This is a genomic window from Stenotrophomonas sp. 05N37 (genome assembly GCF_056397365.1).
This window is the reverse complement of the sequence record NZ_JBFTNG010000009.1, coordinates 1-55,831: the sequence shown is the minus strand read 5'-3', so window position 1 is coordinate 55,831 and position 55,831 is coordinate 1. Positions and strand designations below refer to the sequence as shown.

Genomic DNA, 55,831 nt, shown 5'->3' with positions numbered 1-55,831 from the left:
CGCGGCCACCACGGTGTTGCGGTCCACCGGGGCGCCGGCCAGGGTATCCAGGTCGATCCACGGCTGGGTGATCTGCTCGGCATGGGCGGCGGGCATGTGCACGTTGATGCCGATGCCGATCACCGCGCGCGCCGGGCCGGCGTACTCGCCGCCGCCCTCGGCCAACAGGCCCACCAGCTTGCGGCCATCGACCATCAGGTCGTTGGGCCACTTCAACCGGGCCTGCACATACCCCAGGTCATGCAGGGCCTCGGCCACCGCGATGCCGGCCACCAGGCTCAGGCCACTCAGCCGGACCAGGCCACCGGAGAACCACCGCAGCACCGAGAGATACACGTGGGCGGCCAGGGGCGAGGCCCAGGTGCGGCCACGCCGGCCGCGGCCACCGGTCTGGCGCTCTGCCAGCAGGACACGCACCCCTCGCTCGGGCGCGCTGCACCGCAGCAATTCGGCGTTGGTCGAATCCACCGTCCAGGCCACCTGCAGGTCGCCCAGCAGGCTGGCCGCGCTCGCCGGGAGCCCGGCGCGGATGCGCTCCGACGTCAGCAGGTCCAGCGGACGGGTCAAGCCGTAGCCCTCGCCCGCACGCCCCTCCACTTCCACGCCGGCAGCCCTAAGTCCTTGAATCCGCTTCCAAATTGCGGCGCGCGTGACGCCCATTTCCTGGGCCAGCGCATCGCCGGACAGGCGCCCGGCGCCCAGTTTGGCCAGCAGTTGGCGGTCGTCCACGGTCGCTTCCATCAGGTAATCCAGAAAATTATGCGGGAAAGCCGCGGCGCTTGCCTGCCCGGCGGGGTTCCAATCCCGGCGCTGAATCGGGCTAGAATCGAAGACTGACCTGCCTTCTGGATGTCGACGATGCGCCCGTTCGCCCATTGCCTGATCCTGCTGATGGCCCCCTTGGCCGCGCATGCTTCCGATGCGCTGACCAGCCCGGGGCGGGGCGGCTGCGTGTATTCGCCGACGGAAACCGAACGCACCGCACCGGCCGCCGCACCGGCCGCCCGCGCGCCGGCGGTCAAGCCGAGCGCGAGCAACGGCACCAGCACCGGCGGTGGCGGCGATGACGACGTGCTGCCGCGCCTGCGCGCGCCCAAGTGGCACAGCTTCCTGCCGGGCATGTTCCGCTGATCGAACGCATGTGGGGTTGGCTGCGGCGCAGGCCGCGCGAGATCGATCTGGCGATGTGGCAGCAATGCTGCCAGCGCGCGCCCTGGCTGCACGGATTGGATGCACCACGTCGCGAGCGCCTGCGCGCACTGAGCGCGCGCTTCCTGCACGAGAAAACCATCAGCCCGGTCGGCGACCTGCAGCTGGACGAGCGCGACGGCGTGCTGCTGGCCGCGCTGTGCTGCCTGCCGCTGCTGGAGCTGGGTGACGTCGGCCTGCGTGGCTGGTCGCAGCTGATCGTCTATCCGGACGCGTTCCGGGTGCAGCGCAGCCACGTCGATGCGGCCGGCGTGCTGCACGAATGGGATGACGAGCTGATCGGCGAATCCTGGGACAGCGGCCCGCTGATCCTGTCGTGGGCCGACATCCAGGCCGACATCGCCGACCCGCATGCCGGCTACTGCGTGGCCGTGCATGAAATGGCGCACAAGATCGACGCGCTGGACGGTGCGATCGACGGCACGCCGCCGCTGCCGCGCGACTGGCAGCGGCAGTGGGCGAGCGATTTCCAGGCCGCCTACGATGCCTTCTGCGCGCAGGTCGATGCCGGCCGGGACACGCTGATCGATCCCTACGCCGCCGAGGCGCCGGAAGAGTTCTTTGCGGTGGTGACCGAATACCACTTCTCTGCGCCGGACGTGCTGGAGCAGGCCATGCCGACGGTGGCCGCGCACCTGCGCCGGTTCTACGGTGAGTCGCCGGGCCTGTCGGCCAACAACCAACCATCGGCAGCTGCCCCGCGCATCACCACGCCGCGGTAGGCATCGACCGTTGGTCGATGCAATGCGGGCGACCGCCGCCGCTCACGGTCCCGGCGGCAGCTTCACTTCAAAACGCGCCCCGCCCAGTTCCGGCGACCGCTTGACCTGCAGCTCGCCGCGGTAGTCCTTGATCAGGTCCTGCACGATCGACAGGCCGATGCCATGGCCCTGCACGCGCTCGTCGCCGCGCACGCCACGCTGCAGCACCTTGGCGATGTCCTCCGGGGCGATACCCGGGCCATCGTCATCCACCGACAGCACCAGCCCGGCCCGGCGCGCGCCAGGGGCGGGCAACGGCGTGGCGGTGAGCAGCACGCGGCGGTTGGCCCACTTGAACGCGTTCTCCAGCAGGTTGCCGAGCAGTTCCTGCAGGTCGCCCGGCTCACCGTGGAAGCGCGCGGCTTCATCGATATCGAACTCGCACAGCACGCCCTTGCCGGCGTACACCTTCTCCAGGCCGCGCACGATTTCCTCGGCGTTGGACTCGATCGGCAGCGGTGCGGAGAACAGCTTGTGCCCGGACGAGGCCGCACGCGCCAACTGGTAGGACACCAGGTTGTTCATGCGCCGCAGCTGCACGTCGAACTCCTGCCGCAGGTCCTGGTCCTGGGCGCCACTGTCCAGCTGGGTACGCAGCACCGCCAGCGGTGTTTTCAGGCTGTGCGCCAGATCGGCCAGGGTGTTGCGCTGCCGCTCGAGGTTTTCGCGCTCGCTCTCGATGAAGGCATTGATGCTGTCGGTCAGCGGTTCCAGCTCGCGCGGGTGGCGCTCGCTCATGCGTTCGGTCTCGCCGCGCTGGACCTTGGTCAGCTCGGTGATCACCCGCCGCATCGGGCGCAGGCTCCACTGCAGGATCACGGTCTGCAGCATCAGCAGGATCAGGCCGGCACCGCCCATCCAGAACCAGACCCGCCCGCGGAACACGCGCAGCTGCGCGCCCAGCGCGCGCGAGTCTTCCATCACGTAGATGGTGTACGGGAATTCAGTGGCGGGGTCGGCGTCGGCATCCCAGACCAGGCCCAGGCCATAGCGGTACACCGAGCCCTGGCTGCCGTCGATCTGGATCATCGGCAGCGGGCCTTCGAACACTTCCTGGCGCGGTGCCAGCAGGCCCCCGCCCACGGTGGGCAGCATCGGCCCTTCGGCCGACATCGAGTTGCCCTTGCCGTCGGGCATCACCACCTGCAGGTACAGGCCGCTGCCGGGCACGTCGAAGCGCGGGTCCGGCGGCTGTTCGCGGATATACAACGAGCGGTCGCGGGTGAAGTCGATCCCCGCCGCATACGCGGTGGCGTAATTCTTCAGGCGCTCGCGCAGGTTGGCGCGCGCGGTGTCGGCGAACGCCGCATCCAGCGCGTAACCGGCGATGGCCAAGAACGCGACCAGACTCACCGAGGCGGCCAGCAGCTGGCGCGCCTGCAGGGAGCGCGGCCGCCAGCGTTTAAAGAACCACAGACGGCCTGACATCATCCCTTCGTCCGGCTACGTGCTCAGCCTTCGTTGCGCGGAATCGCGAAACGGTAACCGCGGCCACGCACGGTCTCGATCGGCTTCAGTTCGCCGTCGGCATCGAGCTTCTTGCGCAGGCGGCCGATGAACACTTCCAGCACGTTGGAGTCGCGATCGAAATCCTGCTGGTAGATGTGTTCGGTGAGATCGGCCTTGGAGACCAGTTCACCGGCATGCATCATCAGGTATTCGAGCACTTTGTACTCGTAGCTGGTGAGGTCCACGTTGCTGCCGCTGACGCTGACCGTCTGCGCGGCCAGATCCAGTGCAACCGGGCCGCACTCAAGCGTGGGCTTGCTCCAGCCGGCGGCACGGCGCAGCAGCGCGTTGACACGTGCCAGCAGTTCCTCGACGTGGAACGGCTTGACCAGGTAATCGTCGGCGCCCTGCTTGAGCCCTTCGACCTTGTCCTGCCAGCTCGAGCGGGCGGTGAGGATGAGCACGGGGAATTTCTTGCCCTCGTCGCGCAGCGCCTTGATCAGTTCCATGCCCGACATCTTGGGCAGGCCCAGATCGATGATGCCGACGTCGAACGGGACTTCGCGGCCCATGTAGAGACCTTCCTCACCGTCCTGGGCAGCGTCGACCGCAAAGCCTTCGCGCTTGAGCCGGGCTGCCAGGGTTTCCCGCAGCGGGGCTTCGTCTTCGACCAGAAGGATACGCATGAACTCTCCCTAGTGTCCTGGGTATGGCCGGGGGCCAGTGGAATACAGTTGATGACGGACAACTATCCCTGTTCAGGGGTTATCGCCGCGTAGTGAAGACATATCCGATCGCGGTGCGCGGGGCTGTGAACGCGCCGGCGCGGGGTCGTCCATGTAGCGGACCCGGCCCCGATCGTCCATGTACTTGACCCGATTGATGTCGCGACCGTCGTACGGCACCCGCTCGGCCCCCAGGATGTGCCCACCGGTGGTGCGCTGCACGCGGCGGACCGCGTCGGACAGCGAGCGCTCCGGCGGGGCACCGCGGGCGGCCCGGACCATCTCCCCACGCGCCGGATCCGGGTTGGGCTCCTGCGCCGAGGCACTGCCGAGGGAGGCAGCGGCGCCCGTCGCCAGGAAGGCGAGGACGGCAAGGCGGCGGTGGCGGTGGCGGGTCACGGAGAACATCGGTCTGATCCTAGCGGAGCGCGGCAAAACGTTCAAAAGTTGTAAATCCGATCGCGCCGACCTGGGCCGGCGTTTTACGAATCCTTAGCGAATTCTTGGTTTTACGCAGTGAATCCGGTCTGAACTTTTCAGGTCGCACGGTCATGCCGTTCATCTAAGTGAACATTGGCGGCTAAAGCGTGCCGCTTGTCAAGCTGACAAGGTGATGCGGCTCACGCAGCGACACGCTCGGCCTGCGCGCGGGTGACTGCCAGCGCCTGGTCGATGAGCTCCCAGCCCGCGCCGGGGCGATGGGCGCCCTCGCTGAGCACCTGGCGGAACGCCCGCCCGCCTGGCTGCCCGTGGAACAGGCCCAGCAGGTGGCGGGTGATGTGCTTGAGCGCCAGGCCGCGGCCCAGCTGGGCGTCGATGTAGGGACGCATCGCCCGCAGCAGCGCCTCGCGCGGCTGTACGGCCATGCCGGTCTGGGCGGCCTCCAGCTGATGCAGTACGTAGGGGTCGTGATAGGCCGCGCGGCCGAGCATCACCCCATCCAGCGCCGGCAGCTGCGCCTGTGCCGCCTCGACCGTGGCCAGGCCGCCGTTGAGCACGATCTGCAGCTGCGGGCGGTCGGCCTTGAGACGGTGCGCCCAGTCGTAGCGCAGCGGCGGCACTTCGCGGTTTTCCTTGGGCGACAACCCCTTCAGCCACGCGTTGCGGGCGTGCACGATGAACATGGCGCTGCCCGCGTTGGCGGACTGATCAACGAAGTTGACGAAGGTTTCGTAGTCGTTGTCTTCATCCACGCCCAGCCGGCACTTCACCGTGACCGGGATGTCCACCGCCGCCACCATGGCCGCCACGCACTCGGCGACCAGGGCGGGCTCGCGCATCAGGCAGGCACCGAAGCGCCCGGCCTGGACCCGGTCGGAGGGGCAGCCGCAGTTGAGGTTGACCTCGTCGTAGCCCCAGTCCTGGGCGATCCGCGCGGCCTGCGCCAGCAGGGCAGGCTCGCTGCCCCCCAACTGCAGGGCCAGCGGGTGCTCGCTGCCGTCGAAGCCGAGCAGGCGTTCGCGGTCGCCATGGATCACCGCGTTGGCGTGCACCATCTCGGTGTACAGCCGCGCGCCCGGCGCCAGCAGCCGGTGGAAGTACCGGCAATGGCGGTCCGTCCAGTCCATCATCGGGGCGACGGACAGGCGCAGGGAGGCGGCGTAACGCGCGGCGGCGGCGGTGGCAGGTTGGGTCATCGGGACGGAGCGTCGGATACTGCTGGCATTGCCAGCGCAATCAATAGTTTACCCCCTCGGAATGAACGCTGCCCGAGGGGTCGGGCGAGGGGGTGGAGGCCCAGGCCGTCGCGCGCCACCCGCGCGAGGGGCGCGCCGGGGGAGAATGCACCTCCCTGCACTGCCCGATGTCCGATGACCCCGCCCCGCGCTCGACCGTTCGACCCCACCACCGAACAAGGCGTATTGCGCCTGTCGATCGGCGCCTCGCTGGCGATGGCCGCCGCCGCGGTGGTGTTCGGCTTCCTGGCCAACTCCTCGTTGATCATCTTCGACGGCATCTACGGGCTGATCGACGTGGTGATGACCTGGCTGTCGCTGCTGGTGGTGCGGCTGATCAGCCTTTCCACCCACGTGGACACCCTGCAGTCGCGCTTGAACCAGCGCTTCACCATGGGCTTCTGGCACCTGGAACCGATCGTGTTGGGTGTCAGCGGCACGCTGATGATCGGCGCGGCGCTGTACGCGGCGGTCAACGCGGTGGATGCGCTGATGGCCGGCGGGCGCGAGATCGCGCTGGGGCCGGCGATCCTGTTCGCGGTGCTGTCGATCATTGCCGAGATCGGGCTGGCGGTGTTCATCCGCCGGGTCAACCGCAGCATCGGCTCGGAATTCATCGCGCTGGACGGCAAGAACTGGGTGGTCTCGGCCAGCATGTCGGCCGCCTACCTGGTCGCCTTCGTCGGCGGCTGGCTGCTGGGCGATACGCGCTGGGCATGGCTGGTGCCCTACATCGATCCGGCGATCCTGCTGGTGGTGTGCCTGTTCGTGATGGTGGCCCCGCTGGGCACGGTGCGGCAGGCGCTGTCGGACATCCTGCTGATCACCCCGGTGGACCTGCAGGCACACGTGGATGCGGTGGCACGCGACATCGTGGCCCGGCACGGTTTCCTGGAGTACCGCAGCTACGTGGCCAAGGTGGGGCGTGGCGAACAGATCGAACTGTTCTTCGTGGTGCGCGCCGATGATCCGCCGCGTGCGCTGCTGGAATGGGACCGGCTGCGCGATGAGATCGGCGAGGCGCTGGGCGAGGAATCCCCGGACCGCTGGCTGACGATCATGTTCACCACCGACCGGGAGTGGGCGATCTGACGCGTACCCCGTGCCCCTACGGGCGCGGCTTTCGCAGGAAGATCAGGAAGCCGTCGGCGGGTATCTCGGCGCGTGCCGATGCCACGATGCGATGCGATATGGACACGGTTGCGGGAAAGTCGGCCATCACCTCGGTCTCGATGCAGGAGATGTCCTCGACCCACTCCTCCACCGCAGCTGCATCGATGAAGAACACCAGTTCGAAACCGGTCGCCCCGTGGAGCTGGCAGGCGACGGCGACGAGTTCGGGGAACACCTCCCCGAGCAGCGCGCGGCTGGTACTGAGGATGATGTTCGCGCGCAGGTTGCGTTCCATGACACGCCTCGATGCAGGTGGCAGGTCGCCGGTGCGACCGATCATACGGCCTCGCTGCGTGGGGATGCCGCCATGGCCTGCTTCCACTGCCGCGGCGACTGCCCGGTCTGCACCTTGAAGGCGCGCGACAACGCCGCCTCGCTGCCGTAGCCGACGTCGATGGCGATGCGCTTGAGCGGCAGGCCCTTGCGCAGCGCCTGCTGCACCAGGCGCGTGCGCCAGCCCTGCAGATAGTGGCCGGGCGTGCTGCCGATGGTGTCGCGGAAGCTGTCGGCGAAGGCGCTGCGCGACATGCCGGCGCGCTGCGCGAGCGACTCCAGCGTCCACTCCTCGGCCGGCGATTCATGCATGGCCACCAGCGCGTGGCGCAGGCGCGGGTGGGCCATGCCGGCGAGCAGGCCGACACGCAGTTGGCCGCTTTCCATCAGCGCGCGCAGGATCTGGATCAGCACCACCTCGAACAAGCGGTCGAGCAGTGCCTGGCGGCCGCAGCGCTGGGCGAAGGCTTCCTCGAACAACACCGACAGGATGGGCTGGCCGCCATGGAGCTGGTCCAGTGGCAGGCAGATGACCGGCGGCAACGCCGCAGCCACCGGATGGGTGCCGGCGCCTTCGAACTGCAGGTGCGCGCAGGCGAAATCGGCGCCGCGCCGGGGATCGGTGACGAAGCGGTGGGCAAGCGGGCGCGGGTAGAGCAGTACGCTGGGCTGGTCGATCTGCAGCACCTTGCCATCGGCGTGCTCGACGCGGACCTGGCCCTCGCGGATGAGATGGAGCTGGCCGCGCTCGCCCTCGGCGGCCAGGTCGTTGATGCCGCACAGCGGGCCGGCGTGGAAGACCTCGGCAGTGACCGCAAAACGGCTGAGCAGGGATTGCAGGCGGTCGACCATTTGGACGCTCGATCAAGTTTGATAGACGAAATGTAACCCAACGTACCCCTGGCGCGGTCAAAGTACACCTGCCATCTGGCCCACCCCCGTTCACGCCACAGGAGATTCCCATGTCCATCGAAAAGGTTCTGTACACCGCCACCGCCACCGCTACCGGCGGCCGTGAAGGCCACGCCACCTCCTCCGACAACGTGCTGGACGTGCAGCTGTCCACCCCGCGCGAGCTGGGCGGCGCGGGCGGCCCGGGCACCAACCCGGAACAGCTGTTCGCCGCCGGCTACTCGGCCTGCTTCCTGGGCGCGCTGAAGTTCGTGGCCGGCCAGGCCAAGGTTGCGCTGCCGGCCGAAACGGCGATCACCGGCAAGGTCGGCATCGGCCAGATCCCGACCGGCTTCGGCATCGAAGTGGCGCTTGAGATCTCGGTCCCGGGCCTGCCGCGCGAGCAGGTGGAAGAACTGGTGCAGAAGGCGCACATCGTGTGCCCGTACTCCAACGCGACCCGCGGCAACATCGACGTGACGCTGACCGTTGCCTGATGCCGCAGGTGCCGTGCCGGATCACGGACGGCACCTACCGCACGGGTAAAAAAATGGGCGGCTGCCTGGCTGGATAGCCTGGCAACCGCCCATCCCACCGCGGTGGATCCCGGGCAAGGCCACGGGATGCATCTGGTGCAGGGCGCCGACCGAGGGTCGATGCCACGGGCATTCCCCGGAGGTGTCGGGGTTCATGCGATTGCCGGCCAGCGGCCGGCACGACCGGCTATTTCTCGTTTGCGATCAGCTGCACGACGCTGGAGAAATCCAGCTTGCCGCGGCCGGCCTGGTGGTTCATCGAATACAGGTTGCGGGCCAGTTCGCCCAGCGGGATCGACGCGCCGACGCTCATCGCCGCTTCCACTGCCAGGCCCATGTCCTTGAGCATGAGGTCGCTGCCGAACCCACCGCTGTAGCCGCGCGACGCGGGTGCGTTCTCCAGCACGCCCGGCCACGGGTTGCACACTTCTGTGGCCCAGCTGCGGCCGGTGCTGACCGCCATCATCTGCGAGAGCACCTTCGGGTCCAGCCCATGCGCGACGCCGAGTGCGATCGATTCGCCGGTGACGGCCATGATCACGCCGAGCGCCATGTTGTTGCACAGCTTGGCGACCTGGCCGGCACCGCTGGCGCCGACGTGGAAGATGTTCTTGCCCATCGCCTGCAGGATCGGGCGGGCGCGTTCGAGCGCCTCGGCTTCACCGCCGACAATGAAGGTGAGCGTGCCGGCCTGGGCGCCTGCCGTACCACCCGATACCGGCGCGTCGAGCATCTGCAGGCCACGCGCGGCGGCCGCTTCAGCGACCTTGCGCGCGGTGGCCGGGGCGATCGTGCTGCAGTCGATGACCAGCGCGCCACCGGGGATGTCGCCGAGCAGGCCGTCATCCCCCAGGTACACGCCTTCGACGTGGCGGCTGGCCGGCAGCATCGAGATCACGATCTCGGCGTCGGTCAGGGTGTCCAGCGCGGAATGCGCGGCGCTGGCGCCGGCATCGACGGCGGCCTGCACGGCGGCGGGCACCAGGTCGAACACGCGCACGGCGTGACCGGCCTTGGCCAGGTTGGCGGCCATCGGGCCCCCCATGTTGCCCAACCCGATGAATGCAATACGGCTCATGCGTGGCTCCTTTCAGGGACGGTGGCACCGAGGTCGACCAGCGGATGCGCTGCGTCGGACCAGGGGGATACGAAGAAGGTGCGGGCCCACTCGGCGGTGGCGTCAGCCAACGTGCGCGGCTGCCACTGCGGGTTGCGGTCCTTGTCGATCAGCAGCGCGCGGATGCCTTCGGCGAAGTCGCCATGGGCGGCCGCATGCAGCGCAGCGATGTACTCGATGCGGTAGACCTCCGCCAGCGAGGCGCCCTCGGCCAGACGCTGCAGCTCGAATGCCAGCCGCGCCGAGCCGGGTGCACCGGCGGCAAGCGTCGCTTTGGCGGTGCTCAGCCAGGCATCGTCCGTCTCCAGGGCAAGAATCGCCTCGACGATGGCGCCGACGTCGTCGCCCTCGCACAGCGCATCGATCGTGGCGGCATTGCGCAGCAGCGGGCCGGTGGCCGCGTCGCTGGCGTGCTGCTGGAGCAGCGCGGTCAGTTGTTCGTGGTTGCGCCTGGCCTCGTTGCTCCAGTGCACGCCTGCCAACGCGTTGAACACGGTCTCGCGCTGCGCCTCGGCGATGTGGATGTCGGCCAGGCCGGCGTAGATCGCATCGCCCGGGTTGAGCGGTGCCCCGGTCAGGGCCAGGAACAGGCCGCCGTGGCCGGGCACGCGCGGCAGCAGCCAGCTGCCGCCCACGTCCGGGAACAGGCCGACGGTGATCTCCGGGAAGGCCAACTTGGAGCGCTCGCTGACCACGCGGTGGCTGGCGCCGGACATCAGCCCGATGCCGCCGCCCATGACGATGCCGTGGCCCCAGCACAGGATCGGCTTGGGGTAGGTGTGGATGGCGTAGTCGACGCGGTATTCCACATCGAAGAATTCGGCGGCGTAGGCGTTGTCGCGGATGTCGGTGCTGCCGCTCGCGCGGTAGTCGACCATGCTGCGGTACAGGCTGTGCAGGTCGCCGCCAGCGCAGAACGCTTTCTCGCCCGCGCCCTGCAGCACCACCATCGCGATGCCCTCATCGTCGGCCCAGGCTTCCAGCCGCTCGCGCAGCAGGTGCGCCATCGGCAGCGAGAACCCGTTGAGGGTGCGCGGGGCGTTGAGCGTGGCGATGCCGATGCGCGTGCCATTGGCGGCGACGCGCTCTTCGAACACTACCGGCGCCTCGTCGGTGGCGACGGCGGTACTCATGCGTTCTTCCACTGCGGGGCGCGCTTTTCCAGGAAGGCATTGACGCCCTCGGCCTGGTCGGCACGGTCGAACAGATCCACGAAGGCCTCACGCTCGGCCACCAGCGCCGAGGCGTGGGTGCCGCTGCGGGTAGCCTGGACCAGGGTCTTGCAGGCGGCGATGCTGGTCGGGCTCTGCTTGCCGGCCTTGTGCGCCCAGGCCAGCGCCAGCGCCTTGGCTTCGCCCTTGCCGACCTTCTCTTCGACCAGGCCGATGCGCAGCGCGGTATCCGCGTCGATGCGCTCGCCGAGCAGGATCATGCGCTTGGCCCAGCCTTCGCCAACCAGACGCGGCAGGTTCTGGGTGCCACCGGCGCACGGCAGCAGGCCGACGGTGGCCTCCGGCAGTGCGACCTGGGCGTGTTCTTCGATGATGCGCAGGTCGCAGGCCAGCGCGCATTCCAGGCCACCGCCCATCGCGTAGCCGTTGATCGCGGCGATGGACACGCCACGGAAGCCGGACAGCGCCTCGAAGGCTTCGCCGAAGCGGCGCGCGGCTTCGCGGGCGGCCGCCTTGTCGCCGGAGGCGAACTGCTTGAGATCCGCGCCGGCGGAGAAGAACTTCTCGCCGCCACCGGTGATCACCAGCGCATAGATGCCGGCGTCGGCATTGAGCGCGCCGACCAGGTCGCGCAGCGCCGACAGGCTGTGCACGGTCCAGGTGTGCGCGGGCGGGTTGTCCAGGGTGACCACGGCGACGTGGCCATCGGCCTCGACCTTCAGGCCGGTGTGATCATGCATGCGCCAATCCATCATCGCAGTTCCTCGTCGGTATTGAGCAGGTGGCGGGCCACGATCACACGCATGATCTCGTTGGTGCCCTCCAGGATCTGGTGCACGCGCGAGTCGCGCAGCAGCCGTTCAATCGGATATTCGCGGATGTAACCGTAGCCGCCGTGGATCTGCAGTGCGTCGTTGCATATGTTGAAACCGGCATCGGTGGCGAAGCGCTTGGCCATCGCGCACCACACGTTGGCATCGCCGGCACCGGCATCGAGCTTGCGCGCGGCGGTGTGCACCATCTGCCGTGCGGCGACCAGCTGGGTGGCCATGTCGGCCAGCTTGAACTGCAGCGCCTGGAACTCCGACAGCGCCTTGCCGAACTGGCGGCGCTCGCCCATGTAGCGGCGGGCGGCATCCACGGCGCCCTGGGCCGCGCCCAGCGAGCAGGCGGCGATGTTGATGCGGCCACCATCCAGGCCCTTCATGGCCAGCTTGAAACCGCTGCCTTCCTCGCCGAGCAGATGGCTGACCGGCACGCGCACGTTTTCGAAGGTGATGCCGCGGGTCGGCTGGCTGTTCCAGCCCATCTTCTCTTCCTTGCGGCCGTAGCTGATGCCCGGCAGGTCGGCCGGCACCGCGATCGCGCTGATGCCGCCCGCACCGGCGCCGCCGGTGCGCGCCATCACCACCAGCAGTTCGGTGGCACCGGCGCCGGAGATGAAGGCCTTGGAACCGTTGAGCACGTAGTGGTCGCCGTCGCGCACCGCGCTGGTCTTCAGCGAGGCGGCGTCCGAGCCGGCACCCGGCTCGGTCAGGCAGTACGAGGCCAGCTTGCTGCCGGACGAGAGGTCCGCACCCCATTCGGCACGCAGGCTCTCCTGGCCCCACTTGGCCACCATCCACGACGCCATGTTGTGGATGCTGATGTAGGCCGCGGTGGACGGGTCCACGTTGGCGAGCTCCTCGATGACGACGGCGGCGTCCAGACGGCTCAAACCGCTGCCACCGACCTCGGGGTCCATGTACAACCCACAGAACCCGAGTTCCCCTGCCTTGGCGATCGCCTCGCGCGGAAAGATGCCCTCCGCATCCCATCGCGCGGCGTGCGGCGCCAGTTCGGCCTGGGCGAAGTCACGCGCTGCCTCTCTATAGGCCTGCTGCGCTTCGTCGAGTTCCGTCGTCATCGAGTGGCTCATGGTCGAACTCCGTTGTTGCTTATTTCAGGCTGATGGTGGTGTTGACGCCATGACCCAGCGTCTCGTCGTCGAACCAGCGCGAGGTGATCGTCTTGGTCTGGGTGTAGAACATCACCACCTGCTTGCCGTACGGGCCCAGGTCGCCGAGCTTGGAGGCGCGCGAGCCGGTGAACGAGAACAGCGGCACCGGCACCGGGATCGGCACGTTGATGCCGACCTGGCCGACGTCGATGTCTTCCTGGAACTTGCGCGCCGCCGCACCGGACTGGGTGAACAGCGCGGTGCCGTTGCCGTTCGGGTTGGCGTTGATCAGTTCGATGGCGTCTTCCAGCGTCTCCGCTTCCAGGATCACCAGCACCGGCCCGAAGATTTCCTCGTCGTACACGCGCATACCCGGCTTGACGCCGGCGAAGATGGTCGGGCCGACGAAGTTGCCCTTCTCGAAACCATCGACCTGCGGGTTGCGGCCGTCGAGCACGAGCTTGGCGCCCTGCTCCACGCCCGAGGCGATCAGGCCTTCGACACGCTCACGCGCTTCACAGGAGATGACCGGCCCGACATCGGTACCGGCCACGCTGCCGGCGCTGACTTTGAGGGTCTTGGCCTTGTCGACCAGGTCCTGCACCCACTCCCGCGCTTCGCCCACCAGCACCAGGGTGGAGGCCGCCATGCAACGCTGGCCGGCGGCACCGAAGGCGGCGCCCACCATCGCGTTGAGGCTCTGCTCCTTGTTGGCGTCCGGCAGCACCACGGCGTGGTTCTTGGCGCCCATCATGCACTGCACGCGCTTGCCGGCCAGCGAGGCGCGGTTGTACACGTGGGTGCCGACGCGGGTGGAGCCGACGAACGACACGGCCTTGATGTCCGGGTGATCGCAGATCGCGTTGACCACGTCTTCGCCGCCGTGGACGACGTTCAGCACGCCCTTGGGGATGCCCGCTTCCAGGGCAAGCTCGACCAGGCGCATGGTGACCATCGGGTCCTGTTCGGACGGCTTGAGGATGAAGGTGTTGCCGGTGGCGATGGCCATCGGGAACATCCACAGCGGGATCATCGCCGGGAAGTTGAACGGGGTGATGCCCGCGCACACGCCCAGCGGCTGCAGCAGGGTGTAGGTGTCCACGCCGTTGGCCACGTTGTTGGCCAGCTCACCCAACTGCAGGTTGCCGATGGCGGCGGCGTGCTCGACCACTTCCAGGCCGCGGAACACATCGCCCTCGGCATCGGGCACGGTCTTGCCCTGCTCGGCGGACAGGATGTGGGCCAGCTCGCCCATGTTCTCGCGGATCAGCTGCTGGTACTTCAGGAAGATGCGCGCACGGGTGCCGATCGGGGTCTTGCGCCAGGTCTTGAACGCTTCCTTGGCCGAGGCGACGGCGGCGTCGACTTCGCTGGGGGTGGCGAACGGAACCTGGGCCAGGACGTCCTGGGTGGCCGGGTTGACCACGTTCTGCCAGTGCGAGCTGGCCGATTCGATGAACTGGCCATCGATCAACATGCGGATACGGGGCGCTGCAACAGTCATGGACAATCCCGGCGGGTCGAAAGTTGTTGGCATTATTCACAGTGCCGCCCTCGATTTCCGGCCTGTATGCGCTTAATCTGGCCAATGCCCGCTACGATTCTTGTGAATTTTGTGAATAGCCAGCCTCCCCATCGCCAGCTCGGCCTGCGCCTGCTCAAGCTGCGCGAGCAGCGTGGCTACAGCCAGGTCGATCTGGCCCGGGCGCTGGGGCTGTCGGCCAGCTACCTGAACCAGATCGAGCGCAACAAGCGCCCGCTGACCCCGGCGGTGCAGCAGAAGCTGCGCGACGTGTTGGGCGACGTTTCCGGATTGTTCGAGGGGGATGAGCCCGGGGCGTTGCAGGAGGCGCTGGGCGAGACGCTGCGCGACCTGGGCCTGGACGATGTGAGCAGCACCGAGCTGCGCGCGATGGCCGGCAACCTGCCGCAGGTGAGCCGTGCCCTGCTCGACCTGCACCGCCGCCACCTGGTGCTGCGCGAACATGCGGCCGCGCTGGAGTTCCAGCTGGGCGACGTGCACGCCGGGCAGACGCTACCGGCCGGCGACCAGGTGCGCGACTTCTTCAACCGCATGCACAACCATATCCCCGAACTGGACGACCTGGCCGAGCAGTTGTTCGGCGAATGGGGGCTGGTGGCCGGGCATGTGGCACCGCGCCTGCGCCAGCTGTTGGCCGACCGCCACGGCGTACTGGTGGAGGTGGGGCCGTTGCAGGCCGGGCGCGAGAAGCGGGTGTACGACGGGGGAAGCCGCACGCTGTGGCTGCCCGATTACCTGGAGCCGGGCCAGCAGGCGTTCCAGATGGCCGCCGAGCTGGCCCTGCTGGGGTATGCGGCGCAGATCGATGCGGTGATCGCACGTGCCGGGTTCCGCGACGCCGAGCAGATCGCGCAGGCGCGGATCGGCATGTCCAACTACTTCGCCGGTGCGCTGGTGATGCCGTACGCGCAGTTCCTGCGCGCCGCCGAGCACAGCAGCTACGACATCGATGCGCTGGCGCACCGCTTCGGCGTGGGCTTCGAGGCGGTCTGCCATCGCTTGAGCACGCTGGCGCGGCGCAGTGCGCCCGGGCTGCCGTTTTTCTTCATCCGCGTGGACCGCGCCGGCAATGTGTCCAAGCGCCACTCGGCGACCGACTTCCATTTCTCGCAGGTGGGCGGCTCGTGCCCGCTATGGATCGTGTACGAGGCCTTCAACCAGCCCGGCCGGGTGCTGACCCAGACCGCGCGCATGCCCGATGGGCGCCGCCACTTCTGGCTGGCGCGGCAGGTGAGCAGTGGCCCGATCGGGCATGGGCAGCCGCGCAAGACCTTCGCGGTCGCGCTGGGCTGCGACCTGCAGCATGCCGAGCGCCTGATCTACTCGCGCGGGCTGGATATCCAAAGCCCGGGCAACTCGGTATCGATCGGTCCAGGCTGCCGGGTGTGCCCGCGCGAAGATTGCATGCAACGCGCCTTCGCGCAGCTACCCGGCCGCAGGTAGAGTCGACCGTTGGTCGACTTCCATCCGACGCCGGAAAGGGTCGACCCCCGGTGCGAAGAGCAGCCGACCAACGGTCGGCTCTACCGACGCCGGACAGGTTCAACCCAACGTAGAGTCGACCGTTGGTCGACTTCCATCCGAAGCCGGGAGGTTCGACCCCCAGTGCGAAGAGCAGCCGACCAACGGTCGGCTCTACCGGCGCCGGACAGGTTCAACCCAGCCCGGACAGGTTCAACCCAACGTAGAGTCGACCGTTGGTCGACTTCCATCCGACGCCGGAGAGGTTCGACCACCGGTGCGAAGAGCAGCCGACCAACGGTCGGCTCTACCAACGCCGGAAAGGTTCGACCCGCCGTAGAGTCGACCGTTGGTCGACTTCCATCCGACGCCGGGAAGGGTCGACCCCCGGCGCGAAGAGCAGCCGACCAACGGTCGGCTCTACCGGCGCTGGGAAGGTTCAACCCGCCGTAGAGTCGACCGTTGGTCGACTTCCATCCGAGGCCGGGAAGGTTCGACCACCGGTGCGAAGAGCAGCCGACCAACGGTCGGCTCTACCAACGCCGGACAGGTTCAACCCGGCGTAGAGTCGACCGTTGGTCGACTTCCATCCGACGCCGGGAAGGGTCGACCCCCGGTGCGAAGAGCAGCCGACCAACGGCCGGCTCTACCGGCGCTGGCGGCCACCGGTCGGTTTCACCGGATCGGGAAGCGCCCTGTCCTGGCTCAATACATCGGCGTGACCTTCATCTGCGGCAGCGGGCGCGGCGCGCCGTCGGTGAGGTCGGGGCCGAGGTCTTCCCAGTGCTGGCCCTGCTCGACCATGTGCCGCCACAACCGCTGCGATTCGTGCCGCTTGTCCTCCGAGCCCAGCCGATAGGACGGCGGGGGCGGTTCGCCGGTTGCCACGCTCTGGTAGGCATCGGTCCAGGCGGCCACGCGCTGAGCGGGATCGTCGGTACGGGCAATCTCCAGCGTGTAGCGCTGGTACGCCGAGGCCAGGTTGCGCCAGCGGATCCAGTAATGGTTGTGGAAGGAGAAGCTGCAGAAGCGCTCGCCGGCCACGCTGCCCTTGGCGGCAATGCGGCCCAGCACCTCCTGCGGCATGTCCAGGTTCATGCCGCCCTCGTCGCCCTGCAGCGAGACGTGCACGATGCGGTCGCGATAGCCCGGTGCGCGCGCCTGCAGCACGTCGCGCCAGTTCTGCATGGTGGTGACGATGGAGAACAGGAACCCGGACATCTCCGCGGCGGCCAGCGGCCGGGCGATGGCATGGTAACTGCGCTGCCAGCCCTGGCGGTTCTCGCTGGGCAGGAACACGGCATGGTCGATCTGCGCGTGCTCGTCCTGCGCGTCGCTGGCCAGCACGCTGACCGCATCGGCATGCCGCGGGTAGACCAGGTTGATGCCGAACGTGGGCCAGCGCGGCAGTGCGGCATCGAACAGGTGGATCGGGAAATTGCTGCTGATGCCGCCATCGGAGAACCAGCACACGCGGAAGGCGGCGATGGCCGAGCCACAGGCCTGCCCACCGCTGGTCAAGCCTTCCATGCTCTCGGCGACATGCGGATTATGCGGCGCGGAGGCAGCGTCGGCCTGCGGCGCGCAGCGACGTTCACGGCGTGCCGGCTCGTGCAGCGGCACGGCGCTGATCAGCAGCGGGAAGCTCAGGCTCATGCGCGTGGCGACCAGCACCGGCAGCTGGTCGCCATCGACCAGGCGGTAATAGTCGCGGCCATCGACATGCACGGCGGCACCGGCACGGGCCACCAGCCACGCCACCACGCTGGCCGGGAACAGCTGGGCGAATTCTTCGCGCAGGAACCAGAACTGGGCGCCACTGAAGGGCAGCGTGCGCGGCTCGGTATGCGAGATGCAGGTGGTGATCATCTGCAGGGTGATCGCGTGCGGACCGGCCGGCTCGCCGGCGTAGCGCGGCGCCTGGTGCAGGTCGCCGAAGGTGAGCGGTTCATCCAGCGGCTTGCCCGAGAGCATCTGCAGGCGCTCGTGCAGCCAGTCGGTCAGGGCCGGCACCGAAGCGTCGGCCTGGGTGCTGCCATTGCACAGCCCCAACAGGTTGCGCCGTGCTACCCGTGCCACCCGCAGCGCGGCCGCCAGCACGCCGGCACCGTAGGCGCACAGCAGCGACGGCAGCAGCGTGGCCCACACGCCCTCGATCCCACCGGCCAGCCAGCCGATGCCGAGCAGCCCGAGCAGCGTGCCCAGCAGTTCCAGCGGCGCGATCGCGAACACGGCCGCGAGCAGGCAGGCCAGCTTGCGCGACAGACCGGCCTTGCCGGTGAGCATGACCAGCAGCCGGTAGGCCGTGCGCGCGCCATACGCCGGCTGGAACAGGCTGTAGATGAACCCACGCGTGGACAGCTGCGCCGACACCGCCGCCAGCCCCGGGAAGCCGACCTGGCCGGCGACCGGCTGGCCACTGTAGCGGCGGCGGTCGCCCAGTGCCGCCGCCGCCGCGACCGCCGCGGCGATCGCCCCGGCCGAGGTGCCGCCGATGCTTTTGAAGCGGTACTGGCGGGCCAGCGACAGCACCGCGTTGGGATACACGATGCCGCTGGTGATGCCGCCCTTCATGACCAGATCGCAGTACTTGTCCGCCACGTCGCGCCCTCTGTCCACCCACCGCGCGCCCTGCCCGCGCATGCCCCCGTCCGTGGGCCTTCGGCGCCTCCGTGCTGCTGCAGTGTGGCGCCCGCATGTGCCCGCACGGTGACGGGATGTACAGGCGGGGCCAGGGGGACAGTATCGCCGACCGGCTTCTCAGGGCCTGAGAACCGCGCCGCAGTTACGGCTGCTTCACCCCGCCGGACTGCGGCACGCGCCGCAGCTTGGACAGGTCATAGCCGAGCGCGGCGATACGGGCGGTGGCCTTGTTGTAGTCCGCGTCGGACATCTTCGGCGTGCGCGACATCAGCCACACATAGTCGCGCTTGCTGCGCCCGACGATGGTCTGCTGGTAGTCCGCATCCAGGTACACGATCACGTACTCGGCCTTGATCGGCCAGATGAACTGCATGCCCCACTCGGCCCCGTTCGTGCCCGGCTTGACGGTGCCGACCGGATGCATGGTCTTGACCGGCGCCTCGAAGCTGCCCTTGCGGTAGCGGAAGGTGGTCTGGATGCGACCGTCCGGGCGCAGCGCGTAGGACTCCACCGCATCGAACGCCTCGCGCTCGGGTCGGCTGGGGATGTGGGCGATCACGTACCAGTCGCCCATGAAGCGCGGCACGTCGACCTCGGCGACCGGGGGAATCGGACGGGAATTGCTGCCGCAGCCCAGCATCAGGCTGGCCAGCAGCAGTGGAACGATGGCGCGGACGGACATGGCAGGATCCTCATGGCGGGGGGTGCGATCACGGGCGGGCGAACAGGTAGTGGGCCACCTGCCATTGCTGGCCGTTCTGGTAGCCGAACAGCTCGGCGCAGGCCATCCAGAACATGCGCCAGCGTTGCGCCCACAGCGCCGCCGACGGGGCGCCGTAGCACTGGCCCATGATCTCCAGCACCGCATCGTGGTGCCGGTCCTGGTTGGCCAGCCAGTGGTTGGCGGTGCGCTCGTAGTGGGTGCCGTCCAGCAGCCAGCGCTGCTGCAGCTGCAGGTGCTGCTGGAAGCACAGCAGGGTGTCGGCGGCAGGCATCAGGCCACCGGTGAAGAAGTGGCGGCCCATCCAGTTGTCCTCGCCCTCGGTCTCGAACGGGTACATCAGCGTGCGGTGCACGAAGATGTGCACGAACAGCTTGCCTTCCGGGCGCAGCCAGCCGTGGATGCGCTGCAGCAGCTGCTGGTAGTTGCGCATGTGCTCGAACATCTCGATCGACACGCAGCGGTCGAACGTGCCGGCATCGAGCACCAGGTGGTTGACGTCGCGGGTGAGCACGTTGACGTTGTCCAGGCCGCGCAGGCGGCACTGCGCCAGGATGTGCTCGCGCTGGCTGTTGGAGTTGGATACGGCGGTGATGCGCGCGTTCGGGTAGCGCTCGGCCATCCACAGGGTAAGCGAGCCCCAGCCACAGCCGAGTTCCAGGATGTACTGGCCATCGGCCAGTTCCGCACGTTGCCCGTACAGCGCCAGCATCGCGTCTTCTGCCTGGTCCAGGCTCTCGCTGCCGGTGGGGTAGTAGCAGCTGCTGTACTTCAGGCGCTTCCCCAGGCACAGCTCGAAGAAGCGCGCCGGCACCTCGTAGTGCTGGCGGTTGGCGGCATCCACATGCAGGGCCACCGCGCTGCGCGACAGCCCGGCGATACGCTCGGCGAAGCGTTGCGACTGCGCCTGCTGGCCACCGGCCATCTCCTCGCGCAGGCGCTGTTCGCATTGGCGGCGGATGCCCAGGCGAAGCAGCGCGTCGGGAAGGACCCCGCGCTCGGCCAGGCCGGTCAGGCCCGCGGCGTAGTCGGGCGCGGGCAGGGAGTCACTGGCGGCGTTCACGGGGACGGCTCCTTGGGGGAATGCGGGGTACGGGTGGGAAACCAGGGGAACAACATCGGCGTGGTGCGCTGGTAGTCGCGGTAGTCCTCGCCACGGGTGCGCAGCGCCTGTGCCTCGGTGAACGGAATGCCGCTCACCCAGCGCAGGAACACGTACATCACCAACGGGCCGGACCAGGCCAGCCACCACAGCGGCGACTGCACCGCCAGCAGCACGTAGGTGAACCAGTGCAGCCATTCAAAGAAGTAGTTGGGATGCCGCGAGTAGCGCCACAGGCCGGCGCGGCAGGTCTTGCCCTTGTTGGCCGGATCGGCACGGAAACGCGCCAGCTGGCGGTCGGCGACGGCTTCGCCGCCGACGCTGAGCAGCCATACCGCCACCGCGCCGACGATCCAGCCGATCCCGTCGCGCTGCGGGTTGTGCGCGACCGCCACGAACGGCAGGGCGAACAGCACGATCAGCAGCGCCTGGAACTGGAAGAAGCCGAAAATCTTGCCCTGGTGCCCGTTCCAGTGCGCGCGCAGGTGCTGGTAGCGCCCGTCTTCCGGTTCGCTGCGCACGCGGTGCCACAGGTGCAGGGCCAGCCGCGATCCCCACAGCCCACCCAGCACGGCCAGGGCGATGCGCGGCGCGGCGGCACCGTCGCCGAGCAGGGCCAGCAGCAGCGCCGAGGCGCCCACGCCCTTGGCCCAGAGCACGTCGACCACGCCGATGTTCTGGTGGCGGCGCTGCCACCACCACCCCCAGGTCATGATCACCGCGGCATACAGCCACACCCACCACAACAGCTTCATGCGTGTTCTCCCGATCGATCCGCAAGGGGGTGCAGCGGCGTGCGCTGCCAGTGACGGGCGCAGGCCGCGAGCAGCGGCAACGCCATCGACCAGCCGATACCGAGCAGGGCCACGCCCTGCCAACGCGGTTCGGTGAAGCTCACCGACGACCAGCCACGCGCGGCCGACAGGTACGCCAGTGGTGCCAGCAGCAGCCCGACCAGGGCGGCGATGCGCAGGTGCCGCTGCAACACCGCGAAGGACACCGTCAGGGTCATCGCGAACGCGGCCCACAGCGCCAGGATCCACACCGGTGCCAGCCAGGCCGGGTCGTTGCCGGCGGCGTACTGCACCCAGCCCGAGCCGGCCGCCACCCCATCGACCAGCAGCCCGCACAGCAGCGCCACGCCGAGCAGGCGGAGCTCCACGCCCGGCTGCGGCGACAGCGCCAGCTGGCTGCCCACGTACACCGAGGCCGCCAGCAGCGCCGGCCAGCGCTGGCCGTGCCCGGCCCCGATCACCGCGCACAGCCAGACCCCCTGGTTGCCGATGACGTTGGCCCAGAAGCGCAGCATCTCAGGTGGCCTGCTGCAGCAGGGACGGCCGATAGTCCGGCCGCGCCATCAGCAGGTGCGACACGCCGATCGAGCGCTCCAGGAAGCCGCCTTCGCAGTACGCCAGGTAGAACTCCCACATGCGGATGAAGCGCTCGTCGAAGCCCTGTGCGCGCACCGCCGGCAGCTGCGCCAGGAAGCGCTGCCGCCAGGCGCGCAGGGTGAGCGCGTAGGAAGTGCCGAAGTCGTGCTGGCCGATCAGCTGCAGGTCGCTGCTGCGCGTCTTGGCGGCGATGATCGCGTTGATCGAGGGAATGAAGCTGCCGGGGAACACAAAGCGCTTGATGTAGTCCACGCTGCGCCGCGCCTGTTCGTAGCGCTGGTCTTCGATGGTGATCGCCTGCAGCAGCGCCAGTCCATCCGGCTTGAGCAGGCGGGTGAGCGTGTCGAAGTAAGTGTCGAGGTACTGCGCGCCGATCGCCTCGATCATCTCGATGGAGACCAGCTTGTCGTATTGGCCCTCCAGGTCGCGGTAGTCCTTCAGCAGCAGGGTCACTTTGTCCTGCAGGCCGGCCGCGTCGACCCGCTGTTTGGCCAACGTGTACTGCTCCACCGAGATGGTGGTGGTGGTGACGCGGCAGCCGATCTCGCCGGCGGCATACAACGCGAAGCCGCCCCAGCCGGTACCGATCTCGACCACGTGGTCGTCGGCAGTGAGCTGCAATTCCTCGCAGATGCGCGCCAGCTTGCGCCGCGAAGCGACCTCCAGCGGGTCGGTGGGCGCGGCATACAACGCCGAGGAATACATCAGGTCGCTGGACAGGAACAGCGAGAAGAACGGATTGCCCAGGTCGTAGTGCGCGGCGATGTTGCGGCGACTGCCCTCGCGGGTGTTGCGGCGCAGCCGGTTCCAGCCCTTCAGCAGCCACCCACCGACACGCGCCACGCCACGCTCCATGCCGTCGAGCAGGTCGCGGTTGCGCACCAGCAGCTGCACCAGCGCGACCAGGTCGCTGCAGCGCCACTCGCCGCGGATGTAGGACTCGCCGGCGCCGACGCTGCCCTGGGCGGCCACGGCACGGTAGAAGGCCGGGTCGTCCACCCACACCGTCACCTTCAGCGCGGCGGCAGGATCGCCCAGCAGCACGTCACCGCCGGCATCGCGCAACTGCAGGCAGCCACCGTGCAGCGGCGCAAGCTGGGCCAGCAGGCGCGCGCGCAGGAAGCGCTCCAGCGCACTGGGCAGGGGCACGGCAACCGGCCGGGTCATGTCGTTCATGGGCGTTTTCCAGCAAGCGAAGGGTGGTCGTGGACGGGGTTGCGCTTGAGCCACAGGCGCAGTGCCTGCCAATGGATGGCGGCTACCACCTGCAGGGTCATCAGCGGAAAGCGCAGCAGCACGCCGGCCAGCCCGCGCGCGGTGATGGGATGGCGTTGCAGCATCAGGTCGGCGTCGAACTGGCGCTCGCCGCCGCGCCAGACCTGCATGTGCACGTGCAGGTCCTGCCCGGGCGCGGTGAAGCGCCAGCGGTAGCGGCAGTCCATCGGCATGAACGGGGAGACGTGGAACTGCTTGTCGAACTCCCACGCCAGCGCGCGGCCGTTGGCATCGGCCGCGGCCACCGGCAGCACGTAGGCGTGGCGTTCCTTCCAGGGCGTGTTGGTGATCTCGGCGACGATGCAGTCCAGGGTGCTGCCATCGGCCGCATAGCAGTAGTAGAAGCTGACCGGGTTGAAGGCGTGGCCGGCATAGCGCAGGTGGGTGAGCAGGCGGATCGGGCCCTGCGGCGCGCGGCCCAGCGCGTCGGTGATGCGCGCGCGCACCGCGTCGGCCAGCGGCTGGGCGGGGTCGCCGAGGTAGTCGCTGCGGCGGAACTCGGCCAGGTTGCGGCGCCCCACCGACCACAGCCAACGCCGCCGGAACACCGTGTCCAGCTCGTCCAGGTCGAGCAGCAGCTGCGCCACCGGATAGCCGAACGCATGCGGGTGGGGCGCATGGCGGCGGTGGCGCATGCGGCCGCGGTAGAGCGCGCTGGCACTCATGCTGGCTGCGCCTGTGCCAGCGGCCAATACGCGTCGGCATCCAGTGCCTGCAACGCATCCACTACGCGTCGCGCGCTGCGGATGCCGTCTTCGTGGAAACCCCAGCCCCAGTACGCACCGGCGAACCAGGTGCGGCGACGGCCCTGGATCTCGGCCCAGCGTTGTTGCGCGCGCACCATCGCGTGGTCATGCACGGGGTGGGCGTACTGCAGGCGGCGCAGAATCCTGTCCGGATCGATCGCGTCGGTGCGGTTCAAGGTGACCACCAGCGGCGTGGGCGTGTCGATGCCCTGCAGCTGGTTCATCAGATAGCTCACCGTGCAGGGTTCCATCGGCGCGGCCGGCACGTGCGCGTTCCAGGCCGCCCAGGCCTTTCGGTTGCGTGGCAGCAGGCGCGCATCGGTGTGCAGCACCACCTCGTTGGGCTGGTAGCGGATGGCGCCGAGCACGCTGCGCTCGGCCGGGTCGGCATCGGACAACAGCGCCAGGGCCTGGTCGCTGTGGCAGGCCAGCACCATCTGGTCGAAGCCTTCCAGGCCGGCGGCGCTGTGCACGCGCACGCCGTGTTCGTGGCGCTCGACGCCGAACACCCGGCAGTCCAGCCGCTCACGGACCTGCCAGCGCCGGCGCATGGCCTCCACGTAGCGTGCCGAGCCCCCCTGCACCACCCGCCACGGCGCGCGGCCGCTCACCTGCAGCATCTGGTGGTTGGCCATGAACTGCACCAGGTAGCGCGCCGGGAACGCGGTCAGGCTGGCGGTAGGGGAGGACCACAGCGCCGAGGCCATCGGCAACAGGTGCTCATCGATGAAGGTGCGGCCATACTTGCCGGCGGCAAGGTAGTCGCCCAGTGAAGGGCCTTCATCGTCGCCCTGCAGCAGCGCCGGGGCCTCGCGGTAAAAGCGGCGCAGGTCGGCCAGCATGCCCCAGAAGCGCGGCGACACCAGGTTGCGGCGCTGGCAGAACAGGCCATCGAGCGAGGTTGCGTTGTACTCGCGCCCGCTGCGCTCGCTGTGCACCGAGAAACTCATGGTGGTCGGCTGCGAGGCGACGTTGAGTTCGTCGAACAGCGCGGTCAGCAGCGGGTAGTGCAGCGGGTTGAACACGATGAAGCCGGTGTCCACCGCGTGGCTGGCGCCATCCACCTGCACCTGGTGGGTGTGGGTGTGGCCGCCGAGGTAGTCATTGGCCTCGAACAGGGTCACTTCGTGCTGCTGGCCCAGCCACCAGGCGCTGGCCAGGCCGGCGATGCCCGATCCGATCACGGCGATACGCATGTCAGTGCTCCGCCTTGGCCAGCACCCAGGCCGGCACCGGTTTGAGGTCGCTCACCAGGCGCAGCGCCGCCATCAGGCGCAGGCCGTACCAGGTGATGTCCACTTCCCACCAGTAGAAGCCCTGGCGCGCGGTGCCCGGGAAAAAGTGGTGGTTGTTGTGCCAGCCTTCGCCGAAGGTGAGCAGCGCCAGCCACAGGTTGTTGCGGCTGTCATCGCCGGTGGCGAAGCGCTGGCGGCCGAAGCGGTGCGCCAGCGAATTGATGGTGACCGTGGCGTGGAACAACACCACGGTGGAGATGAAGAAGCCCCACACCAGCATCTGCCCGCCGCTGGTGCCCCAGGACGGAGCGATGCGTTCGAGCAGTGCGCCCAGGCCGAACAGCGCGGCGGCCAGCGCGATCGGCACCAGCGTGTCGAAGCGGTCCAGCCAGCGCAGCTCGGGGTACCTGGCCAGGTCCGGGATGCGGTCCCAGTCGGTGCGGAAGCCCTCGGTGGTGAGGAACCAGCCCATGTGGCTCCACCAGAAGCCATGCACGCCGGGCGAATGCGGATCGGCGGCGGTATCGGTGTGGCGATGGTGGTTGCGATGGTGCGCGGCCCACCACAACGGCCCGCGCTGCACGCTGGCCGCGCCGATCAGCGCGAAGACGAACTGCACCGCGCGCGAGGTCCGGAAGGTGCGGTGCGAGAAGTAGCGGTGGTAGAAGGCGGTGATCGCAAACATGCGCACTGCGTACAGCGCCACGGCCACGCCCACCGCGACCCACGACACCCCCACCCAGATCACGGCGAAGCAGGCCAGGTGCATCGCGGCGAAGGGGATGGCGCGCAGCCAGTCCACGCGCGTGGCCGCATCGGCAGCCACCGGCGTGTCGGCACTGGTATCGAACCAGCGCCGCACGGTGGCCCAAGGGCCACGACGGGGCTTGCGTGCTGCAGCAGTGGCGGGTCCGGCCGACATTTCGCGCATCTCCTGGCGTTCTTGTCAGGAGATACGGGAATCAGGGCCATCCGGATGCACGAATCCGGAAATAAAACGTGCTTTACAGCGTCGCGATGTCGCCCTTGGCAACAATCGGCCCGGTCGGGACACCCTGCGGCGCGCCGCCGGCCGGTTCCAGCGTGACCGCGAGCACAGACCCGTTCACCAGCGCATCACGCAGTGCGTCGGGCACCGTCACGGTATGGGCGCGGTTGATCGACACCAGGCCCAGCGAACGCGGCGTGCCACCAGCCGGAATCAGCCACAGCTCGGGCGCGCGTCCAGCCGCGTCGGCCGCCGTCGGCACCGGCACCATCAGGACCTTGCCCTGCGCCTTGTCCACCGACGCGAGCCAGCCGGGGCTGCCATCGTCGCGCAGCAACGGGGTGACCGGTCGGGTCGCCTGCTCCGGTTCGGCCGGCGTCGGCGGCGCAGTCGGTGTGACCGCCACCGGCGTGGTCACCGGCGCCGGCGCCACCGGCTCCAGCTCGCGGCGGCTGAACACCGCCACCAGCGCCACCACCGCAGCCAGCGCGGTCATGCCCTGCCAGAAGCCGGTGCGCTGCCACGCGCGCGGTGCGTGGGTCGATACCGACGACCAGCCCAGCGAGGTGCGGATACGTGGCCACAGATGCGCCGGGACGGCTTCGCTGCCCATCGCGTCCAGCATCGGGGCCAGGCGGTGTTCCCACTGCGTCACCAGCCGGGCAAAACCGGGATCGCTGGCGATGCGACGCTCAACGTCCGCCCGCTGGCCCGCATCGAGCACGCCCAGCACGTACTCGCCGGCCAGGATGTCGGCACTGGGCGGCTGGCCGTCGTCAGGCAGATCGTGGCGGTCGCGGAGGTTCATTGCTCCAGGCACACCCGCAGTTGGCCCAGGCCGCGGCGGATCCAGCTCTTCACCGAACCCAGCGGCGAGCCGATCCGGCGCGCCAGTTCCTCATAGCTGGCGCCCTCCAGGAACGCCAGCTGGATCAGCGAGCGCCGGCGGGGCTCCAGCGTGTCCAGGCAGCCGTCCAGGCGCTGTCGATCGGAGGCCTGTTCGGCCACCTGCGCCGGTTGCGGGGCGAAATCGGGAATTTCGTCGGCCACCGACAGGTCGTCCAGCGGACGCGGCGGCGCCGCGCGCAGGCGATCGATTGCGCGGTTGCGCGCCATCATCGACAACCAGGTCATGGCCCCCGCCTTGGCACGATCGAACTGCGCAGCCTTGTGCCAGACGCGGGTAAAGACGTCCTGCAGCACCTCTTCGGCATCGCTGCGGTCGCGCAGTACGTGCAGGCAGATCGCGAACAGACGCCCCGACGCCAGCTGGTAGACCGACTCGAACGCCTGGCGATCGCCAGCGGCGACCCGGCCGAGCAGCTCGTCGAGGCGCCGCGCGGCGCCGGATTCGGCAGTGTCCAGCTCAGGCATCGCAGGCTCAATGTCGGCAGGGGGACTGCCCGCATCGTCGTCGCTGCGCGGGGCCTGCGCAAGGGGGCCCTCAGCCGGTGCATGCCGCCACCAGCGGCTGTTGCCGCGCCGCAGCCAGTTCGGCGGCGCTCGCCGCGACCGGCGCATCGGGGAATTCAACCCGCACCTGCGGGTAGCGGCCGCGTTCATCACGCACATTGCCGGTGCCGCTGAACTGCAGCAGGCGCGGGTTGTTGCGTGCATAGACCAGGTTCACCGCCGGCACCGCGAAACCGAACCACGCATCCAGGCGCATCTGCAGCTGCTCGGCTGGTTGGCCCTGCCATGTCACCGCGCTGCCGCGCTGCAGCTTCAGCGGCACCAGCCGCTGGCGGCTGGGCAGCAGGAACTGGAACGCCACCGGGCGCCCGGCCTGCAGGGCGTCCCAGTGGCCAAGCACGGCTGCGTCGAACCCGGCATCGACCACCGCGTCCGGCGGAATCGCGATGGTGCGGCTGACCCGGTCGGCGCGGGCGTCTTCACGCACATACACGGTGCGCGTGGCGGCGTTGCCCTGCAGGCCTTCCTGGTAGCCGCTGCGCGCGTCCTCGAAGGCGAAATCCGGCGTCTGCGCGCTGCCCCGCGGGGTCATCCACTTGCGCGCGAAGGGCCGGCCATCGGCGCAGCGGTACAGCACCAGCCGCGCGCGCGCCGTGGGCGGGCCCTGCAACCAGTGCGTCTCGCGGTACAGCAGGCGGCCATCGGCCGGCGCGAAGGCCCGGCCTTCCTGGCGCTGCACCTGCTGGGCGGCAGCGGGCAGGACCGGGCACAGCAGCAGCAACAGCAACGGGGGCAGAGGGGGGCGGCGCATGCGTGGCTCCACGTGGGGGTCGTGGGCAGATACGCAGCCAGCGGCGCGGCGGATGCAGTGGCTCGTCCCACGTAAACTTGGCAGCCCCGGTTTCCAAGACGCCCCCATGCCGTCGCTCCACCCTGCACACCACCTGCCCGGCGCGCTGGCATGACCAGCGCCCTGGAAATCACCGCCAACCTCACCGTGGCGGCCTCGATCCTGCTCGCTGGGCGCAACAGCGTGCATACCTGGTGGACCGGCATCATCGGCTGCACCCTGTTCGCACTGGTCTTCCACGACGCCCGGCTGTACGCCGACGTGGTGCTGCAGGGCGTGTTCGTGTTGACCAGCGTGATCGGCTGGTGGCAATGGCTGCGCGGCGACCACGGGCACGCGCTGCCGATCACCCGCGTGCAGGTGCGCACGCTGGGCTGGATGCTGCCGGCCGCAGTGCTGGCCAGCGTCGGCTATGGCCTGCTGCTTCACACCTGGACCGATGCCTACGCGCCGTTCCTGGATTCGGCCGTCCTGGTGCTGAGCGTGGTGGCGCAGCTGTTGATGATGCGCCGCAAGCTGGACGCGTGGTGGTTCTGGCTGCTGGTCAACAGCATCGCCATCCCGCTGTATGCCAGCCGCGGCCTGCACCTGACGGCGGTGCTGTACGTGGTGTTCTGGATCAACGCGCTGGTCTCGCTGCGGCATTGGCGGCGGCTGATGCGCGCCGCGGCTGCCGGCGCGGTGGCGGCGGAGCCCACGCATGGCTGAGCGCTTCGCCACCGGCCTGGTGGTGGGCAAGTTCAGCCCGCTGCACCGGGGCCACCAGGCGTTGATCGACCACGCGCTGGCGCAGTGCGAGACGGTGTTGCTGCTGAGCTGGAGCCAGCCCGAGCTGCCCGGCTGCGATGCATCGCGACGCGATGCGTGGCTGCAGGCGCTGTACCCGCAGGTTACGCGGCTGGTACTGGACCCTGCGCGCCTGGCCGCGCTCTGTGCGCAGCGCGGCGTGCCGGTACGGCCGCTGCCGGACAACGGCGATGACGACACGGCGCAGCGCACGTTCGTGGCCTGGGTATGCACCGCGCTGTGGGAGCGTCGGGTGGATGCGGTTTTCACCAGCGAAGACTACGGCGAGGGTTTCGCCGCTGCCCTGCAGCAGCATTTCAATGCACAGGCCGGTGCGCAGTGGCCGGTCGCGCACGTGTGCCTGGACCCCACGCGCAGCAGGATACCGGTATCGGGCACCGCGCTCCGGCGCGATCCACATGCACTGCGCGCCTTCCTGCCCCCCCGCGTGTACGCCGATTTCGTCGGGCGCATCGGCCTGCTCGGCGGCGAATCCAGCGGCAAGACCACGTTGGCGGCAGCGCTGGCCACCCGGTTGCAGACGACCTGGGCCGCTGAGTTCGGCCGCGAACATTGGGAGGCGCGCGGCGGCGCGCTGACCTATGACGACCTGCTCTACATTGCACGCGTGCAGGTGGCGCGCGAGGAAACGCTGTCGACCACGGCCAACCGCTGGCTGGTGTGCGACACCACGCCGCTGACCACGCAGCTGTACTGCGAGGTGATGTTCGGCCGCGTCGAGCCGGCGCTGCACGCGTTGGCGCAACGTCGCTACGCCCATCTGTTCCTGTGCGCACCGGATTTTGCGTTCGTGCAGGATGGCACCCGCCGCGACGCAGCCTTCCGCCATGCGCAGCACGACGCCTACGTGCAGGCGCTATCGGCGCAGGGCGTAGCGTTCCATGTCCTGACCGGCCCCGTGCAGCAGCGCATCGCGCAGGTGCTGCAGATCCTCGGCTGAACACCCGGCCCGCATGACACCGCCGACGTTGACGCCGTTTGGCAGAGGAGTAGCATTGGCATCAGCCAAGGGACAGACCCGCGGCATACACAACGACATGGGGGATTCTCATGGAATACGACTATCTGGTTTTCATCGGGCGTTTCGAGCCCTTCCATAACGGCCATGCCGCCGTTGCCCGCCTCGCACTGAGCCGGGCCAAGAAGCTGATCTTTCTGGTCGGCTCTGCCGACACCCCCCGCAGCCTCCGTAATCCCTGGACCGTGGCCGAACGTGCCGTGATGATCCAGGCCGCGCTGGAAGGTGCCGGCGAGCGTCTGTTGATCCGTCCGCTCAAGGACCATCTGTACAACGAAGCCCAGTGGATCGCCGGTGTGCAACGCACGGTGGCCGACGCCGTCCGCGCCGATGGTCACGCTGGCGATGCCAGGATCGGCCTGGTCGGGATGGACAAGGATGATTCCAGCTATTACCTGCGCGAGTTCCCGCAGTGGCCGCTGGTCGATGTACAGCACACCGAAACCTTGTCGGCCACCGAGCTGCGCCGTTACCTGTTCGAGGCCGGCAGCGTGGATTTCCATGGCGCGCTGCTGATGCTGCGCGGCAACGTGCCCGCACCGGTGTACGCCATGCTCGAAGCGTTCCGCAAGAGCGGGCCGGCCTATGCCCAGCTGGTGGCCGAGTACCAGTTCATCGAGCAGTACAAAGCGGCCTGGAAGGACGCGCCATACGCGCCCACCTTCGTCACCACCGATGCCGTGGTGGTGCATTCGGGCCACGTGCTGCTGGTGCGTCGCCGTGCCGAGCCCGGCAAGGGGCTGTGGGCGCTGCCGGGCGGGTTTGTCGGCCAGCAGCAGGGCCTGCTGGACAGCTGCCTGCGCGAACTGCGCGAGGAGACCCGGCTGAAGATACCGGCGCCGGTACTCAAGGGGTCGCTCAAGGGCCAGCATGTGTTCGACCACCCCGAACGCAGCCAGCGCGGCCGCACCATCACCCACGCCTTCCATTTCGATTTCCCGGCTGGCGAACTGCCGGCGGTACGCGGCGGCGACGATGCCGACAAGGCGCGCTGGATCCCGGTCAGCGAGGCGCTGGACATGGGGCCCAAGCTGTTCGAAGACCATCTCCACATCCTGGAGTTTTTCCTGGGCCGGGGCTGATCCCTGCCTGTTCCGCCGGTGGATAGACCGCCGGCGTCACCCGACGCGAAGGAGCTTCCCGTCATGCAGTACCTCGATAATCTTCTCCTCAATACCGACAGCTACAAGGCCAGCCACTGGCTGCAGTATCCGCCGGGTACCGATGCCACGTTCTTCTACGTGGAATCGCGCGGCGGCCTCTACGACCGCACGCTGTTCTTCGGCCTGCAGGCCATGCTGAAGGATTACCTGGCCAGGCCGATCACCCACGCCGACATCGATGCGGCGCGCGATCTCTTCGCCGCCCATGGCGAGCCCTTCAACGAGGCCGGCTGGCGGTACATCGTCGATGCGCATGGCGGCCTGTTGCCGGTACGCATCCGCGCCGTGCCCGAAGGCACCGTGGTGCCCGTGCACAACGCGCTGATGACGATTGAATCGACCGACCCGCAGGCATTCTGGGTACCGTCATACCTCGAAACGCTGCTGCTGCGGATCTGGTACCCGGTGACGGTAGCGACCACCAGCTGGCACGCCAAGCAGACCATCCGCCGCTTCCTGGAGCGCACCAGCGACGACCCGGAAGGCCAGTTGCCGTTCAAGCTGCATGACTTCGGCAGCCGTGGCGTGTCGAGCCTGGAGTCGGCCGCCATCGGCGGCGCCGCGCACCTGGTCAATTTCCTTGGTACCGATACCGTCTCGGCGCTGCTGTTCGCCCGCGCCTTCTACCATGAGCCGGTGGCCGGCCATTCGATCCCGGCCGCCGAGCACAGCACGATCACCAGCTGGGGCCGCGACAACGAGGTGGAGGCCTACCGCAACATGCTTGCGCGCTTTGCCACGCCCGGTGCAGTGGTGGCGGTGGTGTCGGACAGCTATGACATCTACCACGCGATCACCCAGCACTGGGGCACCACGCTGCGCCAGCAGGTGATCGACTCGGGTGCCACCGTGGTGATCCGCCCGGACTCGGGCGACCCGGTGACGGTGGTGCTGCAATGCCTGCAACTGCTGGACGACGCCTTCGGCCACGCGGTCAACGGCAAGGGCTACAAGGTGCTCAACCACGTGCGCGTGATCCAGGGCGACGGCGTCAACCCGACCAGCATCGGCGACATCCTGGCCTGCATCACCGCGGCCGGCTACGCCGCCGACAACGTCGCCTTCGGCATGGGCGGCGCGCTGCTGCAGCGGCTGGACCGCGACACCCAGAAGTTCGCGCTGAAATGTTCGGCCGCCCGGGTGGACGGAAACTGGATCGACGTCTACAAGGACCCGGTTACCGACAGTGGCAAGCAGAGCAAGCGCGGTCGCATGCGCCTGCTGCGGCATCGCGAGTACGGCCAGTTCCGCACAGTGCCGATCCCGGCCGAGGCCGAGTCGCTGGCCGCGGTCGCGCTGCCGCTGGGCTACGAGGACGCCATGCTGACCGTCTGGGAGAACGGGCGGCTGCTGCAGGACGACACCTTTGCCGACATCCGCAGCCGGGCGGACGCGGCGCGCTTGTAAGCGGCGTCATTCATCGGCCGTAACCCCCCTTGACCACCGCCCGCCTTCGGCCTACCTTGTGCGGGCCGAAGGTATCTATCTCTTCATGCAGATGAAGGGATGGGTTTAAACGGGAATCCGGTGAAGGCGCCTCGCGCGCCCATTCCGGAGCTGCCCCGCAGCGGTGAATGGAAACGAATCCTGCCAACAGCACTGGGCCTCACCGCCTGGGAAGCGGCAGGTACTAGGTGGGCGCCCGCGCCCGTGTCCATCAGCCCGAATACCGGCCCCGGCCGGGGGACACGACCGTCCCCCGATTCGACCTGGAACGTCCGCGGGGAGGTTGCCGGGGCCTGCCGCCATGCCGCCCGCGTGGCGCTGCCCCCGTGCGTCCGCTCCACGACATCCGGTTCGCCCGCGGGGGCGAAGGTCGCTGGCGGGACGGACACGGCAGCCATGGCGTGGCCGGCACGCGGTTCCTTCGTTCCTCAATGCCGCTACTGCAATGAGGACACGTTCCATGACCACTGTTACCAACCTGGGGTTTCCCCGCATCGGCGCCAAGCGCGAACTCAAGCGCGCGCTGGAAGCGTTCTGGGCCGGCGAAAGCAGCGCCGCGTCGCTGCAGGACACCGCCCGTGGCCTGCGTGCACGCCATTGGACCCTGCAGCGCGAGGCCGGCGTCGATGTGCCGCCGAGCAACGACTTCAGCTTCTACGACCAGGTGCTCGACACCGCCTTCCTGGTGGACGCGATCCCGGCCCGCTACCGCGCCCTGGCCGATGCCGACCCGTTGGCGGGCTATTTCGCGCTGGCCCGCGGCGTGCAGCGCGACGGCTACGACCTGCACGCGCTGGAAATGACCAAGTGGTTCGATACCAACTACCACTACCTGGTGCCAGAACTGCAGGCCGGCCAGGGCTTCGCCCTGCGCGGCGACAAGCCGCTGGCCGAGTACCGTGAAGCCAAGGCGCTGGGCATCGAGACACGACCGGTGCTGCTGGGCCCGGTGAGCTTCCTGCTGTTGTCCAAGACCGTGGACGGCAGCCCGGCGCTGGACCTGCTGGACGCGCTGCTGCCGGTATATGCCGAATTGCTGGCCGGGCTGAAGGCCGCCGGTGCGCAGTGGGTGCAGCTGGACGAGCCGGTGCTGGTGCAGGACCTGGACGACAGCGCGCGCGCCGCGTTCGAACACGCCTATGCGGCGCTGTCCGGCGTGCCACGCCCCAAGGTACTGCTGGCCACCTACTTCGGCGCGCTGGAGGACAACCTCGGCCTGGCCGCCGCCTTGCCGGTGGACGGCCTGCACGTGGACCTGGTGCGCGCACCGGAGCAGTTGGACGCCGTGCTCAGCGTGCTGCCGGCCGACCGCGTGCTGTCGGCCGGCCTGGTCAACGGCCGCAACATCTGGCGCACCCACCTCGACAACGCGCTGGTACTGGCCCGTTACGCGCACGGCCACCTCGGCGACCGGCTGTGGCTGGCACCGTCGTGTTCGCTGCTGCACAGCCCGGTGGACCTGGCGCTGGAAACCAGGCTGGATGACGAGCTGCGCGGCTGGCTGGCGTTCTCGACCCAGAAGCTGCAGGAACTGCGCCTGCTGGCCGATGCGCTGGACGCCCGACCGCACGCCGAGGCCGGGCTGGCCGCGTCGCGCGCGCGCATCGAATCGCGCCGGCAGTCGCCGCGCGTGCACAAGCCCGCCGTGGCCGCGCGCCTGGCCGGCCTGACCGCTGCCGATGCGCAGCGCCACAGCCCCTACCCGCAGCGGCACCTGGCCCAGGCAGGCGCCCTGCAGCTGCCACGCTTCCCGACCACCACGATCGGCTCGTTCCCGCAGACCCTGGACGTGCGCGAGGCACGCGCCCGCAACAAGTCCGGCAAGCTCTCCGACGCCGACTACGATGCGTTCCTGGCCACCCAGACCGAGCACTGCGTGCGCGTGCAGGAGCAGATCGGGCTGGACGTGCTGGTGCACGGCGAGTTCGAGCGCAACGACATGGTCGAATACTTCGGCGAACAACTCGATGGCTTTGCCTTCACCAGGAATGGCTGGGTGCAGAGCTACGGCTCGCGCTGCGTGAAGCCGCCGGTGATCTTCGGCGATGTGACCCGCCCACGGCCGATGACGGTGCGCTGGTCGCAGTACGCGCAGTCGCTGACCGACCGCCCGATGAAAGGCATGCTGACCGGCCCGGTGACGGTGCTGCAGTGGTCGTTCGTGCGCGATGACCAGTCGCGCGCGGACACCTGCAGGCAGATCGCGCTGGCGCTGCGGGACGAGGTACTGGACCTGGAGGCGGCCGGCATCGGCGTGATCCAGATCGACGAGCCGGCGATCCGCGAAGGCCTGCCGCTGCGCCGCGCACAGTGGCGCGAGTACCTGGACTGGGCGGTGGAAGCGTTCCGGATCAGTGCCAGCGGCGTGCGCGATGCCACCCAGATCCACACCCACATGTGCTATTCCGAGTTCAACGACATCATCCACTCGGTGGCGGCAATGGATGCCGACGTGATCTCCATCGAGACCTCGCGCTCGCGGATGGAGCTGCTGGATGCATTCGTGCGCTTCCAGTACCCCAACGAGATCGGCCCGGGCGTGTACGACATCCACTCCCCGCGCGTGCCGGACAAGGAAGAGATGCTGGCGCTGCTGCGCAAGGCCGCCGAGGTCCTGCGGCCAGAGCAGATCTGGGTCAACCCCGACTGCGGCCTGAAGACCCGCGGCTGGAAGGAAACCCGGGCCGCGCTGGAAGCGCTGGTGGCCGCCGCCCGCGAACTGCGCGCGGAAAACGCCGACGCCAACGCCGCCTGATCCACCGTCTGTAGATGACCCCAAGGACCGCACCGCCGCCGTTGCCGGCGGTGCGGTCGACGAGAGCCGCATGACCACGCCCACCGTTACCCCGCTCGACCGCCCCACCCTGGCCCTGCCCGACGGCAACACCCGGCTGCTGCTGCATTCGTGCTGCGCGCCGTGCTCGGGCGAAGTGATGGAGGCGATCACCGCCTCCGGCATCGACTACACCATCTTCTTCTACAACCCCAACATCCATCCGGCGCGCGAGTATGAGCTGCGCAAGCAGGAGAACATCCGCTTCGCCGAGAAGCACGGCGTGCCGTTCGTGGACGCCGACTACGACACCGACAACTGGTTCGCCCGCGCCCGCGGCATGGAAGCCGAGCCCGAGCGTGGCATCCGCTGCACGATGTGCTTCGACATGCGTTTCGTGCGCACCGCGCTGTATGCACACGAACATGGCTTTCCGGTGATCAGCAGTTCGCTGGGCATCTCGCGCTGGAAAGACATGAACCAGATCAACGACTGCGGCCATCGCGCCGCCGCGCAGTACCCGGGCATCCAGTACTGGGACTACAACTGGCGCAAGGGCGGTGGTGCCGCGCGCATGGTGGAGATCAGCAAGCGCGAGCAGTTCTACCAGCAGGAGTACTGCGGTTGCGTGTATTCGCTGCGCGATGCCAACCGGCACCGCCGCGAGACCGGCCGCGAGCGCATCAAGATCGGCCTGCTGTATTACGGACAGGACAACGGCGCCCCCACGGGCGATTGACGTTCGCACGCGGGGCCGCCACGCTGGTTGCCTCGCTTCCGTTGTGCTGGACCTGCCATGACCGCCGCCCTACCCGCCGATGTCGCCCTGCTGGTGATCGACCTGCAGCCGGACTTCATGCCCGGTGGCGCGCTGGCCTGCGAGCAGGGCGATGCGCTGGTGGCGCCGATCGCCGCCCTGCTGGCGCAGCGCCGCTACCGCACGGTCGTGGCGACCCAGGACTGGCACCCGGCCGACCACGCCTCCTTTGCCAGCCAGCATCCGGGGCATCTGCCGTTCGAGGCCATCCTGCTGCATGCGCAGCCGCAGACCCTGTGGCCGGACCACTGCGTGCAGGGCAGCCCGGGCGCGGCGCTGCACACGGGCCTGGACTGGACCGTGGCCGACCTGATCCTGCGCAAGGGCACCCGCCAGCAGGTGGACTCCTACAGCGCGTTCCGCGAGAACCATGGCCCGGACGGCACCCGCCCGGCCACCGGCCTGGCCGGCTGGCTGCACGAACGCGGCATTCGCGAGGTGCATGTGTGCGGCCTGGCGCGCGACTACTGCGTGCTGTGGAGCGCACAGGACGCGGTGAAAGCCGGGTTCCGGGTCAAGTTCCTGTGGGACATGACCCGGCCGGTGACCGAGGCCAACGACGGCATGGTGCGCGAGGCATTGGCGAAGGCGAAGATCGCGGTCGTTTGACCGGCTGCCTCCGGGTGCGGGGCGGAACGGCGTACCGATCTGCGGGCGGAACGGCGTTGCGACCAAGGGTGGGAACGCCGTACCGATCGGCGGTCGGAACAGCGTGCCGACCAGCGGTCGGAAGAGCGTACCGACCAACGGTCGGTACCTACGGATCAAGGTGCAGGCAGCATCAGGCAACCGGCGCCGCATCCCGGTTCAGCGAAATACCACCGTGCGATGGCCGTTGCGCAGGATGCGGTGCTCCACATGCCGACGTACCGCGCGCGCCAGCACCTGCGATTCGGTGTCGCTACCCAGCCGCACCAGGTCGCGCGGGGTCATGGCGTGGTCCACGCGCGCCACGTCCTGCTCGATGATCGGGCCTTCGTCCAGGTCTTCGGTGACGTAATGCGCGGTGGCGCCGATGATCTTGACCCCGCGCGCGTGCGCCTGGTGGTACGGCTGCGCACCCTTGAAGCTGGGCAGGAAGCTGTGGTGGATGTTGATCGCCTTGCCCGCCAATGCCTTGCACAGGCGCGGCGACAGGATCTGCATGTAGCGCGCCAGCACCACCAGGTCGATGCGCTCGCGCTCGACCAGGTCGATGATCTGCTGCTCCTGCGTGTCACGGTTGTCGGCGTTGACCGGCAGGTGATGGAACGGCACGCCGTAGGAACCTGCCAGCGCCGCGAAGTCGTCATGGTTGGAGGCCACTGCGGCGATCTCGACCTGAAGCTGGCGGCTGTGTGCGCGGAACAGCAGGTCGTTCAGGCAATGCCCCTGCTTGCTCACCAGGACCAGCAGCCGCGCACGGCGGCGCGCGTCGTGCAGTTGCCAGTCCATCTGGAACTCCGCCGCCAGCGTCCCCATCCGCGCTTCGATATCCGCCAGCGCCTGGCTGGCGGCCCGATCGAAGTGCACGCGCAGGAAGAAGCGGCCGCTCTCCTCATCGCCAAACTGCTGGGCATCGAGGATGTTGCAGCCGAGCTCGAACAGCAGGCCGGAGACGCGATAGACGATCCCGGTACGGTCCGGGCATGAGAGGGTGAGGATGGAATCGGGGCGCATCGTTCGAGTGTAAGCGAGCACCGCCGCGGCGCGGACGATGCTCTCAGATGCAACCAAGCACGTGGACTCAGCGTGTTTGCGCGTCCAGTGCCGCACGGATGACGCGCAGGTCGGCGCCCTCTGGCGGCCAGCCGGCCACGGTCGCGACCACCTCGCCATCGCGCAGCAGGTGGAACACCGGTGACTGGCCAGTGTCCAGCGCGTGCCACGACGGATCGCTCACCATCGGCTGCATGGGCAGGTCCGGATGCGCGCGGTTCCAGTCCAGCATTTCCTGGCCGGGCCAGGCCTGGCCGATCGGCACCACCAGTTGCAGACGCGCGCGTAGCCAGGCGTAGTCAGGCTGCGAGGTGATCGCCTGCAGCGCGCGCCGCGAGAAGCCGCAGTGCGGGTGCACCATCGCCACCACCTGCAGGCCATCCTCGGCCAGCACCGTGCGCTGGACCTGGCCGATGTCCTCCAGCCGCAGCAACGGCCGGCCCGCCAGCGTCTTGCCGCCAATCGTCGGCAAGGCGGTGGGCGGCGTCTGCAGGCGGGTGTTCAGCGCGTTGGCCTCGTCGAACCGCTGCAGCGCGATCAGCGAACCGCGCATGCTGCGGTGGTGGTCATCCACGGCAAGACCGCGCGCGACCAGCGCCTCGTACAGGCACTGCAGGCGCAGCAAGGTGGCCGGTTCACGCGCGTAGAAGGCGATCAGGGCGGTGGACTGGAACAGGTCCTGCAACCGCGCATCCGGCAATGCCACGCAATCGCCGGACTGCATCGCCACCGGTGCGGCCTGCGCATACGCCCTGCGCATTGCCGCCAGGCGCTCGGCCGCGGGCTGTGCCGGGTCGGCATCCAGTGCCACCAGCCGGGCATGCAGGCTGCCCGGAACCGGTTCGGTGCGGGCGACGGCCGCGGGCAGCAGCCCGCAGCACAGCAGCACCGCGAGGAACAGGACGACGGCCGTGCCGGGCTGTCGATCGCACTTCATCACGGCCTCCCTGCTGTCAGCTGGATACGAGGCATCCAGCATGCCAGCGTTCCTGCCGTGCGGCAGAGACCGGAGTCGCGCTATCAATGGCGTGAATGCTTCCGTGCCTACACCGCCGCCGGGTCCACCTTCTCCACATCGATCCCGTACGTCTCGATCGCCACCTGCAACTGGCCGCGCTCGATCCGCCCGTCATCGGCCAGTGCCTTCAACGCGGCCAGCACGATGAAGTGCCGGTCCACCTCGAAGAACGTACGCAGCGACTCACGCGTGTCCGAGCGGCCAAACCCATCGGTACCCAGCGCGGTGAAGCGGCGGCCGTCGACGAACGGGCGGATCTGGTCGGCGACGATCTTCATGTAGTCGGTGGCCACCACCAGCGGGCCGGCGTGCGCGGCCAGGCACTGCTGCACGTAGGGCACGCGCGGCGGCTGCAGCGGGTGCAGCAGGTTCCAGCGTTCGATGGCCAGGCCGTCGCGGCGCAGCTCGGTCAGGCTGGTCGCGCTCCACACATCGCTGGCGATGCCGAAGTCCTGCTGCAGCAGCGTGGCGGCGGCTTCCACCTCGCGCAGGATCGCGCCGCTGCCCATCAGCTGCACGCGCAGCGCCGGGTCGCTGTCGGCGGCGGCCGGGTGCAGCAGGTACATGCCCTTGAGGATGCCTTCCTCGGCACCGTCGGGCATCGCCGGGTGCGGGTAGTTCTCGTTGAGTACGGTGATGTAGTAGTAGATGTCTTCCTGGTCCACGTACATGCGGCGCAGCCCGTCCTGGATGATCACCGCCAGCTCGAAGTTGTAGGTGGGGTCAAACGATACGCAGCTGGGGATCACCGAGGACAGCACGTGGCTGTGGCCGTCGTCGTGCTGCAGGCCCTCGCCCATCAGCGTGGTGCGCCCGGAGGTGGCGCCCAGCAGGAAGCCGCGCGTGCGCGCATCGGCGGCGGCCCAGGCCAGGTCGCCCACGCGCTGCAGGCCGAACATCGAGTAGAAAATGTAGAACGGAATCGTGGCCAGGCCGTGGTTGCTGTAGGCGGTGCCGGCGGCGATCCACGAGCAGATCGCGCCGGATTCGTTGATGCCTTCCTGCAGGATCTGGCCGTCCTTGGCTTCCTTGTAATAGCTCAGCTGGCCGGCGTCCTGCGGCGTGTAGAGCTGGCCGAGGTAGGAGTGGATGCCGATCTGGCGGAACAGGCCTTCCATGCCGAAGGTGCGCGATTCATCGGGCACAATCGGGATGACCAGCTTGCCCAGCGCCGGGTCCTTGAGCAGCGTGCCGAGGATGCGCACGAAGCCCATGGTGGTGGACTGGCCGCGCTCACCGCTGCCCTGCAGCTGGGTGGCGAAGGCCGGCAGCGGCGGCACCGGCAGCGGATCGACGTGGGTCAGGCGCGCGGGCAGCTGGCCGCCCTGCGCCTGGCGGCGCTGGGCGAAGTAGCGCTCCTCCACGCTGCCCGGCACGGGGCGCAGGTACGGCATGTCCTCGAGCTGGTCGTCGCTGACCGGCAGGTCGAAGCGGTCGCGGAAGGCGCGCACCGCGTCCAGGCTCATCTTCTTGAGCTGGTGGTTGATGTTCTGCCCTTCCCCGGCCTCGCCCATGCCGAAGCCCTTGACGGTCTTGGCCAGGATCACGCTCGGGCGGCCGTTGCCAGCCACGGCCTGGGCGTAGGCGGCATACACCTTCTGCGGATCGTGACCGCCACGGGCCAACGCCCAGATGTCGTCGTCGCTCATGTCCGCGACCAGGTCCAGCAGCGGCGGATACTTGCCGAAGAAATGCTCGCGCACGTAGGCGCCACTCTGCGACTTGAAGGTCTGGTAGTCGCCGTCCACGCATTCCATCATGCGCTGGCGCAGCAGGCCGCTGTGGTCCTTGGCCAGCAGCGCGTCCCAGCCGCCGCCCCAGATCACCTTGATGACGTTCCAGCCAGCGGCGCGGAAGGTGCCTTCCAGTTCCTGGATGACCTTGGCATTGCCGCGCACCGGGCCGTCCAGCCGCTGCAGGTTGCAGTTGACCACGAACACCAGGTTGTCCAGGCGCTCGCGCCCGGCCACCGAGATGGCCGCCAGCGATTCGGGCTGGTCCATTTCGCCATCGCCGAGGAACGCCCAGACCTTGCGACCCTGGTGCTCCTTCAGGCCGCGGTATTCCAGGTAGCGCATGTAGCGCGCCTGGTAGGCCGCGGTGAGCGGGCCCAGGCCCATCGACACGGTGGGGAACTGCCAGAAATCCGGCATCAGCCGCGGGTGCGGGTAGGAAGACAATCCATCGCGGTCGGACTCGCGGCGGAAGTTGTCCATGCGCTCGGGGGTGATGCGGCCTTCGACGAACGCGCGGCCATAGATACCCGGGGCGGAGTGGCCCTGGATGTAGATCATGTCGCCGTCGAAGGTATCGGTGCGGCCACGGAAGAAGTGATCGAAGCCGACGTCGTACAGCACCGCGGCCGACTGGTAGGTGGCGATATGGCCACCCACGTTGGAGTGCTTGCCGGCGCGCAGCACCATCACCATCGCGTTCCAGCGGATCATCGCGTTGAGCCGGCGCTCGATCGCCAGGTCGCCCGGGTAGGCCGGCTGGCGCTCGACCGGGATGCTGTTGACGTAGGCGGTCCAGGCGCGCGCATGCAGGTCGCCATGCCGGGCCACGTCGAGGTCGCTGAGCTGGTCGATCAGGTAGTGCGCGCGCGGGCGCCCGGCCACGTCGGTGACCGCCTGCAGCGCTTCACGCCATTCCTGGGTTTCCTGGGGGTCGGTATCGAGGGGGGCGAGCGCTGGGTCCATGGTCCATCTCCGGCAAAGGCGGCCCCTCCGGGCGCGGCGTGCACTCGCGGCGGAGGCAGGCGGTCAGCGCGGATGGGCGGGGAGCACCACCATAGGAGCCGGTCCGGGTGGCCGGTAGATGCAGCGCTCTTGGCTCTTTATAAAGACAAACTTTGCAATCACAGGCGAGAATGGCGGTCACCATGAATATTCTCCAGTCAATCCGCAGCTTCATCCGCACCGCCGACGCCGGCAGCCTGGCCGCGGCGGCCCGCACCCTGGGCATCAGCGCGGCGGCGGTGGGGCAGAACATCGCCCGGCTCGAGGCCCACCTGGGCGTGCGCCTGTTCAACCGCACCACCCGCCAGTTGGCGCTGACCGAGCGCGGCGCGCTGTACCTGGCGCAGGTGCGCTACATCGAGCGCGACCTGCAGCGTGCGCAGGCCGCGGTGACCGACCTGGACGCCACCCCCGAAGGCCGCCTCCGCATCGCCTGCAGCACCTCCTTCGGCCGGCACAAGCTGGCCCCGCTGCTGCCATCGCTGAAGGCGCGTTACCCGCGCCTGGCGATCGAACTGCTGCTGGCCGACCGTGCGGTGGACCACGCACGCGAGGACGTGGATGTGAGCATCCGCATCGAACCGCAGCTGGAAGAAGGGCTGGTCGCGCGGCCGATAGCGCAGGTGCCGTTCGTGTTCTGCGCGGCGCCGTCCTACCTGGCGCGGACCGGCGTACCGCGCACGCCCGAGGCGCTGCGCGAGCATCGTTGCCTGTTGTTCCGGCATCCGAAGGATGGCCGCCACCTGCGCTGGGGCTTCGTGCGCGACGGGCTGCGCTTCGACGCGGAGGTGAGCCCGGCGCTGGTCAGCGACGACATCGATGCCCTGGCCGCGATGGCCCTGGCCGGCGGTGGCATCACCCGGCTGGCGGCCTTCGTCGCGGCACCGTACCTGGCGCGCGGGGAGTTGCAGGCCCTGTTCGACGGCAACGAGGCCGGCGATGCGCAGGCGTTGCCCGAGCCGATGCGGCTGTACCTGTGCGTGAGCGACCGCCGCGACCTCACCCCGAAGGTGCGCGCGTTGATGCAGCACATCGTCGATGGGCTGCCGCCGGAGTGGCGGGTGGACGTGGGCTGAGGTGTGCCGGTGCAGGCGATGGCGGGCGGCCATCGCCTGCAGGCCCGGTCAGCGTGGCGGGGCGATGAACACGCCGCGCGCCTCACGTGGTTCGCAGCGCAGGTATTGCGGCGCCGGTTCCAGCGAATCGCCAAGTGCGGCGGCGGCATGCCACGGCCAGCGCGGGTCGTAGAGGATGCCGCGGGCCAGTGCGATGGCATCGGCATGGCCGTGGCGCAGGATCGATTCGGCCTGCGCCGGGTCGGTGATCAGGCCGACCGCGATGACCGGCATGCGCAGCTTCTGCGCCTTGATCGCCTGCGCGAACGGCACCTGGTAACCCGGCGACAGCGGGATCTGCTGGCGCGGATCGTTGCCGCCGCTGGACACATGCAGGAACTGGCAGCCACGGCCGTCCAGCACATGCGCCAGGGTGGTGGTCTGCTCGATGTCCCAGCCGCCGGCCACCCAGTCGCTGGCCGAGATGCGCACGCCGACGGCGATGCGATCGGAGACCGCCTCGCGCACCGCGTCGAACACGCGCACCAGCAGGCGCATGCGGTTCTGCAGCGAGCCGCCGTATTCGTCGTCGCGCTGGTTGCTCAGCGGCGACAGGAACTGGTGCAGCAGGTAGCCGTGCGCGGCGTGCAGCTCGATCAGGTCCAGGCCGATGCGCTCGGCGCGCTGGGCCGCGGCGACGAAGGCCTCCACCACCGCATCGATGCCGGCCAGGTCCAGCGCCTGCGGGGCCGGGTCGGTCGGGCTGAAGGGAATGGCCGAGGGCGCATGGGTGGTCCAGGCGCGCGGGTCGGTCGCGGGCAATGCACCGCCGCCGTCCCACGGCCGGGCCGAGGAGGCCTTGCGGCCGGCATGGGCCAGCTGCACGCCGATCGGCATCGGCGACCAGCGCTTGACCGCCTCGATCACGTGCTTGAGCGCGGCTTCGGTGGCATCGTCCCACAGGCCCAGGTCGGCCCAGCTGATGCGGCCTTCGGGCAGCACGGCGGTGGCTTCGAGGATCAGCAGGCCGGCGCCGGACTGGGACAGCTGGCCCAGGTGGATCTGGTGCCAGTCGTTGGCCAGGCCGTCGGTGGAGGAGTACTGGCACATCGGTGCGATGACGATGCGGTTGGCCAGCGACAGCGGGCCAAAGGACACGGGGGAGAAAAGCTGGCTCAAGTGGGGGACTCTGGCGAATGCGGAAAACCGGACGCTATTGCACTCCTGCCGTGCCGATCAGGCAACCGTGCCGGTGGATCACAGTTTCGCGGCGGTACACGCCCGGCCCGTTGCGCGCGCCTCATGCGTTGGCAGCGCTGGGCAGCAGGAAGGCCAGGGCCGACGCGCAGGATTGCTCGACCTTGAGGCTGAGCAGGTCATCGGCGCGGGTCCGGCCGAGGTTGAGCGCGGCTACCGGCAGCCCGGCACTGGCGGCGGCCTGGACGAAGCGGAAGCCGGAATAGACCATCAGCGAGGATCCGACCACCAGCACGGCATCGGCCTGCGCCAGATGGGCCTGGACGGTGACGACCCGGTCGCGGGGGACATTTTCGCCGAAGAAGACGACATCCGGCTTGAGGATGCCGCCACACTGCGGGCATGCCGGCACCTGGAAGCGGCTGAAATCCACCTCGTCCAGGTCGGCATCGCCGTCCGGGGCCTGGGCCGCGTCGAGCTCGTCCCAGCCGGGGTTGCAGGCCAGCAGCAGGTGCTGGACATCTTCGCGCGCGATGCGCGCCTCGCAGCCCATGCAGCGCACCTGGTCCAGGCGGCCGTGCAGGTCGATGACCGCACGGCTGCCGGCCCGCTGGTGCAGGCGGTCCACGTTCTGGGTGAGCAGCACCTCGAGCTGGCCGCGCGCTTCCAGTGCGGCCAAGGCGGCGTGGGTGCCGTTGGGCCTGGCCTGGCCGACGCGCGGCCAGCCGAGCAGGCTGCGCGCCCAGTAGCGCTGGCGCGTGGCCAGCTCGCCCATGAAGGCCTGGTAGGTCACCGGCGGGGTGCGCTTCCACTGGCCGTCGGCATCCCGGTAATCGGGGATGCCCGAATCGGTGCTGCAGCCGGCGCCGGTGAGGACGAACAGGCGCTGGGCACGGTCGATGAAGTCGGCGAGTGGGCTGGACATGGGGCTGAGGTGGGGGCGCGCGGCGGCGAACCCAATCGGCTTACGGGCCGGGGATGGCGTCGGGCAGCGGCGGCACGGCGATGGGGTGGCCGTCGGGGTCCAGGGCGATCATGACGAAATGGCCACGGGTGCAGAGCTTGCGCTCGCCGGTGTGCAGGTCTTCGGCGATCAGTTCCACTTCCACCTTCATCGAGCTGCGGCCGACCTCGACGATGCGGCCGATGGTCTCGACCATCTGGCCGATGCGGATGGGCAGCTTGAAGTCGACCTGGTCCGAGCGCGCGGTGACCACGGTGCGCCGCGAGTAGCGGGCGGCGGCGAGGAAGGCGGCCTTGTCCATCCACGCCAGGGCCTGGCCACCGAACAGGGTGCCGAGGTGGTTGGTGTGGTTGGGGAAGACGATCTCGGCCATGCTGATTTCAGTGGGCGGGACGGTGTCGGGGGTCGGGGACATGGCGGTGGCCGATGTGGGGGAGTCGGCGCGGATGATACGGCAGGGGGTGGATGTGTCGCGTGGATGGCATTTTGTCTGCTGTCGCGTGGCGAAGGTTGGGCCCCCATTGCAGGACACGCCGCACGTACGTCCCTGTCGGCCCGCATGCGCCATCCACGGCGCATGACGGTCCTGCAATGGGAGAGCCCAACCTTCTCCGGACAGTTTGCGTACGCGCGGATGGGAGAGCAGGTTGGCGGGTGGGACGCAAAGGGGGGGAAGAGCAGCCGAGCGTGGCTCGGCGCTACCGGGGTTTGCGTCCGGGTACCGCCGCTCTGAAACGAAAAACCCCGGCACTGGGCCGGGGTTTTCGTCGACGCGTATGGCGCTGGACTCAGAACGACATGTCGAACGAGACTTCGCCCTTCACGCCGACCTGGTAGGCCGAGGAGCGACGCTCGAAGAAGTTGGTCAGCTCCTGCACGTCCTGCAGTTCCATGAAGCTCAACGGGTTGCGCACGTTGTACTTCTTTTCCATGCCGAGGCGGTGGAAATGGTTGTCGGCGCAGTGCTGCAGGTACTGGCGCATGTCGCGGGTGGAAATGCCGGCCACGCCGCCGGACAGCACGTCCTCGGCGAACTGCACTTCGCATTCGATCGCCTCGGCCAGCATGTCATACACCTGCTGCTTCATCGCATCGTCGAACAGGTCCGGCTCTTCCTCGCGGATCACGTCCACGCACTCGAAGGCGAACTCCATGTGCGCGCTCTCGTCGCGGAACACCCAGTTGGTGCCCGAGGCCAGCCCGTTGAGCAGGCCACGCGAACGGAAGTAGTACACGTAGGCGAAGGCGGCGAAGAAGAACAGGCCTTCGATGCACGCGGCGAAGCAGATCTGGTTGAGCAGGAACTGGCGGCGCTCGTCGCGCGTTTCGATGCGCTTGAGATTCTGGATCGAGTCGATCCACTTGAAGCAGAAGTCGGCCTTCTTCTTGATCGAGTCGATGTTCTCCACCGCGTCGAACGCCTTGGCGCGCTCGTCCGGATCGGGCAGGTAGTTGTCGAGCAGGGTCAGGTAGAACTGCACGTGCAGCGCTTCTTCGTACAGCTGGCGCGACAGGTACATGCGCGCTTCCGGCGCGTTCAAGTGCTGGTACAGGTTCAGCACCAGGTTGTTGGACACGATCGAATCGCCGGTGGCGAAGAACGCGACCAGGCGGTGGATCAGGTGACGCTCGCCCGGCGACATCTTGCCGTGCAGATCGCTGATGTCGATCTGGAAGTTGATCTCTTCCACGGTCCAGGTGTTCTTGATCGCGTTGCGATACATGTCATAGAACTGCGGGTAGCGCATCGGGCGCAACGTCAGTTCGAAACCTGGATCGAGCAACATCTGGGTGGGCTTGTCGGCCATGGGAATTCCTTGGTTCAGTGGCGGCGCCCCGATCGGGGACGCGTCGAAAGACCCGCGCGGGTGCGCGGCGGGCTTCCGGCACCGTGGGCCCTGCAAGCGCCCTGCGGTGACAGCGGTGTCTGGGGTGAAGCGGCCGGGCATGGCCCGGCGGTGTCAATTCTCTTGTACCCACCAACGGTGGGTACCTACCCGTTGGAATGCCGGCCGGTTGGGCCGGCACGCCTTCTTACTGGCACGCCTCGCAGCTTTCCGGGTTTTCCAGCGAGCAGGCGACGGCTTCCACCGGGGTGTAGCTGCTGACGGTCGTCTTGGCGATCTTGGTCGCCGGGCGCGAACGCAGGTAGTAGGTGGTCTTGATGCCCTGCTTCCAGGCGTACATGTACATGGAGGACATCGCGCCGATGTTCGGGCTTTCCATGAACAGGTTGAGCGAGGCGGACTGGTCGATGAACGCGCCGCGGTCGGCGGCCATGTCGATCAGCGAACGCATCGGCAGTTCCCAGGCGGTGCGGTAGACCTGGCGCAGGGTTTCCGGGATCTGGGCGATGCCCTGGATGGAACCTTCGGCCAGCTTGATCGCATCGCGCATTTCCGGCGTCCAGTGGCCGAGCTTCTTCAGCTCGTTCACCAGGTAACGGTTGACCTGCAGGAAGTCGCCGGACAGGGTCTCGCGCTTGAACAGGTTGGACACCTGCGGCTCGACGCACTCGTAGCAACCGGCGATCGAGGCGATCGTCGCGGTCGGAGCGATGGCGATCAGCAGCGAGTTGCGCAGGCCATGTTCCTTGATGCGCTCACGCAGGGCATCCCAACGCGCGGTGTCTTCGGGCACCACGTTCCAGGCGTCGAACTGCAGCTCGCCGCTGGCCGCACGGGTGTCGGCGAAGGACGGGTGCTTGCCGCGTTCCTGGGCCAGCTCGACCGAGGTTTCCAGCGCGTGGAAGTAGATCGCTTCGGCGATCTTCTTCGACAGCGCGCGGGCTTCTGCACTGTCGAAGGCCAGGCGCTTGCGGAAGAACACGTCCTGCAGGCCCATGCAGCCCAGGCCGACCGGACGCCAGCGCAGGTTGCCACGGCGCGCGGTTTCGATCGGGTAGAAGTTCAGGTCGATCACGCGGTCGAGCTGGCGCACGGCCAGGCGCACGGTGTCGGCCAGCTTGTCGAAATCGAACTCGCCGTGGGCATCGAAATGGTTGCCCAGGTTGATCGAGCCCAGGTTGCACACCGCGGTCTCTTCGGCCGAGGTGATTTCCAGGATTTCGGTGCACAGGTTGGACAGGTGGATCACGTTGCCCGGACGCAGGGTCTGGTTGCTGGCGCGGTTGCACTTGTCCTTGAAGGTCATCCAGCCGTTGCCGGTCTCGGCCAGCGTGCGCATCATCCGCGAGTACAGCTTGCGCGCGGAGATGGTGCGCTGGGCCTTGCCCTGGGCTTCGGCCTGCAGGTAGGCCTGCTCGAAGGCTTCGCCGAACAGGTCGGTGAACTCGGGCACCACGCGCGGATCGAACAGCGACCATTCCTGGTCCGACTCGACGCGCTGCATGAACAGGTCCGGGATCCAGTTGGCCAGGTTCAGGTTGTGCGCACGGCGCGACTCGTCGCCGGTGTTGTCACGCAGTTCGAGGAAGTCCTCGATGTCGGCGTGCCAGGTTTCCAGGTACACGCAGGCCGCGCCCTTGCGCTTGCCCCCCTGGTTGACCGCGGCCACGGACGAATCCATGGTCTTCAGCCACGGCACGATGCCGTTGGAATGGCCGTTGGTCGACTTGATCAGCGAGCCGCGCGAACGCACGCGGGTGTAGCTGACGCCGATGCCGCCGCTGAACTTGGAGAGCTGGGCGATATCGCCGTACTTGGCGTAGATCGACTCCAGCGAGTCCTGCGGGGAGTCCAGCAGGAAGCACGAGGACAGCTGCTCGTGGGTGGTGCCGGAGTTGAACAGGGTCGGGCTGGACGGCAGGTAGTCCAGGCTGCCCATGCGCTTGTACAGGGCCAGGGTTTCCGGCACGTCTTCGCTCAGCGCGCTGGCGATGCGCAGGAAGAACTGCTGCGGGGTCTCGATCACCTTGCGGGTGTGCGGATGGCGCAGCAGGTAGCGGTCGTACAGGGTACGCAGGCCGAAGTAATCGAAGTTCAGGTCCAGCCCGATGTCGATCGCGTCGTTGAGCTTGCGTGCATTGGTCTGCACGAAGTTCAGCAGGCGGTCGTTGATCAGGCCCACTTCATGGCCACGGCCGACCGACTGCGAGAAGGCGTAGATTTCCTGGCCGGACACTTCCTTGGCGATGAAGTTGGCCAGCAGGCGCGCGGCCAGGCGGCCGTACTCGGGTTCTTCACCGATCAGCAGGGCGGCGGTGCGGATGGACAGCTCGTCCAGCTCCTGGGTGGTGGCGCCGTTGTACAGGCCGGAGATGGTGCGGGTGGCCACGCGCATCGGATCGACGGCGTGCAGGCCTTCAGCCGAACGCTGCACCGCGCGCACGATCTTGTTCAGGTCCACCAGTTCGGTAGTGCCGTTGCGCTTGGTGACGCTCATGGCGTTGGCCGTGGGCGGCGAGGTCAGAAGGAACTCGCTTTCCTGCTCGGTGGCTGCGCTGGTTTCGGTGCTCACGGCGTTTTCCTCTTGGCGTGATTTGGGGTCGTACAGCGTCACCTGGCTTGCAGGCGCCGGACCGATGCACGGGATTCCCAGAGTGGCCCTGTGGTGTCGCATGGGCCGCGACTGCGCAGGCAGGCCTGCGTGGCGGTTTCCGTGCGTTACAGGTCCTCTCCCCCGGGAGTGGTGCGACCGGCACCGCACGCTGTACTTTCGTGCGGTTGTCAGTAGGTCTTCAGGCCATCGGCGTGAAGGCGATACGCCCGGCGACTTGTGGTCGCTGGTACCGACGGCCACAAGATAGTGGGGGTACCAGGTGCCGTCAACGCCAAATGTAGTGAAATTGGCCAATCCCTTGGGGCGCAAGGACCGGGCCGGAAAGGCGTCCGACGAACGGTCCGGCCCCGTCGAAAGCGAGTGCGCAGTCAAGGGCAAATGGCCGGATTGTCCTGCTCGAAAACAGAACGACGCCACTCACACAGCCCTAACGAATGGCCGCCGGTCAGGGTGACTTCCGACCCGCGCCGGGGGACCCACGGGGTGCCACGCTCCGGTTGCCTCCTTTGAATGAACGCGACCATGCGCCTGCCCCTGACCGGATGTCTGCTGTTGGGCCTGGCCGCGGCCAGCACCGCCGCTGCGGGCGAGAGCAAGGCGCCGCAGCTCTCCTCCCGCCAGTGCGGGGTGAGCACGCCGTACAACGTGCTGGTGGACAGCGGCGGGATCTGGCTGCGCAACCGCGACCAGGTGCCGGCGGAGATCTTCTTCCACGATGGCGAGCTGAACATCGACCGCCAGCCCATCCCCGTCAGCGGCGCGGATGCCCAGCGCCTGCGCCAGCTCGAGTGGGGCACGCGCCAGTTGGTGCCCGCGGTGGCCGGGGTCGCCGGCGAGGCCACGGACATCGCCTTCGATGCGCTGGGCGCCACGGTGGAGATCATGACCGGCAGCGGCGGCACGCAGCGACGGGTGGAGCGACTGCGGCGCGATGCACACGCCTACGTGGCTCGCACCCTGGGACGCGGGATCTGGGAGCAGGCGGTGTTTGAGGCGGGCTTCGACCGGCATGTGCAGGACGCGGCCGAGCGCTTGTCCGGCGCGCTCGCCCGCGGCGTGCTGTGGACGATGCTGACCGGCGGCTCGGACCGGATCGAGGCCCGCGCCGAGAAGATGGAGGCCGATCTGGAGCGCCGCATGGACGCGCGAGGGCAGGCCTTGGAGGCGCAGGCCCAGTCGCTGTGCACCCAGGTGCTGGCGCTGGATGCGATCCAGCAGTCGTTGGAGGTGCGCTACCAGGGCAAGCCGCTGGCGATGATGGTGATCGACCGCGACGAGGCCGCCGCGGCGCCGATCGCGCACGAACAGCCGCGCGCGGATGCGCTGGTGCTGCCCCCGTCGTAGGAACGCGTCTACGCATGGCGTGGATCGACAGCGCACGGCCTGTCCGGGCGTGGATCTACGCCCGGTGCGGCGTGCCCAGGTACTCGGCGCTCTGCATCTCGATCAGGCGCGAGGCGGTGCGTTCGAACGCCCCCTGCAGGCGCGTGCCCGAGTACAGCGTCACCGGCGCATCGGTGGCGGTGCAGACCAGGTTGACGTGGCGGTCGTAGAGCTCGTCGATCAGGTTGACGAAGCGGCGCGCGGCATCTTCGTTGAGCCTGTCGAAGTGCGGGATATCGCCGAGCAGCACGGTGTTGAACTCGTGCGCGATCTCGATGTAGTCCGACGGGCCGCGCGGGCCCTCGCACAGCGCCTTGAAGTCGAACCAGGCGATGCTCTTGCCGCGCGCCCGCACCGGAATCTTGCGGCCCTCGATCTCGATGTTGCCCGCCTTGGCCGGCTGGCCACCGCTCAACTCGGCCCAGCGCGTGCCCAGCCAGGCATCGCTGCCCGCATCGCGTGGGGCCTGGTAGACCGGCGAGCGGGTCAGCGCGCGCATCCGGTAGTCCTCGGTGCCTTCGGCGTACAGCTCCACGCAGTAGGTCTGCAGCAGGCCGATGGCCGGCAGGAAGCTGTCGCGCTGCAGGCCGTTGAGGTACAGGTTCTCCACGGCGGTATTGGAGGTGGTCACCAGGGTGACGCCCTCGGCGAACAGCCGCTCGAGCAGGCGCGCCAGCAACATGGCATCGCCGATGTCGGTGACGAAGAACTCGTCCAGCACCAGCACGCGCAGTTTGCTGCGCCACTCCTGGGCGATCTTCGCCAGCGGGTCGCTCTGGCCCTGGTGCTCGCGCAGGCGCTCGTGGATGCCGCGCATGAACCGGTGGAAATGGGTGCGGTACTTCTGCTCGATCGGCAGGCCGTCGAAGAACAGGTCGACCAGGAAGGTCTTGCCGCGCCCCACCCCACCCCAGAAATACAGGCCCTTGACCGGATCGGGCTTCTTCCAGAATGCCGACAGGCGGTCCAGCCAGCCCTCCTGGGCACTGTCGACCAGCGCCAGGTGGATCCGGTCCAGCTCGGCCAGGGCGGCGTGCTGGGCCGGGTCGTTCTGCCATTCGCCCCGGGCCACGCCATCGGCGTAGCGCTGCGACGGGGTCATCACCGAATCGCTCATGCCGTGCCGGTGTCCGCGCCGGGCAGCCAGTGCTTGACGCCGTGGGTGAGCGCGCCGCGCAGGTCGATCAGCTTGCGGTGGAAGAAATGGCTGGTGTCGGGCATGCGCACCAGCGCGTGCGGCGCGTCCAGGCCGTCGAGCCAGTGGTAGACCGCCTGCGGGTCGACGATTTCGTCTTCTTCGCCCTGGACGACCAGCCACTGGGCCGGCGGCTGGATGCCGTCGAAGTCCCAGCGCCCGGCCGGCGGGGCGATCGAGATCTGCGCATCCGGCTGCAGGGCGGCGGCCGCCTTGAGCGAGACGAAGGCACCGAAGCTGAAACCGGCCAGCCACAGCTGCTGGCCCGGGCGCTGGGCACGGACCCAGGCCACCACGGCGGCCAGGTCGTGCTGTTCGCCATTGCCGTGGTCGAAGCTGCCGGCCGAGGTGCCCACGCTGCGGAAGTTGAAGCGCACCGTGGTGATGCCCAGCGCGCGCAGGCTGGTGGCGACCATGGTCACCACCTTGTTGTGCATGGTGCCGCCCTCGGTGGACAGGGGGTGGCAGATCACCGCGACGATGGGCTGGACCGGCGCGTCGCCCGTGGGCTGGTCGACCGCCACGTCCAGCGGCCCGACCGGGCCGTCCAGCGTCAGCGCAGCGCTTTCTTGGGGAAAGGGAGGATTGTGCATGGCGTCATAATACCGCTCCCTGCGGGCTGCACCGCCGCGCTTGCCTGGTCCGTCATGCTCTATCTGGTTTTCAGCGTGTGCTGCAGTGTGCTGGTGTCGGTGCTGCTGAAGCTGGCACCGCGCCAGCGCCTGGACATGGCCCAGGTGGTGACCTGGAACTATCTGCTGGCCAGCGTGCTCAGCCTGGTGCTGCTGCGCCCGTCGCTGGCCTCGCTGCACGCCCCGCATGCGCCATGGCTGGCCCTGCTGGGCCTGGCGGTGACACTGCCGGCGATCTTCCTGGTGATGGCGCGGGCGGTGACCCGTGCCGGCATCGTGCGCAGCGACGTGGCCCAGCGCCTGTCGCTGCTGCTCTCGCTGCTGGCCGCGTTCCTGGTGTTCGGCGAAACCGCCAACGGCTGGAAGCTGGCCGGGCTGGGCCTGGGCCTGCTGGCGATCGTGGGCATCACCGTACGCCCACGCGGCGCGGCGGCGGCGCCCGATGGGCAGCGCGCGTGGCCCTGGCTGCTGGGCGTGTGGGTGGGCTATGCGGCGGTGGACATCATGCTCAAGCAGGTGGCGCTGTCGGGCACGCCGTCGATGGCGGCGCTGACGGCGAGCTTCGCGCTGGCATTCGTGCTGATGCTGGGCGTGCAGCTATGGCGGCACGCCAGCGGCACCGCGCGCCTGCACTGGCGCAACCTCGGTGCCGGCGCGCTGCTGGGCCTGCTCAACTTCGGCAACATCCTCTTCTACGTGCGGGCGCACCAGCACCTGCCGGAGAGCCCGGCGGTGGTGTTTGCCGGCATGAACATCGGCGTGGTGGTGCTCGGCGCGCTGGTGGGCGTGTTCGCCTTCGGCGAGCGCACCAGCGTGTGGAACCGGGTGGGCCTGGGGCTGGCGGTGGTGGCGATCGGGTTGATTGCGTGGGGGACGGCGGGCTGAGCGGTTGCGATGCCGCGCCTTCTTCTCCAGCAGGGCAGGATCAGGGCGGCTCCTGCACTGGCCGGCCTGATCCTGCCTTCGGCGGACTGCGATTGCGGCGGGGGTAGAGCAGCCACGCATGGCGTGGCTCTGCGATGGTCTCGCGCCCAGGCATGCCGTACCGCACAGGCCATTCAACGCCGCAGCCCTTGCCAGCCTGTCAGCGGTCGAACCCCAGCAGCAGCGGGTCGTGGTCGGAACTGCGCCACGGGCCCGGTTCATTGCGGTCGCGGTAGCCCAGGTCGTCGGCTTCGTCGGCATTGGTGTGCCACTCGGCAGCACCACGCAGGCGCGCGGCCATGCCCGGGCTGAGCAGGGCGTGGTCGAGGCGGCCGCTCATGCCGTTGTAGACATAGCTGAAGGGGCGCTCGACCTTGGCCACGGCGAAGGCATCGCGCCAGCCGGCGTCGTGCAGGGTGCGGATCGGGTCTTCCATCGCATAGGCGTTGAAGTCGCCCAGCAGCACCGCGTCGCTGCTGCCGATGCCGGTCGGGTCGGTGCGCAGCCACTGGTCCAGCAGCCTGGCCGATTCGACGCGGGTAGCGTTCCAGCAGGCCTGGTCGTCCTTCTGGTCGGCGTCGGCGCCGGTGGCCTCTGAACATCCCTTGGACTTGAAGTGGTTGGCCACGACCACGAACGGCGCGCCCTTGCCGGCGCGGAAGGCCTGGGCCAGGGGGACGCGGCTGTGCGGGCCGAAGGGGCCCTGCTCGAGGGTGGCCGGTGCGCCGACCGGGGTGACCCGCGAGGCGCGGTAGAGGATGCCCACCCGGATCGGGTTCTCGCCCGGGCCCTTGCCGGCATCGATGAAGCGCCAGTCGGCGCCGGCCCCGCGGGCGGCGTTGAGCGCGTCGACCAGCTGGGCGATCGCCGACTGCGGGCCGTAGCCGTCGTTCTCCAGTTCCATCAGCGCGGCCACGTCGGCGCCCAGGGCGTTGATGGTGGTCACCAGCTTGGCCTTCTGCGCCTGGTGTTCGGCCAGGGTGCGGGCGCCGCGCAGGGTCGGGAAGCCGCCGCCCTGGCCGTCGCCGTTGAAGAAGTTTTCCAGGTTGAAGGCCGCCACGTGCAGCTTGCCGGGCACGACCGGTACGGCCGGGCGGTCCAGCGTGGGCAGCACCAAGGGCCGGGTCACCTGCAGGCGCGGGGTGCCCTTGGCATCCACCCGCACGATGCCCTCGACATTGCGCAGGACCATGCCGGTGCGCAGGGTGGCGCCGGCGGGCAGGTAGGCCACCGGGCCGGGGTCGCGCGCGTCGCTGCCGTCATCGAGCAGCAGGCGGCGATGTGCGTTGTCGGCGGCGATCTGCGAATGCCCGGCGCTGCGCGGGGCGGCCACTTCGCTGGGCTGCCAGAGGCGGCCGTCGAAGGCCACGGTGAGTTCGCCGAAGCGGTCCAGCCCATCGGTGCCGGCCAGGGTCAGCGGCGCGGCGATGCGCACGTGCTGACCGTCCAGGGTGCGCCAGTCGGCGGGCGGCGCGGCCAGGGTGATGCTGGCCGTGCCGGCGGTGGTCGCCGGGGGAGCGGTGCGCGGCTGCGGCTGCGGCTGCGCAGGCGCAGGCGCCTGGGCGTGGACCGCGCCGGACAGCGCCAGCGCGAGGGCGAACACGAGGGGGATACGACGCATGGATGGGACGACTCCGGGAAAGTACGGCAAGCCTGCAGGCGAAAGATGACCGGCGATGGCGCGGCCAGCGACCGCTGCAGATGGTAGCAATGCCAAGGCAACGGCCGGTAGGCACGGAGATCCACGCCACGCGCGGACACGCCCCAGCAATGACCCGCGACGTAAAAAACCCCGTAGATCCACGCCATGCGTGGATACCGCGCAGCGCGGCAACGCCAGCCGACGCCCGGCGACCGCGGCGCCACCGAACCGCCCGGCGTTCAACCCAGGCCGAAGAAGACCGTCCGGGTTCATGGCGTCGGAACGGAGAGCATCCACGCATGGCGTGGATCTACGATTGATCCACGTCAATACGGCCCCCCCAATGACCCACGACGTAAAAACCCCGTAGATCCACGCCATGCGTGGATACCGCGCGCAGCGCGGCAAYGCCCGCCGACGCCTGGGCGACCACGGCGCAACCACACCGTCCGACGTTCACCCCMGGCCGAAGAAGACCGTCCGGGTTCATGGCGTCGGAAGGAAGAGCATCCACGCATGGCGTGGATCTACGATTGGATGCGTCTGCATACCGCCCGAACAATGACCCGCGACGTAAAAAACCCCGTAGATCCACGCCATGCGTGGATACC

At 68.7% G+C, this 55,831-nt stretch carries 50 protein-coding genes and 1 riboswitch (1 of these 51 cut by a window edge); of the genes, 15 read left to right on the top strand and 35 right to left on the bottom strand.

The features are described from left to right. Positions 1 to 741, bottom strand: the 5' portion of a protein-coding gene (gene birA / locus AC1DGC_RS18620; RefSeq protein ID WP_478048559.1) for a bifunctional biotin--[acetyl-CoA-carboxylase] ligase/biotin operon repressor BirA. Its footprint begins 237 nt before the window's first position; only the first 741 of its 978 coding nucleotides appear in the window; it begins with the start codon at positions 739 to 741; the stop codon falls past the left edge of the window. 117 nt (positions 742 to 858) lie between these two features. Between birA and AC1DGC_RS18615 the strand changes: the two genes are divergently transcribed. Both AC1DGC_RS18615 and AC1DGC_RS18610 read left to right on the top strand, forming a co-directional pair. Then, positions 859 to 1,131 (top strand): hypothetical protein, encoded by a 273-nt coding sequence (locus AC1DGC_RS18615; protein WP_259206723.1) that lies wholly within the window; start codon positions 859 to 861, stop codon positions 1,129 to 1,131. 8 nt (positions 1,132 to 1,139) lie between these two features. Then, positions 1,140 to 1,931, top strand: coding sequence for a M90 family metallopeptidase (locus AC1DGC_RS18610; RefSeq protein WP_478048558.1), 792 nt, complete (start codon positions 1,140 to 1,142; stop codon positions 1,929 to 1,931). A 42-nt stretch (positions 1,932 to 1,973) separates the two neighbouring features. Here the strand turns inward: AC1DGC_RS18610 and AC1DGC_RS18605 are convergent, their stop codons facing one another. The 4 genes from AC1DGC_RS18605 to dusA all read right to left on the bottom strand — a co-directional run bounded on the left by AC1DGC_RS18605 (position 1,974) and on the right by dusA (position 5,781). Next, positions 1,974 to 3,398 (bottom strand): ATP-binding protein, encoded by a 1,425-nt coding sequence (locus AC1DGC_RS18605; RefSeq protein ID WP_259206726.1) that lies wholly within the window; start codon positions 3,396 to 3,398, stop codon positions 1,974 to 1,976. 23 nt (positions 3,399 to 3,421) lie between these two features. Then, positions 3,422 to 4,105 (bottom strand): response regulator transcription factor, encoded by a 684-nt coding sequence (locus AC1DGC_RS18600; RefSeq protein WP_038691087.1) that lies wholly within the window; start codon positions 4,103 to 4,105, stop codon positions 3,422 to 3,424. 72 nt (positions 4,106 to 4,177) lie between these two features. Further along, positions 4,178 to 4,552, bottom strand: coding sequence for a PepSY domain-containing protein (locus AC1DGC_RS18595; protein ID WP_478048557.1), 375 nt, complete (start codon positions 4,550 to 4,552; stop codon positions 4,178 to 4,180). 212 nt (positions 4,553 to 4,764) lie between these two features. Continuing rightward, positions 4,765 to 5,781 (bottom strand): tRNA dihydrouridine(20/20a) synthase DusA, encoded by a 1,017-nt coding sequence (gene dusA, locus AC1DGC_RS18590; protein ID WP_478048556.1) that lies wholly within the window; start codon positions 5,779 to 5,781, stop codon positions 4,765 to 4,767. Between the two features lie 174 nt (positions 5,782 to 5,955). Between dusA and AC1DGC_RS18585 the strand changes: the two genes are divergently transcribed. Then, positions 5,956 to 6,912, top strand: a complete 957-nt coding sequence (locus tag AC1DGC_RS18585) for a cation diffusion facilitator family transporter (protein WP_394162879.1) — start codon at positions 5,956 to 5,958, stop codon at positions 6,910 to 6,912. A gap of 16 nt (positions 6,913 to 6,928) precedes the next feature. Here the strand turns inward: AC1DGC_RS18585 and AC1DGC_RS18580 are convergent, their stop codons facing one another. Both AC1DGC_RS18580 and AC1DGC_RS18575 read right to left on the bottom strand, forming a co-directional pair. After that, complete coding sequence (locus AC1DGC_RS18580; RefSeq protein WP_478048555.1) at positions 6,929 to 7,228, bottom strand: MafI2 family immunity protein; 300 nt, start codon at positions 7,226 to 7,228, stop codon at positions 6,929 to 6,931. A gap of 41 nt (positions 7,229 to 7,269) precedes the next feature. Then, complete coding sequence (locus AC1DGC_RS18575; protein ID WP_478048554.1) at positions 7,270 to 8,118, bottom strand: AraC family transcriptional regulator; 849 nt, start codon at positions 8,116 to 8,118, stop codon at positions 7,270 to 7,272. 110 nt (positions 8,119 to 8,228) lie between these two features. On the opposite strand from AC1DGC_RS18575, the gene AC1DGC_RS18570 reads away from it, so the two are divergent. Next, the gene (locus tag AC1DGC_RS18570) at positions 8,229 to 8,654 is read left to right on the top strand and encodes an organic hydroperoxide resistance protein (protein ID WP_128096132.1); all 426 of its coding nucleotides are present in this window, start codon (positions 8,229 to 8,231) and stop codon (positions 8,652 to 8,654) included. A gap of 226 nt (positions 8,655 to 8,880) precedes the next feature. Here the strand turns inward: AC1DGC_RS18570 and mmsB are convergent, their stop codons facing one another. The 5 genes from mmsB to AC1DGC_RS18545 are packed head-to-tail and all read right to left on the bottom strand — an operon-like array spanning position 8,881 to position 14,425. Then, positions 8,881 to 9,771, bottom strand: coding sequence for a 3-hydroxyisobutyrate dehydrogenase (mmsB, locus tag AC1DGC_RS18565; protein ID WP_259206733.1), 891 nt, complete (start codon positions 9,769 to 9,771; stop codon positions 8,881 to 8,883). Next, positions 9,768 to 10,943 (bottom strand): enoyl-CoA hydratase/isomerase family protein, encoded by a 1,176-nt coding sequence (locus AC1DGC_RS18560; protein ID WP_478048553.1) that lies wholly within the window; start codon positions 10,941 to 10,943, stop codon positions 9,768 to 9,770. The genes mmsB and AC1DGC_RS18560 overlap by 4 nt, the downstream gene beginning before the upstream one ends. Further along, complete coding sequence (locus AC1DGC_RS18555; protein WP_478048552.1) at positions 10,940 to 11,737, bottom strand: enoyl-CoA hydratase; 798 nt, start codon at positions 11,735 to 11,737, stop codon at positions 10,940 to 10,942. The genes AC1DGC_RS18560 and AC1DGC_RS18555 overlap by 4 nt, the downstream gene beginning before the upstream one ends. Continuing rightward, entirely contained in the window at positions 11,734 to 12,888 is a 1,155-nt protein-coding gene (locus AC1DGC_RS18550; RefSeq protein WP_478048551.1) for an acyl-CoA dehydrogenase family protein, read from the bottom strand. The genes AC1DGC_RS18555 and AC1DGC_RS18550 overlap by 4 nt, the downstream gene beginning before the upstream one ends. 31 nt (positions 12,889 to 12,919) lie before the next feature. Then, positions 12,920 to 14,425, bottom strand: a complete 1,506-nt coding sequence (locus tag AC1DGC_RS18545; RefSeq protein ID WP_478048550.1) for a CoA-acylating methylmalonate-semialdehyde dehydrogenase — start codon at positions 14,423 to 14,425, stop codon at positions 12,920 to 12,922. A 111-nt stretch (positions 14,426 to 14,536) separates the two neighbouring features. Here AC1DGC_RS18545 and AC1DGC_RS18540 point away from each other — a divergent pair, with 111 nt between their 5' ends. Further along, a complete protein-coding gene (locus tag AC1DGC_RS18540; protein WP_478048549.1) occupies positions 14,537 to 15,907 on the top strand; it encodes a helix-turn-helix domain-containing protein in 1,371 nt (456 codons plus the stop codon). A 723-nt stretch (positions 15,908 to 16,630) separates the two neighbouring features. Here AC1DGC_RS18540 and AC1DGC_RS18535 read toward each other — a convergent pair. The 12 genes from AC1DGC_RS18535 to AC1DGC_RS18480 all read right to left on the bottom strand — a co-directional run bounded on the left by AC1DGC_RS18535 (position 16,631) and on the right by AC1DGC_RS18480 (position 28,250). Beyond that, a complete protein-coding gene (locus AC1DGC_RS18535) occupies positions 16,631 to 18,568 on the bottom strand; it encodes an RpoH suppressor (protein WP_478048548.1) in 1,938 nt (645 codons plus the stop codon). A 142-nt stretch (positions 18,569 to 18,710) separates the two neighbouring features. Beyond that, entirely contained in the window at positions 18,711 to 19,250 is a 540-nt protein-coding gene (locus AC1DGC_RS18530) for a lipocalin family protein (RefSeq protein WP_259206747.1), read from the bottom strand. 28 nt (positions 19,251 to 19,278) lie between these two features. After that, the gene (locus AC1DGC_RS18525; protein WP_259206749.1) at positions 19,279 to 20,352 is read right to left on the bottom strand and encodes a cyclopropane-fatty-acyl-phospholipid synthase family protein; all 1,074 of its coding nucleotides are present in this window, start codon (positions 20,350 to 20,352) and stop codon (positions 19,279 to 19,281) included. Then, complete coding sequence (locus tag AC1DGC_RS18520; RefSeq protein WP_259206752.1) at positions 20,349 to 21,146, bottom strand: DUF1295 domain-containing protein; 798 nt, start codon at positions 21,144 to 21,146, stop codon at positions 20,349 to 20,351. The genes AC1DGC_RS18525 and AC1DGC_RS18520 overlap by 4 nt, the downstream gene beginning before the upstream one ends. Next, positions 21,143 to 21,700, bottom strand: coding sequence for a DUF2878 domain-containing protein (locus tag AC1DGC_RS18515; protein WP_478048547.1), 558 nt, complete (start codon positions 21,698 to 21,700; stop codon positions 21,143 to 21,145). Before AC1DGC_RS18515 ends, AC1DGC_RS18520 begins: the two co-directional genes overlap by 4 nt. Position 21,701: 1 nt before the next feature. Further along, the gene (locus AC1DGC_RS18510) at positions 21,702 to 22,958 is read right to left on the bottom strand and encodes a class I SAM-dependent methyltransferase (protein ID WP_394162855.1); all 1,257 of its coding nucleotides are present in this window, start codon (positions 22,956 to 22,958) and stop codon (positions 21,702 to 21,704) included. Next, a complete protein-coding gene (locus tag AC1DGC_RS18505) occupies positions 22,955 to 23,722 on the bottom strand; it encodes a DUF1365 domain-containing protein (RefSeq protein WP_259206755.1) in 768 nt (255 codons plus the stop codon). The genes AC1DGC_RS18510 and AC1DGC_RS18505 overlap by 4 nt, the downstream gene beginning before the upstream one ends. Continuing rightward, positions 23,719 to 24,999: an NAD(P)/FAD-dependent oxidoreductase gene (locus AC1DGC_RS18500; RefSeq protein WP_478048546.1), complete on the bottom strand. Its 1,281-nt coding sequence runs from the start codon at positions 24,997 to 24,999 to the stop codon at positions 23,719 to 23,721. The genes AC1DGC_RS18505 and AC1DGC_RS18500 overlap by 4 nt, the downstream gene beginning before the upstream one ends. A gap of 1 nt (position 25,000) precedes the next feature. Further along, positions 25,001 to 25,960 carry an acyl-CoA desaturase gene (locus AC1DGC_RS18495; RefSeq protein ID WP_478048545.1) on the bottom strand — a complete coding sequence of 320 codons (960 nt, stop codon included), beginning with the start codon at positions 25,958 to 25,960 and terminating at the stop codon, positions 25,001 to 25,003. Between the two features lie 82 nt (positions 25,961 to 26,042). Continuing rightward, positions 26,043 to 26,834 carry an anti-sigma factor gene (locus tag AC1DGC_RS18490; protein ID WP_394162849.1) on the bottom strand — a complete coding sequence of 264 codons (792 nt, stop codon included), beginning with the start codon at positions 26,832 to 26,834 and terminating at the stop codon, positions 26,043 to 26,045. Then, positions 26,831 to 27,400, bottom strand: a complete 570-nt coding sequence (locus AC1DGC_RS18485; RefSeq protein ID WP_259206758.1) for a sigma-70 family RNA polymerase sigma factor — start codon at positions 27,398 to 27,400, stop codon at positions 26,831 to 26,833. Before AC1DGC_RS18485 ends, AC1DGC_RS18490 begins: the two co-directional genes overlap by 4 nt. Before the next feature lie 70 nt (positions 27,401 to 27,470). Then, positions 27,471 to 28,250, bottom strand: coding sequence for a hypothetical protein (locus tag AC1DGC_RS18480; RefSeq protein ID WP_394162847.1), 780 nt, complete (start codon positions 28,248 to 28,250; stop codon positions 27,471 to 27,473). A gap of 150 nt (positions 28,251 to 28,400) precedes the next feature. Between AC1DGC_RS18480 and pnuC the strand changes: the two genes are divergently transcribed. The 7 genes from pnuC to pncA all read left to right on the top strand — a co-directional run bounded on the left by pnuC (position 28,401) and on the right by pncA (position 36,922). Next, entirely contained in the window at positions 28,401 to 28,997 is a 597-nt protein-coding gene (pnuC, locus tag AC1DGC_RS18475; protein WP_259206760.1) for a nicotinamide riboside transporter PnuC, read from the top strand. Beyond that, on the top strand, positions 28,990 to 30,036 hold the full coding sequence (locus tag AC1DGC_RS18470) for an AAA family ATPase (protein ID WP_478048544.1): 1,047 nt from the start codon (positions 28,990 to 28,992) through the stop codon (positions 30,034 to 30,036). Before pnuC ends, AC1DGC_RS18470 begins: the two co-directional genes overlap by 8 nt. A gap of 104 nt (positions 30,037 to 30,140) precedes the next feature. Beyond that, positions 30,141 to 31,196 (top strand): bifunctional nicotinamide-nucleotide adenylyltransferase/Nudix hydroxylase, encoded by a 1,056-nt coding sequence (locus AC1DGC_RS18465; RefSeq protein ID WP_394163028.1) that lies wholly within the window; start codon positions 30,141 to 30,143, stop codon positions 31,194 to 31,196. Between the two features lie 63 nt (positions 31,197 to 31,259). Further along, complete coding sequence (locus AC1DGC_RS18460; RefSeq protein ID WP_478048543.1) at positions 31,260 to 32,684, top strand: nicotinate phosphoribosyltransferase; 1,425 nt, start codon at positions 31,260 to 31,262, stop codon at positions 32,682 to 32,684. Between the two features lie 51 nt (positions 32,685 to 32,735). Further along, positions 32,736 to 32,969, top strand: a riboswitch (cobalamin riboswitch). Positions 32,970 to 33,183: 214 nt separating this feature from the next. Then, positions 33,184 to 35,478: a 5-methyltetrahydropteroyltriglutamate--homocysteine S-methyltransferase gene (gene metE / locus AC1DGC_RS18455; protein WP_478048542.1), complete on the top strand. Its 2,295-nt coding sequence runs from the start codon at positions 33,184 to 33,186 to the stop codon at positions 35,476 to 35,478. A gap of 70 nt (positions 35,479 to 35,548) precedes the next feature. After that, on the top strand, positions 35,549 to 36,235 hold the full coding sequence (locus AC1DGC_RS18450; RefSeq protein WP_478048541.1) for an epoxyqueuosine reductase QueH: 687 nt from the start codon (positions 35,549 to 35,551) through the stop codon (positions 36,233 to 36,235). Between the two features lie 57 nt (positions 36,236 to 36,292). After that, on the top strand, positions 36,293 to 36,922 hold the full coding sequence (gene pncA, locus AC1DGC_RS18445) for a bifunctional nicotinamidase/pyrazinamidase (protein ID WP_478048540.1): 630 nt from the start codon (positions 36,293 to 36,295) through the stop codon (positions 36,920 to 36,922). Positions 36,923 to 37,120: 198 nt separating this feature from the next. Here the strand turns inward: pncA and purU are convergent, their stop codons facing one another. From purU to aceE, 3 genes are all read right to left on the bottom strand, one after another. Beyond that, positions 37,121 to 37,972, bottom strand: a complete 852-nt coding sequence (gene purU / locus AC1DGC_RS18440; RefSeq protein WP_259206766.1) for a formyltetrahydrofolate deformylase — start codon at positions 37,970 to 37,972, stop codon at positions 37,121 to 37,123. A 67-nt stretch (positions 37,973 to 38,039) separates the two neighbouring features. After that, entirely contained in the window at positions 38,040 to 38,948 is a 909-nt protein-coding gene (locus AC1DGC_RS18435) for a hypothetical protein (RefSeq protein WP_478048539.1), read from the bottom strand. A 107-nt stretch (positions 38,949 to 39,055) separates the two neighbouring features. Continuing rightward, positions 39,056 to 41,728: a pyruvate dehydrogenase (acetyl-transferring), homodimeric type gene (aceE, locus tag AC1DGC_RS18430; protein ID WP_478048538.1), complete on the bottom strand. Its 2,673-nt coding sequence runs from the start codon at positions 41,726 to 41,728 to the stop codon at positions 39,056 to 39,058. Between the two features lie 182 nt (positions 41,729 to 41,910). On the opposite strand from aceE, the gene AC1DGC_RS18425 reads away from it, so the two are divergent. After that, positions 41,911 to 42,843, top strand: coding sequence for a LysR family transcriptional regulator (locus tag AC1DGC_RS18425; RefSeq protein ID WP_259206770.1), 933 nt, complete (start codon positions 41,911 to 41,913; stop codon positions 42,841 to 42,843). A gap of 48 nt (positions 42,844 to 42,891) precedes the next feature. On the opposite strand, the gene AC1DGC_RS18420 is transcribed toward AC1DGC_RS18425, so the two are convergent. From AC1DGC_RS18420 to AC1DGC_RS18400, 5 genes are all read right to left on the bottom strand, one after another. Next, entirely contained in the window at positions 42,892 to 44,001 is a 1,110-nt protein-coding gene (locus tag AC1DGC_RS18420) for an NADH:flavin oxidoreductase/NADH oxidase (protein WP_259206772.1), read from the bottom strand. A 121-nt stretch (positions 44,002 to 44,122) separates the two neighbouring features. Continuing rightward, complete coding sequence (locus tag AC1DGC_RS18415; RefSeq protein WP_478048537.1) at positions 44,123 to 44,944, bottom strand: NAD-dependent protein deacetylase; 822 nt, start codon at positions 44,942 to 44,944, stop codon at positions 44,123 to 44,125. Positions 44,945 to 44,984: 40 nt separating this feature from the next. Beyond that, positions 44,985 to 45,398: an acyl-CoA thioesterase gene (locus AC1DGC_RS18410; protein WP_449335962.1), complete on the bottom strand. Its 414-nt coding sequence runs from the start codon at positions 45,396 to 45,398 to the stop codon at positions 44,985 to 44,987. Positions 45,399 to 45,771: 373 nt separating this feature from the next. After that, positions 45,772 to 46,791, bottom strand: coding sequence for a ribonucleotide-diphosphate reductase subunit beta (locus AC1DGC_RS18405; protein WP_088434780.1), 1,020 nt, complete (start codon positions 46,789 to 46,791; stop codon positions 45,772 to 45,774). Positions 46,792 to 47,017: 226 nt separating this feature from the next. After that, positions 47,018 to 49,402, bottom strand: coding sequence for a ribonucleoside-diphosphate reductase subunit alpha (locus AC1DGC_RS18400; protein WP_259206779.1), 2,385 nt, complete (start codon positions 49,400 to 49,402; stop codon positions 47,018 to 47,020). Between the two features lie 564 nt (positions 49,403 to 49,966). On the opposite strand from AC1DGC_RS18400, the gene AC1DGC_RS18395 reads away from it, so the two are divergent. Further along, on the top strand, positions 49,967 to 50,788 hold the full coding sequence (locus AC1DGC_RS18395; protein WP_478048536.1) for a DUF2884 family protein: 822 nt from the start codon (positions 49,967 to 49,969) through the stop codon (positions 50,786 to 50,788). Between the two features lie 55 nt (positions 50,789 to 50,843). Here the strand turns inward: AC1DGC_RS18395 and zapE are convergent, their stop codons facing one another. Both zapE and AC1DGC_RS18385 read right to left on the bottom strand, forming a co-directional pair. Further along, positions 50,844 to 51,944 (bottom strand): cell division protein ZapE, encoded by a 1,101-nt coding sequence (zapE, locus tag AC1DGC_RS18390; protein WP_259206781.1) that lies wholly within the window; start codon positions 51,942 to 51,944, stop codon positions 50,844 to 50,846. Next, positions 51,941 to 52,615: an alpha/beta hydrolase gene (locus AC1DGC_RS18385; protein WP_259206782.1), complete on the bottom strand. Its 675-nt coding sequence runs from the start codon at positions 52,613 to 52,615 to the stop codon at positions 51,941 to 51,943. Before AC1DGC_RS18385 ends, zapE begins: the two co-directional genes overlap by 4 nt. Before the next feature lie 54 nt (positions 52,616 to 52,669). On the opposite strand from AC1DGC_RS18385, the gene AC1DGC_RS18380 reads away from it, so the two are divergent. Continuing rightward, positions 52,670 to 53,539, top strand: a complete 870-nt coding sequence (locus AC1DGC_RS18380) for an EamA family transporter (RefSeq protein ID WP_478048535.1) — start codon at positions 52,670 to 52,672, stop codon at positions 53,537 to 53,539. A gap of 199 nt (positions 53,540 to 53,738) precedes the next feature. Here AC1DGC_RS18380 and AC1DGC_RS18375 read toward each other — a convergent pair whose 3' ends face one another. Then, positions 53,739 to 55,199: an ExeM/NucH family extracellular endonuclease gene (locus AC1DGC_RS18375; RefSeq protein WP_478048534.1), complete on the bottom strand. Its 1,461-nt coding sequence runs from the start codon at positions 55,197 to 55,199 to the stop codon at positions 53,739 to 53,741. Positions 55,200 to 55,831 lie beyond the last annotated feature (632 nt).

Bases quoted from the DNA above. Each gene is read 5' to 3' on its own strand.
- AC1DGC_RS18615 (WP_259206723.1), top strand. From the start codon at position 859: ATGCGCCCGTTCGCCCATTGCCTGATCCTGCTGATGGCCCCCTTGGCC.
- AC1DGC_RS18610 (WP_478048558.1), top strand. From the start codon at position 1,140: ATGTGGGGTTGGCTGCGGCGCAGGCCGCGCGAGATCGATCTGGCGATG.
- AC1DGC_RS18605 (WP_259206726.1), bottom strand. From the start codon at position 3,398: ATGTCAGGCCGTCTGTGGTTCTTTAAACGCTGGCGGCCGCGCTCCCTG.
- AC1DGC_RS18600 (WP_038691087.1), bottom strand. From the start codon at position 4,105: ATGCGTATCCTTCTGGTCGAAGACGAAGCCCCGCTGCGGGAAACCCTG.
- AC1DGC_RS18595 (WP_478048557.1), bottom strand. From the start codon at position 4,552: ATGTTCTCCGTGACCCGCCACCGCCACCGCCGCCTTGCCGTCCTCGCC.
- dusA (WP_478048556.1), bottom strand. From the start codon at position 5,781: ATGACCCAACCTGCCACCGCCGCCGCCGCGCGTTACGCCGCCTCCCTG.
- AC1DGC_RS18585 (WP_394162879.1), top strand. From the start codon at position 5,956: ATGACCCCGCCCCGCGCTCGACCGTTCGACCCCACCACCGAACAAGGC.
- AC1DGC_RS18580 (WP_478048555.1), bottom strand. From the start codon at position 7,228: ATGGAACGCAACCTGCGCGCGAACATCATCCTCAGTACCAGCCGCGCG.
- AC1DGC_RS18575 (WP_478048554.1), bottom strand. From the start codon at position 8,118: ATGGTCGACCGCCTGCAATCCCTGCTCAGCCGTTTTGCGGTCACTGCC.
- AC1DGC_RS18570 (WP_128096132.1), top strand. From the start codon at position 8,229: ATGTCCATCGAAAAGGTTCTGTACACCGCCACCGCCACCGCTACCGGC.
- mmsB (WP_259206733.1), bottom strand. From the start codon at position 9,771: ATGAGCCGTATTGCATTCATCGGGTTGGGCAACATGGGGGGCCCGATG.
- AC1DGC_RS18560 (WP_478048553.1), bottom strand. From the start codon at position 10,943: ATGAGTACCGCCGTCGCCACCGACGAGGCGCCGGTAGTGTTCGAAGAG.
- AC1DGC_RS18555 (WP_478048552.1), bottom strand. From the start codon at position 11,737: ATGATGGATTGGCGCATGCATGATCACACCGGCCTGAAGGTCGAGGCC.
- AC1DGC_RS18550 (WP_478048551.1), bottom strand. From the start codon at position 12,888: ATGACGACGGAACTCGACGAAGCGCAGCAGGCCTATAGAGAGGCAGCG.
- AC1DGC_RS18545 (WP_478048550.1), bottom strand. From the start codon at position 14,425: ATGACTGTTGCAGCGCCCCGTATCCGCATGTTGATCGATGGCCAGTTC.
- AC1DGC_RS18535 (WP_478048548.1), bottom strand. From the start codon at position 18,568: ATGCGCGGGCAGGGCGCGCGGTGGGTGGACAGAGGGCGCGACGTGGCG.
- AC1DGC_RS18530 (WP_259206747.1), bottom strand. From the start codon at position 19,250: ATGTCCGTCCGCGCCATCGTTCCACTGCTGCTGGCCAGCCTGATGCTG.
- AC1DGC_RS18520 (WP_259206752.1), bottom strand. From the start codon at position 21,146: ATGAAGCTGTTGTGGTGGGTGTGGCTGTATGCCGCGGTGATCATGACC.
- AC1DGC_RS18515 (WP_478048547.1), bottom strand. From the start codon at position 21,700: ATGCTGCGCTTCTGGGCCAACGTCATCGGCAACCAGGGGGTCTGGCTG.
- AC1DGC_RS18510 (WP_394162855.1), bottom strand. From the start codon at position 22,958: ATGAACGACATGACCCGGCCGGTTGCCGTGCCCCTGCCCAGTGCGCTG.
- AC1DGC_RS18505 (WP_259206755.1), bottom strand. From the start codon at position 23,722: ATGAGTGCCAGCGCGCTCTACCGCGGCCGCATGCGCCACCGCCGCCAT.
- AC1DGC_RS18500 (WP_478048546.1), bottom strand. From the start codon at position 24,999: ATGCGTATCGCCGTGATCGGATCGGGCATCGCCGGCCTGGCCAGCGCC.
- AC1DGC_RS18495 (WP_478048545.1), bottom strand. From the start codon at position 25,960: ATGTCGGCCGGACCCGCCACTGCTGCAGCACGCAAGCCCCGTCGTGGC.
- AC1DGC_RS18490 (WP_394162849.1), bottom strand. From the start codon at position 26,834: ATGAACCTCCGCGACCGCCACGATCTGCCTGACGACGGCCAGCCGCCC.
- AC1DGC_RS18485 (WP_259206758.1), bottom strand. From the start codon at position 27,400: ATGCCTGAGCTGGACACTGCCGAATCCGGCGCCGCGCGGCGCCTCGAC.
- AC1DGC_RS18480 (WP_394162847.1), bottom strand. From the start codon at position 28,250: ATGCGCCGCCCCCCTCTGCCCCCGTTGCTGTTGCTGCTGCTGTGCCCG.
- pnuC (WP_259206760.1), top strand. From the start codon at position 28,401: ATGACCAGCGCCCTGGAAATCACCGCCAACCTCACCGTGGCGGCCTCG.
- AC1DGC_RS18470 (WP_478048544.1), top strand. From the start codon at position 28,990: ATGGCTGAGCGCTTCGCCACCGGCCTGGTGGTGGGCAAGTTCAGCCCG.
- AC1DGC_RS18460 (WP_478048543.1), top strand. From the start codon at position 31,260: ATGCAGTACCTCGATAATCTTCTCCTCAATACCGACAGCTACAAGGCC.
- metE (WP_478048542.1), top strand. From the start codon at position 33,184: ATGACCACTGTTACCAACCTGGGGTTTCCCCGCATCGGCGCCAAGCGC.
- AC1DGC_RS18450 (WP_478048541.1), top strand. From the start codon at position 35,549: ATGACCACGCCCACCGTTACCCCGCTCGACCGCCCCACCCTGGCCCTG.
- pncA (WP_478048540.1), top strand. From the start codon at position 36,293: ATGACCGCCGCCCTACCCGCCGATGTCGCCCTGCTGGTGATCGACCTG.
- purU (WP_259206766.1), bottom strand. From the start codon at position 37,972: ATGCGCCCCGATTCCATCCTCACCCTCTCATGCCCGGACCGTACCGGG.
- AC1DGC_RS18435 (WP_478048539.1), bottom strand. From the start codon at position 38,948: ATGAAGTGCGATCGACAGCCCGGCACGGCCGTCGTCCTGTTCCTCGCG.
- aceE (WP_478048538.1), bottom strand. From the start codon at position 41,728: ATGGACCCAGCGCTCGCCCCCCTCGATACCGACCCCCAGGAAACCCAG.
- AC1DGC_RS18425 (WP_259206770.1), top strand. From the start codon at position 41,911: ATGAATATTCTCCAGTCAATCCGCAGCTTCATCCGCACCGCCGACGCC.
- AC1DGC_RS18415 (WP_478048537.1), bottom strand. From the start codon at position 44,944: ATGTCCAGCCCACTCGCCGACTTCATCGACCGTGCCCAGCGCCTGTTC.
- AC1DGC_RS18410 (WP_449335962.1), bottom strand. From the start codon at position 45,398: ATGTCCCCGACCCCCGACACCGTCCCGCCCACTGAAATCAGCATGGCC.
- AC1DGC_RS18405 (WP_088434780.1), bottom strand. From the start codon at position 46,791: ATGGCCGACAAGCCCACCCAGATGTTGCTCGATCCAGGTTTCGAACTG.
- AC1DGC_RS18395 (WP_478048536.1), top strand. From the start codon at position 49,967: ATGCGCCTGCCCCTGACCGGATGTCTGCTGTTGGGCCTGGCCGCGGCC.
- zapE (WP_259206781.1), bottom strand. From the start codon at position 51,944: ATGAGCGATTCGGTGATGACCCCGTCGCAGCGCTACGCCGATGGCGTG.
- AC1DGC_RS18385 (WP_259206782.1), bottom strand. From the start codon at position 52,615: ATGCACAATCCTCCCTTTCCCCAAGAAAGCGCTGCGCTGACGCTGGAC.
- AC1DGC_RS18380 (WP_478048535.1), top strand. From the start codon at position 52,670: ATGCTCTATCTGGTTTTCAGCGTGTGCTGCAGTGTGCTGGTGTCGGTG.
- AC1DGC_RS18375 (WP_478048534.1), bottom strand. From the start codon at position 55,199: ATGCGTCGTATCCCCCTCGTGTTCGCCCTCGCGCTGGCGCTGTCCGGC.